The sequence below is a fragment of the Paenibacillus sp. J22R232 genome, assembly GCF_056269165.1.
Window position 1 is genome coordinate 1,265,588 of record NZ_JBWDNK010000001.1, and the last position, 57,671, is coordinate 1,323,258.

At 46.2% G+C, this 57,671-nt stretch carries 52 protein-coding genes and 1 pseudogene (2 of these 53 running past the window's edge); 14 read left to right on the forward strand and 39 right to left on the reverse strand.

Translation table 11 applies throughout. The annotated features are described in order from the left end of the window. From AC0YN3_RS05850 to AC0YN3_RS05860, 3 genes are all read right to left on the reverse strand, one after another. Nucleotides 1–75 carry the 5' portion of a carbohydrate ABC transporter permease gene (locus AC0YN3_RS05850; protein ID WP_475774125.1) on the reverse strand. The gene continues 813 nt to the left of window position 1, outside the view, so the window shows 75 of its 888 coding nt (coding positions 1–75); its start codon is at nt 73–75; the stop codon falls past the left edge of the window. Nucleotides 76–105: 30 nt separating this feature from the next. Continuing rightward, nucleotides 106–1,062, reverse strand: coding sequence for an ABC transporter permease (locus tag AC0YN3_RS05855; RefSeq protein WP_475774126.1), 957 nt, complete (start codon nt 1,060–1,062; stop codon nt 106–108). Nucleotides 1,063–1,149: 87 nt separating this feature from the next. Next, nucleotides 1,150–2,763: an extracellular solute-binding protein gene (locus tag AC0YN3_RS05860; RefSeq protein ID WP_475774127.1), complete on the reverse strand. Its 1,614-nt coding sequence runs from the start codon at nt 2,761–2,763 to the stop codon at nt 1,150–1,152. Between the two features lie 297 nt (nt 2,764–3,060). On the opposite strand from AC0YN3_RS05860, the gene AC0YN3_RS05865 reads away from it, so the two are divergent. Next, the gene (locus AC0YN3_RS05865; RefSeq protein WP_475774128.1) at nt 3,061–4,506 is read left to right on the forward strand and encodes a hypothetical protein; all 1,446 of its coding nucleotides are present in this window, start codon (nt 3,061–3,063) and stop codon (nt 4,504–4,506) included. Nucleotides 4,507–4,615: 109 nt separating this feature from the next. Here the strand turns inward: AC0YN3_RS05865 and AC0YN3_RS05870 are convergent, their stop codons facing one another. The 6 genes from AC0YN3_RS05870 to zwf all read right to left on the reverse strand — a co-directional run bounded on the left by AC0YN3_RS05870 (nt 4,616) and on the right by zwf (nt 12,462). Continuing rightward, nucleotides 4,616–5,200 carry an NAD(P)H-dependent oxidoreductase gene (locus AC0YN3_RS05870; RefSeq protein WP_475774129.1) on the reverse strand — a complete coding sequence of 195 codons (585 nt, stop codon included), beginning with the start codon at nt 5,198–5,200 and terminating at the stop codon, nt 4,616–4,618. 217 nt (nt 5,201–5,417) lie between these two features. Beyond that, nucleotides 5,418–6,836, reverse strand: coding sequence for an NADP-dependent phosphogluconate dehydrogenase (gndA, locus tag AC0YN3_RS05875; protein WP_475774130.1), 1,419 nt, complete (start codon nt 6,834–6,836; stop codon nt 5,418–5,420). A gap of 41 nt (nt 6,837–6,877) precedes the next feature. After that, entirely contained in the window at nt 6,878–8,227 is a 1,350-nt protein-coding gene (locus AC0YN3_RS05880) for a glucose-6-phosphate isomerase (protein ID WP_475774131.1), read from the reverse strand. A gap of 38 nt (nt 8,228–8,265) precedes the next feature. After that, entirely contained in the window at nt 8,266–8,934 is a 669-nt protein-coding gene (gene fsa, locus AC0YN3_RS05885) for a fructose-6-phosphate aldolase (RefSeq protein WP_475774132.1), read from the reverse strand. Nucleotides 8,935–8,966: 32 nt separating this feature from the next. Beyond that, a complete protein-coding gene (gene tkt, locus AC0YN3_RS05890) occupies nt 8,967–10,952 on the reverse strand; it encodes a transketolase (protein WP_475774305.1) in 1,986 nt (661 codons plus the stop codon). Beyond that, complete coding sequence (gene zwf / locus AC0YN3_RS05895) at nt 10,936–12,462, reverse strand: glucose-6-phosphate dehydrogenase (RefSeq protein WP_475774133.1); 1,527 nt, start codon at nt 12,460–12,462, stop codon at nt 10,936–10,938. The genes tkt and zwf overlap by 17 nt, the downstream gene beginning before the upstream one ends. A gap of 244 nt (nt 12,463–12,706) precedes the next feature. On the opposite strand from zwf, the gene AC0YN3_RS05900 reads away from it, so the two are divergent. Further along, nucleotides 12,707–13,588, forward strand: a complete 882-nt coding sequence (locus AC0YN3_RS05900; RefSeq protein WP_475774134.1) for a LysR family transcriptional regulator — start codon at nt 12,707–12,709, stop codon at nt 13,586–13,588. 194 nt (nt 13,589–13,782) lie between these two features. After that, nucleotides 13,783–14,394, forward strand: coding sequence for a class I SAM-dependent methyltransferase (locus tag AC0YN3_RS05905; RefSeq protein ID WP_475774135.1), 612 nt, complete (start codon nt 13,783–13,785; stop codon nt 14,392–14,394). Between the two features lie 184 nt (nt 14,395–14,578). Here AC0YN3_RS05905 and AC0YN3_RS05910 read toward each other — a convergent pair whose 3' ends face one another. Both AC0YN3_RS05910 and AC0YN3_RS05915 read right to left on the reverse strand, forming a co-directional pair. Then, nucleotides 14,579–16,051, reverse strand: coding sequence for a protein adenylyltransferase SelO (locus AC0YN3_RS05910; protein WP_475774136.1), 1,473 nt, complete (start codon nt 16,049–16,051; stop codon nt 14,579–14,581). Between the two features lie 153 nt (nt 16,052–16,204). Then, nucleotides 16,205–16,409: pseudogene (locus tag AC0YN3_RS05915) on the reverse strand (helix-turn-helix domain-containing protein); the annotation flags it as partial. Between the two features lie 143 nt (nt 16,410–16,552). On the opposite strand from AC0YN3_RS05915, the gene AC0YN3_RS05920 reads away from it, so the two are divergent. Next, nucleotides 16,553–17,512: an HD-GYP domain-containing protein gene (locus tag AC0YN3_RS05920; protein WP_475774137.1), complete on the forward strand. Its 960-nt coding sequence runs from the start codon at nt 16,553–16,555 to the stop codon at nt 17,510–17,512. Between the two features lie 340 nt (nt 17,513–17,852). After that, nucleotides 17,853–19,331 (forward strand): Lsa family ABC-F type ribosomal protection protein, encoded by a 1,479-nt coding sequence (locus AC0YN3_RS05925; RefSeq protein WP_475774138.1) that lies wholly within the window; start codon nt 17,853–17,855, stop codon nt 19,329–19,331. A 95-nt stretch (nt 19,332–19,426) separates the two neighbouring features. Here AC0YN3_RS05925 and AC0YN3_RS05930 read toward each other — a convergent pair whose 3' ends face one another. The 4 genes from AC0YN3_RS05930 to AC0YN3_RS05945 form a co-directional block, all read right to left on the reverse strand. Further along, nucleotides 19,427–20,173, reverse strand: a complete 747-nt coding sequence (locus AC0YN3_RS05930; RefSeq protein ID WP_475774139.1) for an SDR family NAD(P)-dependent oxidoreductase — start codon at nt 20,171–20,173, stop codon at nt 19,427–19,429. A gap of 143 nt (nt 20,174–20,316) precedes the next feature. After that, nucleotides 20,317–20,700 (reverse strand): MarR family winged helix-turn-helix transcriptional regulator, encoded by a 384-nt coding sequence (locus tag AC0YN3_RS05935; RefSeq protein ID WP_475774140.1) that lies wholly within the window; start codon nt 20,698–20,700, stop codon nt 20,317–20,319. Nucleotides 20,701–20,940: 240 nt separating this feature from the next. Then, entirely contained in the window at nt 20,941–21,945 is a 1,005-nt protein-coding gene (locus tag AC0YN3_RS05940) for an oxidoreductase (protein WP_475774141.1), read from the reverse strand. Further along, nucleotides 21,942–22,340 carry a MerR family transcriptional regulator gene (locus tag AC0YN3_RS05945; RefSeq protein WP_475774142.1) on the reverse strand — a complete coding sequence of 133 codons (399 nt, stop codon included), beginning with the start codon at nt 22,338–22,340 and terminating at the stop codon, nt 21,942–21,944. Before AC0YN3_RS05945 ends, AC0YN3_RS05940 begins: the two co-directional genes overlap by 4 nt. Nucleotides 22,341–22,678: 338 nt before the next feature. On the opposite strand from AC0YN3_RS05945, the gene AC0YN3_RS05950 reads away from it, so the two are divergent. After that, complete coding sequence (locus tag AC0YN3_RS05950; protein ID WP_475774143.1) at nt 22,679–23,428, forward strand: SDR family oxidoreductase; 750 nt, start codon at nt 22,679–22,681, stop codon at nt 23,426–23,428. Between the two features lie 90 nt (nt 23,429–23,518). On the opposite strand, the gene AC0YN3_RS05955 is transcribed toward AC0YN3_RS05950, so the two are convergent. From AC0YN3_RS05955 to AC0YN3_RS06015, 13 genes are all read right to left on the reverse strand, one after another. Then, the gene (locus tag AC0YN3_RS05955) at nt 23,519–23,806 is read right to left on the reverse strand and encodes a putative quinol monooxygenase (RefSeq protein ID WP_475774144.1); all 288 of its coding nucleotides are present in this window, start codon (nt 23,804–23,806) and stop codon (nt 23,519–23,521) included. A gap of 17 nt (nt 23,807–23,823) precedes the next feature. After that, the gene (locus AC0YN3_RS05960) at nt 23,824–24,816 is read right to left on the reverse strand and encodes a helix-turn-helix transcriptional regulator (protein WP_475774306.1); all 993 of its coding nucleotides are present in this window, start codon (nt 24,814–24,816) and stop codon (nt 23,824–23,826) included. A 53-nt stretch (nt 24,817–24,869) separates the two neighbouring features. After that, nucleotides 24,870–25,367, reverse strand: a complete 498-nt coding sequence (locus tag AC0YN3_RS05965) for a DinB family protein (protein ID WP_475774145.1) — start codon at nt 25,365–25,367, stop codon at nt 24,870–24,872. A 184-nt stretch (nt 25,368–25,551) separates the two neighbouring features. Then, nucleotides 25,552–26,262, reverse strand: coding sequence for a GDSL-type esterase/lipase family protein (locus tag AC0YN3_RS05970; protein WP_475774146.1), 711 nt, complete (start codon nt 26,260–26,262; stop codon nt 25,552–25,554). 5 nt (nt 26,263–26,267) lie between these two features. Then, nucleotides 26,268–27,401, reverse strand: coding sequence for a glycoside hydrolase family 88 protein (locus tag AC0YN3_RS05975; RefSeq protein ID WP_475774147.1), 1,134 nt, complete (start codon nt 27,399–27,401; stop codon nt 26,268–26,270). Nucleotides 27,402–27,442: 41 nt separating this feature from the next. Then, entirely contained in the window at nt 27,443–29,068 is a 1,626-nt protein-coding gene (locus AC0YN3_RS05980; RefSeq protein ID WP_475774148.1) for a response regulator transcription factor, read from the reverse strand. Next, nucleotides 29,065–30,798 (reverse strand): sensor histidine kinase, encoded by a 1,734-nt coding sequence (locus tag AC0YN3_RS05985; RefSeq protein ID WP_475774149.1) that lies wholly within the window; start codon nt 30,796–30,798, stop codon nt 29,065–29,067. Before AC0YN3_RS05985 ends, AC0YN3_RS05980 begins: the two co-directional genes overlap by 4 nt. Nucleotides 30,799–30,847: 49 nt before the next feature. Further along, a complete protein-coding gene (locus AC0YN3_RS05990) occupies nt 30,848–31,726 on the reverse strand; it encodes a carbohydrate ABC transporter permease (RefSeq protein WP_475774150.1) in 879 nt (292 codons plus the stop codon). A 14-nt stretch (nt 31,727–31,740) separates the two neighbouring features. Then, entirely contained in the window at nt 31,741–32,634 is an 894-nt protein-coding gene (locus AC0YN3_RS05995; RefSeq protein ID WP_475774151.1) for an ABC transporter permease, read from the reverse strand. A gap of 100 nt (nt 32,635–32,734) precedes the next feature. Further along, the gene (locus AC0YN3_RS06000) at nt 32,735–34,459 is read right to left on the reverse strand and encodes an extracellular solute-binding protein (protein WP_475774152.1); all 1,725 of its coding nucleotides are present in this window, start codon (nt 34,457–34,459) and stop codon (nt 32,735–32,737) included. A 227-nt stretch (nt 34,460–34,686) separates the two neighbouring features. Further along, a complete protein-coding gene (locus AC0YN3_RS06005) occupies nt 34,687–36,423 on the reverse strand; it encodes an ABC transporter ATP-binding protein (RefSeq protein ID WP_475774307.1) in 1,737 nt (578 codons plus the stop codon). Between the two features lie 43 nt (nt 36,424–36,466). After that, complete coding sequence (locus tag AC0YN3_RS06010; protein ID WP_475774153.1) at nt 36,467–38,230, reverse strand: ABC transporter ATP-binding protein; 1,764 nt, start codon at nt 38,228–38,230, stop codon at nt 36,467–36,469. 97 nt (nt 38,231–38,327) lie between these two features. Next, nucleotides 38,328–38,762, reverse strand: coding sequence for a MarR family winged helix-turn-helix transcriptional regulator (locus tag AC0YN3_RS06015; RefSeq protein ID WP_475774154.1), 435 nt, complete (start codon nt 38,760–38,762; stop codon nt 38,328–38,330). A 263-nt stretch (nt 38,763–39,025) separates the two neighbouring features. On the opposite strand from AC0YN3_RS06015, the gene AC0YN3_RS06020 reads away from it, so the two are divergent. The 3 genes from AC0YN3_RS06020 (at nt 39,026) to AC0YN3_RS06030 (ending at nt 42,874) form a co-directional block, all read left to right on the forward strand. Next, the gene (locus AC0YN3_RS06020; RefSeq protein WP_475774155.1) at nt 39,026–39,643 is read left to right on the forward strand and encodes a TetR/AcrR family transcriptional regulator; all 618 of its coding nucleotides are present in this window, start codon (nt 39,026–39,028) and stop codon (nt 39,641–39,643) included. A gap of 48 nt (nt 39,644–39,691) precedes the next feature. Beyond that, nucleotides 39,692–42,043 (forward strand): MMPL family transporter, encoded by a 2,352-nt coding sequence (locus tag AC0YN3_RS06025; RefSeq protein ID WP_475774156.1) that lies wholly within the window; start codon nt 39,692–39,694, stop codon nt 42,041–42,043. A gap of 243 nt (nt 42,044–42,286) precedes the next feature. Beyond that, entirely contained in the window at nt 42,287–42,874 is a 588-nt protein-coding gene (locus AC0YN3_RS06030; RefSeq protein WP_475774157.1) for a YjgB family protein, read from the forward strand. 170 nt (nt 42,875–43,044) lie between these two features. Here the strand turns inward: AC0YN3_RS06030 and AC0YN3_RS06035 are convergent, their stop codons facing one another. Together AC0YN3_RS06035 and AC0YN3_RS06040 are read right to left on the reverse strand one after the other, a co-directional pair. Continuing rightward, a complete protein-coding gene (locus AC0YN3_RS06035) occupies nt 43,045–44,418 on the reverse strand; it encodes a sensor histidine kinase (RefSeq protein WP_475774158.1) in 1,374 nt (457 codons plus the stop codon). Then, nucleotides 44,396–45,127: a response regulator transcription factor gene (locus tag AC0YN3_RS06040; RefSeq protein WP_475774159.1), complete on the reverse strand. Its 732-nt coding sequence runs from the start codon at nt 45,125–45,127 to the stop codon at nt 44,396–44,398. Before AC0YN3_RS06040 ends, AC0YN3_RS06035 begins: the two co-directional genes overlap by 23 nt. A 158-nt stretch (nt 45,128–45,285) precedes the next feature. Between AC0YN3_RS06040 and AC0YN3_RS06045 the strand changes: the two genes are divergently transcribed. Further along, nucleotides 45,286–45,987, forward strand: a complete 702-nt coding sequence (locus tag AC0YN3_RS06045) for a hypothetical protein (RefSeq protein ID WP_475774160.1) — start codon at nt 45,286–45,288, stop codon at nt 45,985–45,987. Between the two features lie 259 nt (nt 45,988–46,246). Continuing rightward, complete coding sequence (locus AC0YN3_RS06050; protein ID WP_475774161.1) at nt 46,247–47,197, forward strand: stalk domain-containing protein; 951 nt, start codon at nt 46,247–46,249, stop codon at nt 47,195–47,197. Between the two features lie 108 nt (nt 47,198–47,305). Here the strand turns inward: AC0YN3_RS06050 and AC0YN3_RS06055 are convergent, their stop codons facing one another. Then, complete coding sequence (locus AC0YN3_RS06055) at nt 47,306–48,415, reverse strand: NAD(P)/FAD-dependent oxidoreductase (protein ID WP_475774162.1); 1,110 nt, start codon at nt 48,413–48,415, stop codon at nt 47,306–47,308. A 334-nt stretch (nt 48,416–48,749) separates the two neighbouring features. Between AC0YN3_RS06055 and AC0YN3_RS06060 the strand changes: the two genes are divergently transcribed. Continuing rightward, complete coding sequence (locus AC0YN3_RS06060; RefSeq protein WP_475774163.1) at nt 48,750–49,778, forward strand: hypothetical protein; 1,029 nt, start codon at nt 48,750–48,752, stop codon at nt 49,776–49,778. A gap of 185 nt (nt 49,779–49,963) precedes the next feature. Here the strand turns inward: AC0YN3_RS06060 and AC0YN3_RS06065 are convergent, their stop codons facing one another. From AC0YN3_RS06065 to AC0YN3_RS06075, 3 genes are all read right to left on the reverse strand, one after another. Continuing rightward, entirely contained in the window at nt 49,964–50,422 is a 459-nt protein-coding gene (locus AC0YN3_RS06065; RefSeq protein ID WP_475774164.1) for a type II toxin-antitoxin system VapC family toxin, read from the reverse strand. Between the two features lie 13 nt (nt 50,423–50,435). Next, nucleotides 50,436–50,735, reverse strand: coding sequence for a hypothetical protein (locus AC0YN3_RS06070; RefSeq protein WP_475774165.1), 300 nt, complete (start codon nt 50,733–50,735; stop codon nt 50,436–50,438). A 141-nt stretch (nt 50,736–50,876) separates the two neighbouring features. Further along, nucleotides 50,877–51,848 (reverse strand): ketopantoate reductase family protein, encoded by a 972-nt coding sequence (locus AC0YN3_RS06075; RefSeq protein ID WP_475774166.1) that lies wholly within the window; start codon nt 51,846–51,848, stop codon nt 50,877–50,879. A gap of 161 nt (nt 51,849–52,009) precedes the next feature. Between AC0YN3_RS06075 and AC0YN3_RS06080 the strand changes: the two genes are divergently transcribed. Then, a complete protein-coding gene (locus tag AC0YN3_RS06080; protein ID WP_475774167.1) occupies nt 52,010–52,582 on the forward strand; it encodes a TetR/AcrR family transcriptional regulator in 573 nt (190 codons plus the stop codon). A gap of 89 nt (nt 52,583–52,671) precedes the next feature. Here AC0YN3_RS06080 and AC0YN3_RS06085 read toward each other — a convergent pair whose 3' ends face one another. The 3 genes from AC0YN3_RS06085 to AC0YN3_RS06095 all read right to left on the reverse strand — a co-directional run bounded on the left by AC0YN3_RS06085 (nt 52,672) and on the right by AC0YN3_RS06095 (nt 55,380). Beyond that, complete coding sequence (locus AC0YN3_RS06085) at nt 52,672–53,106, reverse strand: DUF6526 family protein (protein WP_475774168.1); 435 nt, start codon at nt 53,104–53,106, stop codon at nt 52,672–52,674. A gap of 163 nt (nt 53,107–53,269) precedes the next feature. Beyond that, on the reverse strand, nt 53,270–54,046 hold the full coding sequence (locus tag AC0YN3_RS06090) for a DUF817 domain-containing protein (RefSeq protein WP_475774169.1): 777 nt from the start codon (nt 54,044–54,046) through the stop codon (nt 53,270–53,272). 260 nt (nt 54,047–54,306) lie between these two features. Then, entirely contained in the window at nt 54,307–55,380 is a 1,074-nt protein-coding gene (locus AC0YN3_RS06095) for an NAD(P)H-dependent flavin oxidoreductase (RefSeq protein WP_475774170.1), read from the reverse strand. A gap of 203 nt (nt 55,381–55,583) precedes the next feature. On the opposite strand from AC0YN3_RS06095, the gene AC0YN3_RS06100 reads away from it, so the two are divergent. Beyond that, complete coding sequence (locus AC0YN3_RS06100; protein WP_475774171.1) at nt 55,584–55,931, forward strand: winged helix-turn-helix transcriptional regulator; 348 nt, start codon at nt 55,584–55,586, stop codon at nt 55,929–55,931. 47 nt (nt 55,932–55,978) lie between these two features. On the opposite strand, the gene AC0YN3_RS06105 is transcribed toward AC0YN3_RS06100, so the two are convergent. After that, complete coding sequence (locus AC0YN3_RS06105; RefSeq protein ID WP_475774172.1) at nt 55,979–57,091, reverse strand: GerAB/ArcD/ProY family transporter; 1,113 nt, start codon at nt 57,089–57,091, stop codon at nt 55,979–55,981. A gap of 20 nt (nt 57,092–57,111) precedes the next feature. Continuing rightward, nucleotides 57,112–57,671 carry the 3' portion of a Ger(x)C family spore germination protein gene (locus tag AC0YN3_RS06110; RefSeq protein ID WP_475774173.1) on the reverse strand. 523 nt of this gene lie beyond the right edge of the window, so only the last 560 of its 1,083 coding nucleotides appear in the window; its start codon lies beyond the right edge, outside the window; the stop codon is at nt 57,112–57,114.

Genomic DNA, 57,671 nt, shown 5'->3' on the forward strand with positions numbered 1-57,671 from the left:
AAACAAGGCAAGAATGGCATAGATAATCGTGTCTGCAACCTTATCCCCTTTTGTTTTCCGGATGACTAATGACATGCCCATTCGCTCCCTTCTCCAAGTTGTAGGCTACCATATGCCGGACCCCCCCATTTTCTTGGCCAAACGATTCGCGCCAATGACTAGAATAAGTCCAATCAATGATTTGAATACGCCCATGGCCGCCGCTACGCCGAATTCCAAGCGTTCGAAACCGTATCTATAGACCCAGGTATCGACGATGTCTCCAACCTCGTATACCCTTGCATTCAAGAAAATAAATACTTGATCAAAGCCAGCGTCCAGAATGCCGCCGATTTTGATAATCAGCATAAGCACGACCACATCGCGTATGCCTGGCAGCGTAATATGCCATAGTTGACGCCAACGGCCAGCACCATCCACGATAGCTGCCTCATATAGATCTTGGTTAATCGATGCAAGTGCCGCCATATAAATGATGGCGCCAAACCCTGTATTTTTCCAAATTTCCGTAAGTACAAGAAGCGGCCGAAAAAATTGTTTGTCCGTCAATAAATCGATCTGACCAAAGCCCATATCCCGCACGAAAGTACTAATTAAACCAGATCCTGGCGCTAAGAAAGAAAATACTAAGCCATATACGATAACCCATGACAAGAAATAAGGACCGTACGTAATCGTTTGCACCAATTTCTTGAACCAGCGAACGCGAACCTCATTGAGCATTAAGGCGAGAATAATATCCGGCACCATGCTGCCAATAATTTTATAAATGCTGATAATCAATGTGTTTCGAATAATTTGATAAAATTCCGGACTATCGAAGATGACTTTAAAGTTCTCGAACCCAATCCATGGGCTTCCCCAAATCCCTTTCATCAGGTTATAGTCCTGGAAAGCAATTAACGTCCCAGCCATAGGTGCGTAATGAAACACGATGTAATACAACAATCCCGGAATCATCATGACATAAAACCATCTATTGCGGTAAAAGCTGCGACGTTTATTCGAACGCAACGCGTCTGCTTGCTGCTTTGTTTTCATAGAAACAACCGTCTCCGCCATCTCCATTGCCTCCTAGCTGTTTCTGAGATGAGAGGCCGAAGGGAAAACCCGAGAACCACTCCAGGGTTTCCCTCCGTTCCTCACTCATTATTTAAAGTCGTTCAACGGTTTGTCTTTGAGAGCTCCATTCAGGATTTTTGTATATTCTACAAAGATTTCTCTGCCTTTAAATTTCGTCATCAGCTCTTCCCGGTATTGCGGCCAGTTTTTGCCGCTTTGATCTTCAAGAACCGCTTTCGCGTGGAACTTGCTCATCTCTTTGCGGAAGTCACCGATGTTAATGCCCTCTGGCGGAACAAGGCTTACAGGCGGAAGCGCATTATGCTTCGGGAAACCTTCAATCGTATTTAGAATTTCGCGGTCATGATCGGATACGCGGGAATCAATAAGTTCAAGGCCAAGCACGTTTGGCTCATCTGGCGTAAAGGAAGCATACACGTTCAGCCAGTTTCCGGCTTTTGCGATATCGGTTTCGAAAGCTTCTACGTTAAGCGTTACTTTGCTGCCGTCTTTCGTATAGTGCTTGCCTTCTTGGCCATAATGCGTCATCAGGAAGCCTTCTTCACTCGTCAGCCAATTTAGAATCTCTAGTGAACGCGTTACTTTGTCTGGATCTTTATCGGCAGTCGTTTTGCTAATTAGAATGGTGCCCTCTGGGACGTTATACTTCCACATAATCGGTTTATCGAGCGGATAGATCGGCTGCCAGTCGGCTTCCGGATTAAGCGCTTTCGTACGATTCTGTACGCTGGTAGGAATGCTGTCCAGTGCCACTGTTTTATCGCCAGGCGAGAAGATCATACCCACTTTTCCTTGTGCGGCTTTATCGTGATGCGCAGGCGCTTTGTTCAAGAACCAGTCAGGATCTACGATTCCGGCTTTATTCCATTCAACAACTTGGTCGATAACGCCTTCAACCTTCAAATCCGTGCGATTGTCCACATACGTATTGTCAAGAATCATGAAGTCTGCAATAAAGCCATTGTTCAGCCATTGCGGGAAGTCAAATGGCAGGTTTTGCCCATTTCCGGCTGCCGTGAAGCCATATGTGTCTTGCTTCTTGTTACCGTCCGGATCGCCAAATGTGAATTGCGTCAGCACGTTCGTCAGCTCATCATACGTTTTTGGAGTCGCCAATCCCAGCTTATCGAGCCAATCCTGACGGATATACCAAGATGCATACGAATTGCGTTGGAATGGCAGAATGGCACGGCTGAACTCACCTTGTCTCATTTGGAACGCATTCAACTCTTCTTCCGTCACCCATTTGAAATAATTAGGCATTGTTTCTGCCGAAAAGTAGCTTCCCAGATCGCCTGCGATTCCGTCCTCGATGTACTTCTGTGATTCGGCACCGCCGCTGATGAACAGATCCGGGGGGCTGCCTCCCGCTATCGTCGCGTTTAACTTATCGTGATACTCTTTGCCGAATGACATATAATCGATTTTCAGATCCACGTTGAACTTTTCTTCAATCTCTTTTTTTACGAAGTCTTTGTCCGCTGATGGAAGTGTTACATTTGCTAGATTCCCGTTCGCAATCGACCAATTAAGCGTTAGCTTTGCCGGCTTAGCTTCCTCCGTCCCTGTAGGCGTTCCGTTAACCGCTCCGGGCGATTCTGTCTCTTTGTTGCCATTCCCGCTCGAGCATGCAGTAAGCGCGAATACAGCAGCGAGTCCAAAATACAATACCTTTTTCATTGAATAACCCCTCCCTATATGTTTCATGCTAGTAATCGTTTCCCTTCTGCCTAGCTAAAGGTTAACCTTTACTTGCATTTATTGTAGTTTGTCTAACGGTTCAAAACTAGCTGACGATTACAAGAAATAGTGGTCTCCTTACAGAAATGAGTGAAAAATTCAAAAAAATAATAAATATCTTCCATGGAGACAGCTCCTATTCCGCTTCCATTCCTTGGCTGATTCCTGTCCTTGCGTTTGAATTTCGGCAAAACCGTGTATATGGCTGTACGATGAATTTCGAATAAAGGGTGAGAGATGATGCAAGAGCTTGATTCCGAGGAAAAGCTGCTTGATGCTGCTTTGTTCCATTTCATTTTCCCGTTCTCATTAAACAAGAATTGCAAAGACAAGCTGGTGTCCCAGCTTCAACTGGATGGTTTCACGCGATTTTCTTTAAAAAACACCGCGTTGGAGTCAGAATATTACGGTGATGATTATTGCGTATCCCATCTTAATCTGGAACGATATTATTTGCCTTTTACCAACAGCATGATATTCCCGCACACAAAGGACAAGCCAGGACTGCACCGCTATTCCAAAAAAATAAATCAAGCATGCACCATGCGTTCCGGAGCCCGCAGCATTGGTTTCATTGTTCAATCGACGGATGTGTTTCTTTGTCCGTTCGACCTTGGATTTATTACGATCCGAGTTGAAATACCGCGCGGCGCGGCCAACTTTTCGGAAGCTATGGAATTCGCCAAAAGGTTCCGAGTCCTGCAAGATATGAATAGCCGGGACCGTGAGGTCAGTTGGCTAACTGATCGATCGGAGTATGACGATGTGGAGGATTTTTTGTTTAAGCATCTCGTGCCTGGCATCGTTCCCTTCATGAATACGAAAGGCATAGAGGAAACCTATTTCGCAAGACATCCATTTTTCGTAGATGAGCGGATGTATGTACAAGGCCTAATCGCCTTTCAGAGCAGCAGAGAAATCTCCGAAGCTGACTTGTTCCGCGCTTCGCATATAGACGGTTTCGACGGGGACAGTCAACCCTATATCAGCTCAACCAATCAATCTTATATCGAACGTTATCTGGATAAGCATGTATATGATCGATGGGCGCCGCACACGTATTACATTACGCATGAAACTTCTTTTGTTTGTGTGACCAATGAAGAACAAGCTATGCGAACGCGGATCGCTAACCATATGTATGGCGAATACTATTATGCATTGATCATTAATCTGTTCCACAAAATCGTGCTGCTGAAGCTGTCTAATCTGTACTCCCATATCCGTTTAGATGAGAACAAAGACAAGATCGAGCAATTAATCCGATCGATTACGACCTTCTCAGCCAAATATTATTTCAATGAGGTCGTTTCGCAAACGCAGGGGAAAGAGATTTTCATTCAGCTCCGCAGTCAATTCGGCAACATCGATCTGTTTACGGACGTAAAGCAAACACTCGCGGATTTGTATAAATACCAAGAAAACTTTACGACGAAGCGAAGCAATTATTTGTTGCTCATTCTAACGATCTATACGGTCATTAGCGGAATTTACGGCATGAACCAGGTTATCGAGGACTTAAAAGGCGATATTGATTGGGGAAAAATGCAGGAGTACTCCGCTTTTGAATACTTTGCATTCGCGCTTACGTTATCCGGCATTACGGTTGCCTTATGGCTTGGTGTCACGACGATCTATCAGTTGATCAAAGAAATGATTAAAAAGCATCAATACAACAAGTAGAGCATAGGGACTTCGGCTCGTAACAGCCATTTAACGAAAAAGGCGAACATGCAGCATGAAATGCAGCATGTTCGCCTCTTTAATTCCTAGCAGCCTATGAATAAAAGCCTTATAGCGCAGCGAATGCCCGTTTCACTTGATCAAGCATGTTCGCGCGAGCTTCACTCGCCTCCGGCGATGTGACGCCTCCGAACAAGAGATGATCCGTAACCGCGATTCCGCTGAATTCGAATATGCCGCCGCCGGACGTCTGCTTCAAGGAATCGTTCATTCCGATGCTCTCATAAAATTCGCCAGGCGTTCCGTACGTATTGACGAGCAAGCCTTTTTTACCGGAAAGCAGCTTGTCAATTCCGCCTTCTGCATTGTATTGGTAGGCGAATCCATAAGCGAAAACACGGTCCACATAACCTTTTAGAATAGCAGGAAGCCCCGTCCACCATATCGGATAAATAAACGTGACGACATCCGCTTTTGACAAATACTCCTGCTCTGTTTTAATATCCGCAGGTACATTCCCTTCGCGCATTGCTGCCGTGTCTTCTGCCGTCAGAACGGGGTTAAATCCCAGTTTATAAAGATCACGAACGCTAACTTCATGTCCATTGGACTGCAGAGCCTCCACCGCTGTGTTCAGAATGGCACGGTTAAAGCTATCTGCATGCGGGTGTGCGAATACGATTAAATGATTCATTATTGATCCTCCTTGATTCTCGTTCATATTTTGTAACTATCATAGTTACAATTTCATTAAAAAATAATTGCTTTCACATGTAACTTTAACAGTTACACGTTCGCGAGTCAATACCGAAATGCACTTCATCGGTATCCAGGTTGAACGAAGCCACTGGAACGAAAAAGATGGCAGCGGCTTGAAAACCGCTACCATCTTGTATAAAGAAGTGCACCTATCAGTTATTATTGTCCATCCATTGGAAATGGAAGCTTCCCTTTTGATCCAAACGCTCAAACGTATGTGCTCCGAAGTAATCCCGTTGCGCTTGCAGCAGGTTAGCTGGCAGACGCTCTGAACGATAGCTGTCATAATACGCGAGTGCCGAAGAAAAAGCGGGAACCGGAATTCCTCTCGTAACCGCCGTTGCAATGACGCTGCGCCAAGCGTCCTGGTAGCTCTCAACGACTCCCTTGAAATAATCGTCCAAGAACAAATTTTTCAGTTCAGGGTTTTTATCGTAAGCATCCTTGATATTTTGCAGGAAACCGGCACGAATGATGCAGCCGCCGCGGAAAATCATTGAAATGCTGCCGTAATTAAGATTCCATCCGTACTCGTCGGAAGCTGCTCTCATCTGGGCAAAGCCTTGTGCATACGAAGCGATTTTGCTCGTATACAAAGCTTTGCGAACCGCTTCGATAAATGTCTTAGGATCGCCGTCATAGCTTGTAGTAGAAGGGCCGTTCAGAAGCTTGCTCGCGGCTACGCGCTCTTCTTTCATCGCGGATAGGAAACGCGCAAACACCGATTCCGTGATGATGGACAATGGTACGCCGAGGTCGAGCGAGCTTTGGCTTGTCCATTTGCCTGTTCCTTTTTGGCCAGCCGAATCGAGAATGACATCTACCATCGGTTTTCCTGTTTCCGGATCTGTTTTCGCGAAGATATCTGCCGTAATTTCAATCAAGTAGCTATCCAGCTCTCCGCGGTTCCATTCGGAGAAAATGTCGTGAAGCTCGCTAGTACTCAGGTGAAGGACATCTTTAAGCAATTGATAGGCTTCGCCAATAAGCTGCATATCACCGTATTCAATGCCGTTATGAACCATTTTGACATAATGGCCTGCACCATCGCCGCCAATGTAAGTGGAGCATGCATCACCGTTCACTTTTGCGGATATCGCCGTTAAGATCGGCTCCACGAGCTCATAAGCATCCTGCTGCCCGCCAGGCATAATCGCCGGACCTTTCAGCGCGCCTTCCTCGCCGCCTGACACTCCTGCTCCAATGAAGCGGAAGCCTTTGGCTTGAAGGTCTTTATTTCTTCTTTGCGTATCAGGGAAATACGCGTTCCCGCCATCGATTAGAATATCCCCTTGATCCAGATACGGAACCAGTTGGTCAATCGTATCATCGGTCGCTTGACCGGCTTTTACCATAATCAATATTTTGCGAGGCGTCTCCAAGGACTGAACAAATTGCTCCAGGCTGAAAGTGCCTACTACGTTTTTGCCTTCCGCTTCCGCCAATAGCTCATTTGTTTTCTCGGGCGAGCGATTGTACAAAGCAACCGAAAACCCTTTGCTTTCCATATTCAAGGCAAGGTTTTTACCCATTACAGCTAATCCGATCACACCAATTTGTTGTTTAGACATCGTAGATTTCCTCCCTGCTGTTTGTATGCTTCTCTATGAAATTATTCAGGTTTGGCTGCTGCTAAACGATTCAAAAGCTCGGCCTTCTGTGATTCAAAGCCCGGTTTGCCGAGCAGCGCAAACATATTGTTTTTATAAGCTTCCACGCCAGGCTGATCGAACGGATTGACTCCTAATAGCAGTCCGCTGATGCCGCATGCCTTCTCGAAGAAGTAGACCATTTCGCCATACGTATATTCTGATAGCTCATCCAATTCCACTATGAGATTAGGAACGCCGCCATCTACGTGGGCAAGCCGCGTACCTAAAGCAGCCTGCTTATTCACTTCATCCATCGTCATGCCTGCAACGAAATTCAATCCGTCCAGATTACCCTCATCCTCTTGAATCGTCAGCTCGATACGCGGCTTCTTCACGGCAAGCACCGTCTCAATAAGATCGCGTCGCCCTTCTTGGACGTATTGGCCCATGGAATGCAAGTCGGTCGTGAAATCGACAGAGGCCGGATATAGGCCTTTCTGGTCTTTCCCTTCGCTTTCGCCGAATAGCTGCTTCCACCACTCGGATACGAAATGCAGGGACGGTTCAAAATTGGCCAGCAGTTCGATCGATTTCCCCTTGCGATACAGCGCATTGCGAACGGCGGCATATTGATAGCTTTCGTTCGTAGCTAGATCCGCGTTGTTGTATTTCTCCGCGGCAGCCGCAGCACCCGCCATCATTTGATCGATATCAAGTCCGGCTGCCGCGATCGGAAGAAGCCCAACTGCCGTTAATACGGAGTATCGGCCGCCTACGTCATCAGGAATAACGAAGGTTTCATATCCTTCTTCGTCAGCAAGCTTCTTAAGCGCGCCTTTTGATTGGTCAGTCGTTGCAAAAATACGTCTTCTTGCACCATGCTTCCCGTATTTTTTCTCCATGTACTCACGCAATATCCGAAATGCGATTGCTGGTTCCGTCGTCGTTCCCGACTTCGAAATGACATTCAGGGAAATGTTCTTCCCCTCCAGCATCTCTAATAAATGCGTGATGTACGTAGAACTTATATTTTGGCCGGCAAAGTAGATTTGCGTTTTTCCTTCCATTTGATTATGAAAGGTGTGGGAAAGTGCTTCAATCGCAGATCTTGCGCCTAGGTATGAACCGCCGATTCCGATTACAATCAATGCATCTGAATGACTTCGAATACGCTGAGCAGCATGTTTAATTTTCGTAAATTCCTCTTGGTCGTACGCAAGGGGAAGGTTGACCCACCCCAAATAATCGGAGCCGGGTCCTTCCTTTTCGTGCAGCTTGCGATGTGCCACATTCACAAAATCTCCGAAATAGTCGATTTCATGCTGTTGGACAAATGATAATGCATTGGAGTAATCAAATGTTATAGCCATATAGAGCGACTCCTTTGATTCTGAATTTTGATCAAGGCTTACAGCTCAGCTGTTTTTTTCCAATCGGCAGCGAATTTTTCCATCCCTTGATCGGTCAACGGATGCTTGGAGATTTGCTCGATTACGCTGAATGGGATCGTTGCGATGTGAGCGCCAGCCATAGCTACGCGAGTAACATGGTCGGGGTGACGAACAGAGGCTGCAATGATTTGAGCATCCAATTGATGCGTGCGGAACAATTCAGCCACTTTGACGATCAATTGCACGCCATCTTCCGAAATATCGTCCAAGCGTCCAAGAAACGGCGATACATAGGTTGCGCCGGCACGGGCAGCCAATAGCGCTTGGTTTACCGTGAATATGAGCGTCACATTCGTTTTTACGCCTTTTTTAGTCAAATAACGGCACGCTTCTAAGCCGGCAAGCGTCATTGGAAGCTTGATCGTAATGTTTTTGTCGTTGTTGTTGATTTTGATTAGCTCATCTGCTTGTGCAATCATTTCTTCGGCTGTAACCGCGTCAGGCGTTACTTCAGCGGATACGGATTCAACCTCAGGCACTTCGCGCAATATTTCGGCGATGCGGTCTTCGAATTTCACGCCTTCTTTGGCAACCAGCGACGGGTTAGTCGTAACGCCGGATAAAACTCCGATTTTATAAGCTTTCTTAATATCTACCAGGTTAGCTGTATCGATAAAAAATTTCATAGTTGATTCCTCCAATTAGTTTGTTTAGTTTTTTAAAATAATTGTTTCGCCAATTGCACAACGTTGCTGACGGAAAATCCGAAATAATCCAATACTTCATTGCCAGGACCTGATGCTCCGAATGTATCGATGGACAAGATTTTGCCTTTTGGTCCCGTGTAACGTTCCCAGCCTAATGAAATTCCCGCTTCAAGCGATACGCGCTTCGAGACGGATTCCGGAAGCACCGATTGTCTATATGCTTCAGATTGACGGTCGAACAGCTCTCTGCTTGGCATTGCAACAACACGAACGGATAGGTTATCCTTCTCGAGCTCTGCTTTCGCATTCACAGCTAGCGAAACTTCGGAACCAGTTGCGATAAGGATAAGGTCCGGCTTATCATTCGTTTCCGTCAATACGTAAGCGCCTTTTGCCACACCGTCGACATTAGCCTTCGTTTCTTCGTAAATCGGAAGATTCTGGCGGCTTAGCACAAGAGCAACGGGGCCATCTTGCTGCTGCAAGGCATAAGCCCATGCATTAGCCGTTTCATTCGCATCAGATGGTCTAATGACCGTAAGGCCTGGAATCGTCCGAAGGGCTGCCAGATGCTCGACAGGCTCATGCGTCGGCCCATCTTCCCCGACAGCAATCGAATCATGCGTAAATACATAGGTAACAGGCAGCTTCTGAATGGCAGCAAGACGGATCGCCGGCCGCAAATAATCGCTAAATACGAAGAACGTGCTGACGAACGGTTTTACCCCGCCATGCAATGCAAGACCGTTGCCCGCTGCTCCCATAGCATGCTCACGGACGCCGAAGTATATATTGCGGCCCGAGTAGGAATCTACGGCGAACGTTTGCTCTCCGTTAATATCCGTCATCGTGGAGTGGGATAAGTCCGCGCTGCCTCCAAAGATCGAAGGTACCGACTTAATATAATGATTAATCGCTTGACCGCTTGCGACGCGGGTAGAGATTGATTTGGACGTATCAAAGGTTAGGAGATCAGCCGCTTCGAACCGAACAGATCCGTCGATGACATTGTCCAGCTGTTCCCCAAGCGAAGGATGACTCGCTTTATATGAAGCAACCAGGCTGTTCCATGCTTGTTCTTTCGACTCGCCGTTTTGCTTTAATTGCTCGAAATGAGCCTTTACGTCAGCAGGAACCGTGAAATCTTCCTCATGCTCCCAGCCATAGGCCGCTTTTGTTGCTTTTGCTTCTTCTATGCCAAGCGGATTGCCATGCGCTTTGTTTGTTCCGGCTACTTTGCTGCCGTAACCAATGATCGTGCGCACTTCGATAAGTGTAGGTTTAGAGCTATTTTGCTTAGCTGCTTCGATCGCTTTCGTAATTTGTTCGACATCATTGCCATCTTCGACGCGAAGATATTCCCACTGTGCCGATTCGGCCCTTTTTTGAATATTTTCACCAAAGGAGAGGCTTAGGTCCCCGTCCAATGAAATATCATTGGAATCGTACAGAACGACTAATTTGCCAAGCTTCATATGACCCGCCATGGACATCGCTTCATAAGAAACGCCTTCCATCAAGCAGCCGTCACCGACTAACGCATACGTGTAATGATCGACAACCGGATAGCCTTCTTGATTGAATTTTGAAGCGAGATGCGCTTCTGCCATTGCCATTCCCACAGCCATCGCCAAGCCTTGGCCGAGCGGGCCAGTCGTAGCTTCTACGCCGTCCGTGTGGCCAAATTCAGGATGCCCTGGCGTTTTGCTGTTTAGTTTGCGGAATTGCTTCAAATCGTTAATCGTCACGTTGTAGCCCGACAAGTGAAGAAGGCTATATAACAAGGCGGAGCCGTGGCCCGCTGAAAGCACGAAACGATCGCGGTTAAACCATTTTGCATGGCCAGGATTGTGGTTCAGCAATTTGGACCATAGCGCGTATGCCATGGGAGCTGCACCCATTGGCAGACCCGGATGACCGGAATTTGCAGCGTTGATGGAATCAATGGACAGCGTGCGGATCGTATCGATAGAAAGTTGATCAATGGTTTGTGTGATAGGCATATTGTTCTCCTTTTGCATCTGTATTTTGTTGTTCTGTTTTGGAATCAAACCACCAATGATAGCCGTCTCTTGCGAGCAGCGCATCCGACTCGGCAGGGCCGTAAGACCCGGCTGGGTAATGATGCAGCGGTACCGTATTTTCTTGGAACGCGTTCAATATCGGCTGAACCCATTTCCAAGACAACTCGACTTCGTCCCAGTGCGCGAAAAAGGTTGGATCACCATGCAAAGCATCATGAATGAGATTCTCATAGGCTTCAGGCACGTCGCTCCGTATCGAGTGGAAATCAATTTGAATGGGTTTGAATTCGCCTTTATGTTGTGGATCGCGAGTATTCAACTGCAAGGTAATGCCCTCATTCGGACTAATTTCAAATACAAGCAAATTGGGAACTCTCGTATCGTCGTTCACTTTCGCTTGCTGCTTCAAAGGCTCTTTGAACTCGATCACGATCCGGGTTGATTTCTCTTTCAGTCTTTTTCCCGTACGGATGTAGAAAGGAACATCTCTCCAAAAAACATCATCAATCTGCAACCTAGCCGCGATAAACGTATCATTCATTGACGACTGTGGGATGCTAGGCTCGGAGGTGTAGCCGACAACAGGCTTCCCTTGGATAGAACCCGCATCATATTGCCCGCGAACAACATGGGATTGCACATGCTCTTTCTCCAGCGGCTCCAGTGATTCCATGACCATTTTCTTTTTGAAACGAACGTCCTTTGACGTACTATGCTTAGGCAGATGGATCGCCAGCATCATGAGCAATTGCAGCATGTGATTCTGGAACATATCCCTTACTGCGCCAACTTTATCGTAATAACCGGCGCGTTCTTCTACGCCAACCGTTTCGTTTGCCGTGATCTGCACATTGGCGATGTACCGGTTCGACCATAACGCTTGGAGCACTGGATTCGATTGCTGCAGCACCTCCAGCTTCTGCACCATCGGCTTGCCCAGGTAGTGATCGATACGGAATACTTCATTTTCTTCAAACGTTTTGCTTAGGTGTTCATTCAAATCACGCGCGGATTGCAGATCATGGCCGAATGGCTTCTCGATCATCAGACGTTTCCAACCGTTAGTCGTGCCAAGCCCGCTTTCCTTAATATTTGTTGCGATGGTTTCGAAAAATTCAGGGCCAACGGATAGGTAAAACATCCGGTTAGGCGCTAAATCCAGATCCTTCTCGCGCTGTTCAATCATGCCGAGCAGCTTCTTATAGTCCTCTTTGTGACCGACATCCAATACGCTATAGCGGAATCCGCTTAAGAAGCTGTTTAATTGTTCCTGGTCGCCTACTTCCCGCCTAGAAAAAGTGCGAAGCGATTGCTCAACGCTTGCACGGAACGCTTCGTCGGATACTTCCCTTCTGCCGAGTCCGAATACGGAAAATGATTGCGGCAGCTTTTGATCGATAAACAGATTATACAAGGCAGGGTAAATTTTTCTTTTGGCCAAATCCCCTGTCGCTCCAAACAAAACAAACGTGGTTGCCTCCATTTTCCTATCTCCCTCCAGTATGTCCCCTATATAACACCATGAGCTTTTTCAAAATATAGGAAAGTATATCAATTTTCCAACTTTCTCTATATTTCTACGCGAAACATTTGCTTAGCCGCCAGGTGACAGCTTCAGCCGTTTTCGCTTGATTTGTCAGAATGCTCTGGTTTCTTTTTCTTAGTTCCACTATAATACGAAATACAGCCATACAAGTAATTAATATATTTCACAGGAGCTATAGACCATGTCTATGAACAATTATGAGTTGTATAAGGTTTTTTATTGGTCTGCGAAGACCGGAAGCTTGACTCAGGCGGCAAAAGCGCTCTATATTACGCAGCCGAGCGTTAGTCATGCCATCAAGCAGCTTGAAGACAGCTTCGGCGTCACTTTGTTTTATCGCAATTCCAAAGGAGTCTCCCTTACCCAGGAGGGAGCGATCCTCTACTCTTACATTGAACAGTCGCAAATTTTGATTACGCTCGCTGAAGAAAAGCTTGGGGCGCTCAAAAACCTGGACAGCGGCGAGCTACGTATCGGCGGCAGCGACTCCTTGTTTAAGCACTATTTGCTTGCTTATTTAGAAACCTTCCACCGCAACTATCCCGGCATCAAGCTGCAGTTGATTCATGGCACTACACCGGAGATCATCGCTTTTTTGAAAGAAGGACGAATTGATTTAGGTGTTGTCCGCATGCCGATCGTCGACCCTCAGCTCGAAGTTCGCCAAGGCATTCAATTGCAGGACTGCTTCGTCGCAGGCGACCATTTCGCAGAGCTAAAGAACGAAGTTGTGTCGCTTGATAGATTGCTGCAGCATCCAGTCATCCTCTTCTCGCGGAACAGCCGTGCCCGGATGGCCATCACGGAATTATTCCAGGGCTACGGCTATGAGCTTAAGCCTGAAATCGAGGTCGGCAGCGTTGATCTTCTCATCGCCTTTGCAAGGAAAGGACTCGGTATCTCCTATGTAACTAGAGAGTTCGTTTCCAAGGAACTTGAAGAGGGCTCGCTCTTTGAGATTCAATTGGACGTGAAGCTGCCTCCCTCTCAGGTCGGACTCATGATTATGCGGAATATGCCCCTCTCCAGCGCGGCAAAAAAGTTCTTTGAGCTTACAAAATGAAACGGCTTCGCCGTCCTTTGGCGGCGCGGAGCGTTTCATTCCGGGAAATATAGAGAATGTAGCCTAAGGATATACTTTCCTATATTTGAAAATAGGCTGAAGCCTCATCGTATTTTCTGGTTCTCGCTGCGGTCCGTTTTCATATAATGGTTGTTGGCGAGGGAAGAAATTAGAGGTGGAGGCAGGCGATCAACATGACCGAAAATCAAAAGACGCCATTCGACTACAAATCATATTGGGAAAATAACTATGCCCAAGGCGGGACATCTGGCAGTGGCTCTTACGGAGTGTTAGCGGACTTTAAAGCGGAGATCATTAATGCCTATATGCAGGAGCATGCTATTCAGAGCGTCATTGAATTCGGCTGCGGCGATGGGAATCAGCTGTCGCTTATGCATTACAAGCACTATTTGGGGTTGGATGTCGCCAGCTCTTCCATTGAGCTGTGTGCGCAGCGATTTGACCGTGATCCTAACAAAAGCTTTTTGACCTATAACCCGAAGCATTTCATCAACCATGCTTTTCTGAGCTGCGAGCTTGTAGTGTGTCTAGACGTCCTGTATCATATTACGGACCCTGATGACTTCCGCAAAACATTGGATGACATTTTTTCCTGCAATGCTGCCCATGTCATTCTGTATACGCGGATTACAGGCGCTGACGAGCCTCAAATCGTGCCTACGATTCGCGACCAGGACATTCTAAAGCATCTGGAGGCATACGCGGCCTATCGGATCGAACGGTTCGTGGAGCAGAAGCACAAGGATTTGTCATCGGCCAGTTTTATCATTTTGCGTAAAAATTGAATACACGTGAACGAAAGCTGCATCGCATTAAAAACCACCCTCCTATGAACCGCACCTCCATTGTTAAACACAACTAACAATTAGAGGGTAAGTTCGCTACGGGGTGGTTTCTTTTTTACTTTACGATGCGTCCGGTTCAGATACCGGTAATAGGCAGTAATCGATAACGCCCTTCAGAAGGACATTACGTCCCGCAATACGTCTGGTATGGGTAGGATGATTGAGCAGGCAGATCCGCGAATGTCTCCTGCTCAGCGGTGTAAGCAAAAGGGCTGGATAGCGCTTCTAAAAGTCTCAACATGACACCTAGGTCGTTATTCATTGCGGCTTGCAATGCTTCTTCAACGCGGTGGTTGCGGGGGATGATAGCAGGATTGCTGCTGCGCATCAACTGCCGAGCTTCCTCCTGAGTCTCCTGCTGCCTGCCAAGCCTTGCTTGCCATTGGACTTGCCACTCGGCAAATTCGGCTGAGCCTAACAACCCCGTATCCTCTTTTTCACCCAATGTTAATGAACGAAAGGTATTGGTGTAATCCGCGCCTTGCTCCTTCATCAAGTGAAGAAGCGCATGAATAAGGTTTTCATCCTCTGATTCTTCGTTAAACATGCCAAGCTTAGCTCTCATGCCCGCCAGCCAATTCCGCTTATACAATGCAATAAAATCAGAGATGGCATCCTCTGCGAGCAGCACGGCTTCTTCCTCATCCTCATGCAGCAGCGGCAATAACGATTCCGCGAATCTGGCGAGATTCCAGGCGGCGATATGCGGTTGATTGCCATAGGCATAACGTCCATTCGCATCAATAGAGCTGAAAACGGTAGCAGGATCATACATGTCCATAAAAGCACATGGCCCATAATCAATCGTTTCGCCGCTTAGTGCCATGTTGTCCGTATTCATGACGCCATGAATAAAACCGACAAGCTGCCATTTGGCAATGAGCTCGGCTTGCCCCTTCACAACTTCCCGCAGCAAAGCAAGAAAACGGTTCTCACGTTCTGCAGCCTGCGGGTAATGCCTATCCATCGTGTAATCGGCAAGCTGCTGCAGCTCCTCCCTCGTACCCCAATTCGCTATATATTGAAAGGTGCCGACACGGATATGACTGGCTGCGACTCGTGTTAGGATTGCCCCAGTCTGCTGCGTTTCGCGGAAAATGATCTCCCCTGTGGCAACGACTGCCAAACTTCGCGTTGTCGGAATGCCCAGCGCTTCCATCGCCTCGCTCATGATATACTCGCGGAGCATTGGGCCAAGAGCCGCCCTGCCGTCGCCGCCTCTGGAATACGGCGTCCTGCCCGATCCCTTGAGCTGAATATCAACACGCTCGCCTTGCGGCGTTATCTGCTCGCCAAGCAATAATGCGCGACCATCTCCCAGTCTGTTGAAATGACCGAATTGATGTCCTGCATAAGCTTGGGCAAGCGGGGCAGCACCTTCCGGGATCAGGTTCCCGGCGAGCACAGCCGTGCCATCCACGCTTCTCAGCGCTTCAGTATTCAGCCCCAGTTCAGCGGCTAGCCGCTCATTAAGAATCAAAATAGTAGGAGCGCTTACAGGCGGCGGGTTCAGACGGGTAAACAGTGCTTCCGGAAGAAGAGCATAGCTGTTATCGAAATTCCATCCGGCATCTATGTTTGTTCGATGATTGGTCATGTTATCTCCTATCTCTTATAAAAGAATGAATATCACTGACGTTTATTATACCCTTACCGCTTAGGATTTGCTTGTTTAATGAGCGCTATTCCTTTAATGAGCTGCACGCGCTTGATACATTGCTTTCGTTTTTTGCGCGGATTGCTTTCTCCCGAGCAAATCTGCCTCCAGCTCGCAAACGAACTTTTCCTTGAAAATCTTGCGCATCTCCTCTGCCTAATGAAACCGGTCGAAGGCGGCCTCGAGCAGCTTCTGCTTGCTGCCGAAATGACGGAACAGCGTTTTTTCGCTTAAACCGGCGGCAGTCGTAATTTCCTGCGTCGTTACGCCATTATCCTCTCACGGTGATCAAATGAATAGCAGCTAATCACAATTTATCACTGCTGCTCGCTTTTCGTTTATTTCATTGCTTTCTAAATCTCATTGTTTGATTTATAATATGAAAAACAGATACATATTTTAGAAAAACACATCATTATTATTACAGGAGTAATTAAATATATGAAAAATTATATCGCAAATCATGCAGAAAGCATCATTAACAACAGATACTTAGGCAAAAGCTTATTTTTAACTTTTTTTCTTGCTGTAATCGTTATAGATGTATATATCGATAATTTCACATTGTTTCAATTTGGCTATTTGCTGCTTTGCTTGCTCATTGGCCTAGCTTTTTGGAAAGAAACATGGGCACGAAGCTTTTGCGTAGTCCTAATTGTAGTCGCTAAGGTTTTCTTGGAGCAATCCGAAGTATTTAAAGTCCATGATAACGTCCTCTTGCGTATTCTCACATTAAGCATCACCTATTTCCTTACCTCGACGTCCATTTCATTCATGATTCTGTTTTACATGAAGCAGAAACAGAACACGCTGCAGCTTACCTTCACATTGGCGAAAGCACTGGACTCAAGAGATCACTATACCGCAGATCACTCCGACAATGTCGCCTATTACTCCAAGCGGATTGCTGAAGAAATGAACTTGTCGAAGCAGGCTTGCGAACGCATATTTATTGGAGGCATTCTTCATGATATCGGAAAAATCGGAGTGCCTGAACATATTTTAATGAAACCTTCGCGGTTGACGGCAGAGGAGTTTACGATCATTAAGGCACACCCCTTAACCGGCTATGACATGCTCAGGCATATCTCGCACTTAAAACGCTCGGGCATACTCGATATGATTTTGCATCATCATGAAAGATTTGACGGCTTCGGTTATCCAAGCGGCTTTGCAGAGAACCGAATTCCACTCGCTGCCAGAATCATGGCCGTTGCCGACACCTTTGATGCGATGACCTCCAAAAGAGTATATCGTGGCGAACTGGATATTGGGTACGCCATAGAAGAAATTCAGAAAAATGCGGGAACGCAATTTGACCCCCATGTTGTACATGCGTTCATAAACATTTGGAATCGCGAAGGCACGAAGCTTTTGCCCAAATACGCCCAGTCATCTTGACTAAGGAATCCGTCCATGTTATTTTTTAATGAATCGATACTACTGTAAGGAGGGATAAAGCGATGATTGAGCTAGAGGTTGTAGATGTTCATGTGAACCTGTCTTCTAACATGCACGTTGACATGGTTCACCAAATTACAAGGCAGCTTCCGGAGCTTTATCCTTCCATGCATAAATGTACTTGGCGATAGTTTCAATATTTGCCTCGTCTTTTTGTCATATCGTTGGGTAAGGTCTAACGCAAAAACACCGGTTGCCTGGTGTTTTTTTGCGTTTTTTCTTTTCTTCCGGACAATATAATGAAAATAGCATGATATTTAACATTATGGAGGACAAAAAGATGTCATTAATACAAGTTACAAACCTTACGTTTGCCTATGACGGCAGCTACGATAACATATTTGAAAACGTGAATTTCCAGATCGATACCGATTGGAAATTAGGCTTTACGGGAAGAAATGGACGTGGAAAGACGACCTTTCTAGGCTTGCTCCTCGGCAAATATGAATACAGCGGCCATATTTCTGCAAGTGTCCAATTTGAATATTTCCCTTTCCATGTTGAAAACAAAGAGAAAATTACGCTTGATGTCATCCACGACATTTATCCGGATTATATTCATTGGGAATTGATGCGTGAGCTTTCCTTGCTGCAAGTCACAGAGGACGTGTTAGATCGGCCTTTTGAATCCTTGTCTAACGGAGAGCAGACAAAAGTGCTGCTGGCGGCATTATTTCTGAAGGAGAACCGTTTTTTGTTGATTGACGAACCTACCAACCATCTGGATATGGCCGGGAGGAAGCTTGTCAGCCAGTATCTGAATCATAAAAGCGGTTATATTCTCGTTTCCCATGACCGATCCTTTCTCGATAACTGCGTCGATCACATCCTTTCCATCAATAAAACGAACATTGAGATCCAAAAAGGAAATTTCTCGGCATGGTGGGAAAATAAAAGGCGGCAAGACAACTTCGAGCTGGCGGAAAATGAAAAGCTGAAAAAAGACATTAAGCGCTTATCCGATTCTGCCAAGCGGACTGGCAATTGGTCGCATGAAGTGGAAAAGACAAAAAACGGAACTAGAAACTCCGGTTCCAAGGTAGACAAAGGATATATTGGCCATAAAGCCGCCAAAATGATGAAACGCTCCAAAGCCATTGAGCAAAGGCAGCAATACGCAGTGGAAGAGAAGTCTAAGCTTCTTAAAAATATCGAAAGTGCAGACAGCTTGAAAATATCGCAGATGGCTTTTCATAAAAAGCAGCTTGCTGAGCTTGATCATGTTTCCATTTATTACGATGAGAAGATGGTTTGTTCAGAACTCAGTTTTACGATTGAGCAAGGTGAGCGCATCGCCCTTTCGGGACGAAACGGTTCTGGAAAATCAAGCGTCATCAAGTTGATTTGTGGCGAGAAGATGCGTTACACAGGCAGCTTCAGCAAAGACAGCCAGCTTAAAATTTCCTATGTTTCCCAAGACACGTCGTTTCTCCATGGAAATTTGACTGATTTTGCAAGAGAACATGACATCGATGAAAGTCTCTTCAAATCCATTTTAAGAAAACTGGACTTTTCCCGATTGCAAATGGAGAAAGAAATTTCAACCTATAGCGGAGGACAAAAGAAGAAAGTGCTCATTGCAAAAAGCTTAAGCGAAAACGTTCATCTGCATGTTTGGGATGAGCCGTTAAACTTCATCGATGTAATCTCTCGCATGCAAATTGAAGAATTGCTGCTCGAATACACGCCGACCATTCTCTTTGTCGAGCATGATAAGCAGTTCTGTGACCAAATCGCTACAAAAGTCATTGCGCTCTAAAATGATTTGGTTACGCATCAGCAAATGGATTGACGACGAACCTTACAAAAACCGAAGCGGGCATGCGATGCCCGCTTCGGTTTTTCGCTTTTCTATTAAGAAATGACTAGCCCGCCATCAACCTGTATGACCTGACCCGTAATCCAATCCGATTCCGAATCCGCCACATGAATGATCCATTTTGCCACATCATCCGGCACGCCTCTTCTGCCCAGCGGGATTGCTTGACGCTCCTGCTCCTTAACGGCATGGATCTGTTCATCAGAAAGGCCCATCCGGTCGCGAAGAAAAGCCGTTTCTACCGGACCGCTTGCGATTGCGTTAACGCGGATGCCCTTCGGTGCGAGCTCCAGCGCCCAACAGCGTGTCAAATGCTCTACGGCAGCCTTGCTTGCCGCATAGAGCGAGATTCCAGCAGCTGCTTTACTGCCATATGTGCTGGAAATGTTAATAATGGTCCCTTTCGTTTTTTCAAGATATGGAATAGCTGCAGCGGCAAGCAAAGTAGGTGCCGCAACGTTAACAGCAAAAATATCATGGATCGATTTCGCATTCACTTCGGCAAGAGGCTGCATGACGCCACTTCCAGCATTGTTCACAATGATATCAATGCGACCCCAATGCGCAATCGCAGCGTCAACCGTTCTTGCTGCCGACTCAGGATCGCTAGCATCTGCGACAAAAGCCTTTATATTCGGATTGCTAGCTGCAATTTCCTCCAAAGGACCTTTTTGACGTCCCGTTATGAGCACTTTTATCCCCTTAGCGGCCATCAGCCTTGCTGCAGCAAGTCCGATTCCAGCACCGCCGCCTGTAATAATCGCTACTTTATCTATAGTCATGTTTTTTCTCCTTTTCAAATCATGGTATGGTTTTGTAATTTCTGCGAAAATACAGAAGTGCTTGATTATAGTTATTCAGTTAATAGTTAAATGGTTAATCATCATACGAACCTGTCCCTCGCAAAGGACAGACATTCAAACTCTTAATACAACTTGTTCAACAAAACCTTAAGCTGTTCCTGTTCATTCTGCGATAATTTATTACCCACATGTTGAACAATCGTCTGCTCGTAGACAGGCCAAACATTGGATATAAGCTCGTCGCCTTCAGGCGTTAACCTGACCAGTATTCTTCTCCGATTCGTTGGGTCGAAATTTCTGCGAATACGCCCTGCTTGCTCCAAAGTGTTCAATAAATTGCTTATATTCGCTCTCGTAACCGCAAGGTCATCACTAAGCTCGGACGGTACCATCGCTTTTCCGCTAGACTTAAGAGCAACAAGCACACACCATCGTCCAAGCGTCAAATCGAACTTTCCTAGCTGTTCCTCCAGCTGCTGAACCAAATGGTGATTGGTTTTATACAACGTTAGAAAAACATGGACCGGCAATATCGGTTGTTCAAACGGGCTCCATTTCTCGATGCAACATGACCTCCTCCATACGGTTAATCTGTTAACTGTTTGCCACTTAACTATATTCACAGCCGATTGCTTTGTCAAGCATAACCTGTTAAGGTACAAGCCCTGTTTCAAAAAAATTAGACAAGGCTTGCGGAGATAAACTCAAATTACGCACTAGGTAAAAACCGCTTTTCGTAATGGAAATCATGCAAAGCTTATCCCTGTCAGCTCCTCGCTCAGCGCCCAAAGTCGTTCGGCAGCCCGTTTATCTGCTGCCCATGGCGATACGCCAGCCACGCCATACTCCCCTATTTGATCCTCGGACAAAAGCGGGGCAATATCAACGTTTTGGCAATATACGCCTCCCATTCCGGCAAGCTGGCTGCTGACTGCGCACCAGATTATCGTGGCTGCTCCCTCCGGCACCGTTTTTCGCTCTTCCGTCGTTTCTGAGAACGCTCGTTGCCCCCGTTCATCCAATGCTCCCATGCTTTTCATTTCCTCGTCGGACAGATGACGGGAGAGATCGGTAACAATCGTGCCGGGATGGACAGAGAAGGCTCTAACCGCATGCGCTCTGCCTATGCTGTCCAGCTCAAGCGCAAACAGGGCATTCGCGGTTTTGGATTGGCCGTAAGCCTCCCATTTGCTGTATGGACGATGCAGATAATTCGGGTCCTCGAACCGGAAGTCGCTTAAGCGATGTCCGCCTGACGAAACGGAAATGACCCGTGCTCCGTTTGCCCGCTTCAAAGCTGGCCATAAACGCGCAGCAAGCTGAAAATGTCCTAAATGATTAGTCGCGAATTGGAGCTCATTCCCTCTGCTGTCGCGCTGCTCCGATATGGCCATTATGCCGGCGCAATTCACGAGAATATGCAAGGGACGTTTTGTTTGTTCGAAACGAAGAGCGAACTGGTCGATCGAATCGGGATCAGAAAGATCAAGCTCTTCCAGCTCCGCGGTAGGAATGGCTGCTAAGGCTCTTTCGGATTTTCCCCGTGACCGAGCAGGTACAATAACGTGTGCGCCTGCTGCTGCAAGCACGCGTGACACTTCTAAGCCAATGCCCGAATAACCTCCAGTGACGATTGCGATTTTCCCTTTCAAATCGATATCCTTCACAAGCTCTTCAGCGGTTGTCCGAGGTCCAAATCCCGTATGAAGCGGTACTTGAGGCGTACGTTCCCTATTGGCGCTTATATTCATTCATAGCTCTCCTTCGTTTTACCGTCTTTGATTTCCTGGAAATGGGCAAGCTTAAACTGGATTAACTGATGCGTAGACTCTAATTCCCTCATTTGGCGTTCTATGACTTGGCGATGCTCATCCAGCAAAACGAAACATTGCTCCTCCTCTTGTAACTCATAATAGTTAACGTACTGCTGTATTTTTTTGAGCGGCATATGGGTCCGCTTCAGATAAGTTAGAAAACGAATGCGGCCAATGTCCTCGCTCGTATACATTCGCTGCATGCCTGCACCTCTCTCCGGCGAGGTGAGCAGTCCTATTTTCTCGTAATAGCGCAGCGTATCAGCAGAAAGCTTAGTCATTTCCGATACTTCCGAAATCGTAAAGCTTTGATTATCGATCTCTTTGTGCATGGATTCCTCCCTCCTACTCCACAAGCTCCCCCAACGGATACAACATTAAAGGCTGGAGTATGCTCTAAGTCAAGTCATCTAATTTCATTTTTCACAATCATCCACTAAAGTTAATCTTCCCGAATTCAACATTCAATCTATCCTACATTCTTTTTTCTGGTTTTTACCCCTTTATCTCTATCGTCATTCCGTTGCCATAACGGATGCTTGTCGGTATTCGTCATACTCCCATTCGTATTTTGTCACAAAAAATAATACAGCGTCGTTTTATGTTCGAATGACCAAATGAATCGAAGGCAACCATATCGATATGGCTGCATCATACTAGGAGGATTAACATGAAAATAGTCGTTATTGGCGGTACTGGACTTATTGGATCAAAACTTGTGAGCAAGCTTCGTCAGTTAGGCCATGAGGCAATCGCTGCATCGCCATCCGCCGGTGTCAACGCCGTTACTGGAGAAGGTCTGGCTGCTGCGCTAAAAGGCGCTGAAGTAGTTGTAGACGTAGCTAACTCTCCTTCGTTTGAAGACAACGCCGTTCTGGCATTTTTTGAAAAATCGACTCAAAACCTTCTTGCGGCCGAAGCAGAGGCTGGCGTGAAGCATCACGTCGCACTATCCGTCGTGGGCACGGAGCGACTGCTTGAAAGTGGATACTTCCGTGCGAAAATGGCCCAAGAAGAGCTGATTAAGTCTTCAGCGGTTCCTTATACAATTGTTCGTGCGACACAGTTCTTCGAGTTTATTAATAGCATCGCTTATGTATCTACGGAAGGGCAAAGCGTTAGATTGCCATCTGCTTCCGTACAGCCCATCGTTTCAGGTGACGTTGCGGAAGCCTTAGTCGAATTCACGCTCGCTGCACCTAAGAATGGCACCGTCGAAGTGGCTGGACCAGATCGGATGGGGCTTGACGAGCTTGTTCGCCGATTCCTGCATGTTCAGCAAGACAAACGGGAAGTTATCACTGACGACAATGCCCGTTACTTTGGCGCACAATTGAACGATCAATCTCTCGTCCCCGGCGAAAACCCTCATATCACGCCGACGCGGTTTGAGGACTGGCTTAGCAGCTCCAAAGCCTAAGTTCTTCTCTTCAACGTTTTAGGCTTGATAAAAAAAGAACCTTCAGCTCCACTTGATGCGGGGCCGAAGGTTCTTATTTGTGTCATTCCATTAAAATCCTTTTCCGCCGAGCGGACGAACTTTTACTGCGCTGGCACCAGCGATTAAATGCCTGCAGCTGCCAATAAGCTCTCGTACTTTTTCGTTTTTCAATGAAGCGGCATGCGCCTCCTCGTTCTCCCACAGCTCTGTAATCCATAATTCATCCGGATTATCTTCAGCTGCATGCAGGATATAATAGATGCAGCCTTCCATGTCGTTCAATGTCTCGCTGGAACTCAGCATTTTATCGGCAAGCTCTTCCCTTTTGCCGGGCTCGGCTGTCAGTTTTCCGAACATTGCATATTTACTCATCATCAATCTCCCTTTCCACTTTTCTTTTCCGTTAACATAGCTTCGTAATGCGCAAGCATTCGTACGCTGGCATTTTTCATTTGCAGCACGAGCAGTTCGGACTCAATCTGCAAGGATGTACTGTATGGCATCAGAAAATAAGGTACATAAGTTTGCAGGGTTGAGCGCTCCAATCGGAATACCGCTTCTTCTGGCTTGCGCTCCACGAGCGCATGTCCAAATAGCCAATGTCGGCAAAGCTCGTTGAGCACCTGCTCCTTCGCCTTAATCCCTACGGTCTCGAACTCAGAGGAACCGGCTGAATCCGGAAGCAGGCTGCTGAGCAAGTGGTCTTTTGCCGAGAATGCCAGCGGACGCACAAAGATTCCATCCGTCTCCGTAAGACTTCGAATGCGATCTACCCTAAAGTTTCTAGTTTCTTGACGGTATCCGCAATAGCCAACGGTATACCAGCTGCCTTTCCAGTAGACGATTCCGTAGGGATCAAAAAGCCTGGAAGGTGTCTGCTCCCCCTTGCCTCGCTCATATACCATTTCAAGCGTTCGACCTTGTCCTGCAGCCTCCTCCAACGTTTGCAAATACGCTTGGTAAACGCCGTCTATAGGAGGGTATATGACCGATAAACCGCTGCTGTGGCGTTCGAGATGATCCAGCTGCTTCTCATTGGCATAATGCTTCAGCTTGTCCATCGCTCTTGCTAATGCATCAGAATACGGGTACCCCGCCTCCTTTGCGAATATCGAGGCATGAATCAGTCCTTTCTGCTCTTCGGCATCGAAGACGAGCGGAGAATCGGCAAAATGACTTAAAATGCTGTAACCGCCATTTGGACCCGAATCCGCTATAATCGGGACTCCGCTGGCGCATAACGAATCAATGCAACGATATACCGTTCGTACATGTATCTCCAATTCCTCTGCCAATTGCTTGGCAGTCACACGCTTGCCAGAGCGAAGCATCCACAGGATTGATAACATATTGTCCGCTTTCGTCATCATCCTTACCTTCTTTCCCTTAAATGCCCGAAACAAGCGTCTTAGCTAGGCCATTATTTCAAAGGCTCCATCCCTTTATCCGTCCAAGTCTCGTAAGTCGGACCGTACAGCTCAGGCGGAACCAATCCCGCCTGCCTCATGAGCACCGTCATTTGTCCTCGATGATGAGCCTGGTGCAGAATGGAATACTTTATGGATTCGCCATTCCGCCACTCCTCTCCTGCAATCACTTGTTTCTCGTGAAGATGGCTTTCCGTCCATTGCGTCTGTATCGCTAGAACCATCGCATTACTGATACGCTGGTATTCCCACGCAATTCCATCCGCCGAACCCGTTGCATCCGCCCCTTCGTCCACTCCCTTGAAATCAAGACCCAACGCTCGCATATATTGAACCGAGGTAACGAGATGCCACGCCAGCTCTCCGAGCGTACGGCGATTATCGATAATTCGCTGCAGCAATGAGTCATCGGTTAATGCCTGCAAGACCCGACTCGTTAATTCAGCTTCTTTTTCCCAATCTTTCACAATTGACTCTATCGTCATTTCCATATCCATTCCTCCCAGATCTTTTTCATCCGCATGTTGAGTATACGCCTCTATCCCTGACAGAAACGGTCAGTCATTTCCATTATTTTTTCTAAAATAAAGACATTGCGGTTCAGTCGGGACTAGGATTAAACAAAATAAAAAGATCAGTCTGACAATCAGCTGATCTTCTTAATGTAGGCATATATTAGATAATCATCTGAATACCCTTCTCATCAAGTGTTTCAATCAAGGCCCGTGCCATAATATCGTAGCCCAGCAAATGAGGATGAAGTCCATCATCGGCAAGCTCTCCGCGCAGCTGCAAGCCATCTTCAGTCGTCATAAGGGAATGATAATCGACGTATATGGCCTTTTCCCTATCCGCGAGCTCTTGCAATTGCTGATTCACATTGACGATGCTTGCGTTGCGAATATCATTATTTCCGGATTGCGGCATGTAGGTTGGAAGGATGGAGCAAATAATGGGAATGATTCCATTTTCCTTTGCGCTCTTTACCATGCCCGTAATATCGTCGACAAGCCCCGCTAAAATCTGGTCCGCGGGTTTCCGATCCTGTGCTGTCCATCCGTCCAATGCCCAGAAATTGTTCACGCCGATTTTGATCACGACATGTTTGGGTTTCAATTGTATAACATCGGCCTCGAACCTTCTTAATAGATGGCTGCTGATGTCACCGCCTATTCCGCGATTCACAATAAATAGCCCGCTTCGGCCAAAATAAGCATTCAGCTCCCACATATGCGTAATCGAATCGCCGATAAATACAAAATCCACGGGTACCTTGTGAGCAATCAGTATTTCGTTCCCGATATCGAATTCTCCCCGGCGGCTATCCGCGGCAGCTGAAGTCGCGAAGTAGCCGGGTTTTACGATTTCTAATCGATTTGTTGTCATTTTCACTATCCCTCTTCTTTTTTGGCATATGCCGAATTTTTAAGCTTGAGCAAAGCTTCCGCAAAATAATAATCGCCGTAAATGAGCGGTGCATCTACATAAATGCCTTTATCGAAATAACCCGTTGCATGAAGCAGCAGCCCCTCCTCATCCGAATCCCATGCGCCGTAATTCTCATGCAAGGAGCGAAGAATCTCAGCGGCTCGCTGCTTATACATCTCCCCCTCGACACCCGGCAATCCATCAGCTAATTCGATTAGACCAGAAGCGGCAATTGCGGCTGCCGAAGAATCTCTGGGGACATCGTCGCCGAACTCCGGCAGCCTGAAATCCCAGTACGGCACTTTGTCTTCAGGCAAATGGCCAAGAAAAAATGCCGCGACACGCTTGGCAGCGATCGCATATTTGTCCTTGCCCGTGTAAAAATAACAGCGTGCAAATCCATACAATGCCCAGGCCGCTCCTCTTGCCCAGGCCGAATCGGCAGCATATCCTTGTCCGGCCAATGCCTCGATCCGCTCGCCTGTTTCCGGGTTGAAGCTTACAATATGGTGAACGGAGCCATCAAAAAGAAGAAACTCCCGAAGCACGGTATCTGCATGAATGTCAGCCATATGTCGGTATCGCGGATCATTGATTTCCCGAGAGGCCCAGTAGAGAAGCGGCAGATTCATGAGGCAATCAATAATAGCCCATCCGCTGTGATCCTCTCCTCCCCAGTTAGGCCATGCGCGGATGAACCCGCCTGCAGCATTGAATCTCCCGGCGAGCAAGCTGGCTGCCATTAATGCATGCCGCTTCGCTTCTTCATCTTCCAAGAGCAGAAATTGATTTATGCTGCTTAAACCGAACATGAAACCGACATCGTGATGCAGCTGGTCGAATTCCCAGAGCGTTTGACTGATTTGTCGTTCGCATTCAATGGCAATATGCTTGAAGCGATCATCTTTGGTTTCCCGATAAACGAGCCATAACAGCCCCGGCCAAAATCCTGCGACCCAATCATGCGGGGAGCTTCGGTCATAATGACCATTTGCGGACCCGTTAGGAAACGCAGCTCCAATGGAATGACTTGTCCGACTTATCTTTGAGATCACATGCTGCCAAGCCTCTTCTACCCAATCTAATCCGGTATTCATTTGGAACCTCCTATTTACGTATCGCTCCGATATGCCGAGCACTATCTTTTTCGGTAAATTTCAGGGGTCACTCCGTAATACTTCTTAAACGTTCTGATAAAATGCTGAGCGCTTTGATAGCCTACTCGTTCCGTAATTTCATATATTCGATAGGAGGATTGCTCCAGTAAAATTTTTGCTTTCTCCATGCGCACGCGCAGGATGTACTCGCTCAAATTCTCACCCGTAATTTCCTTGTAAATTTGCGATAAGTAGATGGCGTTCAGATAGACGGAATCTCCGATTGATTGCAGCGTCACGTCTGTTCCAAGATGCTGCTCGATAAAAGAATGGATCTTGTTCACCAGTTGACGGTGATTGTCATCGACATGCAGCGGACCTTCATCGAATAATGCGTCCAGTATGACAAGACTCCAAGCTTTCAGCAGCTTTGCCGAGTGAAGCACATTGTGTTCGGCACGATTGGAGGCTGTTCCGATAATATCCTCCAACACCTTTCCCTTCTTGTGAGCGAGGTACGTAAAGCAGCTTAACATGTGCAAGTACGCCTCTCGCAGATGCGCTTGCGAATCCGATTGCGAATGCTCCAGCTCAGCGAATATGTCCGATAGCTTAAGGTTCAGCTTATCCCGGTTACCGATATCCATAAGCCTTAACAGCAACGGCTGCTCATAAAGAGTGCGAAGAGGCTTTATGTCCCGATCAGTAGATGGTTGATGGGCCGAAACAATCATTCCACGCTGCTGATTCGACTTCATGAGCATGGAGACAATCGAGGAATAGGCGGTTTGAATCTCCTCCGGAAATCGCGCCGGGTTCGAAACATAAACCGTAATCTGCCCTTTCAAATAATAATCCACGTTTTCTGTAAGCTTATTGGCTAGAGTGAGCCACATATTCTCCTGCGCCGAATCCCACTGCACGTCAGATTGGCCCTCCTTCAGCTTGGGTAGGAGGAGCATAATCAAATGGCCTTGCGGCGCTATGCATGCCCAAATATGAAAGGGTTCGGAAAGCAGCTCCTCCGCCATATTGAGAACGGCGAATTGGAACAGCTTCATGTCAGCCGCGCCATAAGATTCATAGAAATAAGGATCCAGTTTTATGGCTGCCATTTTCACGAGCTGACCGCATGCGATGGGAATCCGGTACATGTCCAGTTTTTCCGTTAGTTGATTAATGGATATATCCGTATTCTGCAACAGCTCGAGCAGCAGGTTTTCTTTTAATAAAGGTAGGTTCTGGTGCACGATGGAGGTCGCATATTCAAAGATTTGATGCTGCTGACGCTCATTTTGGCGTTTGTCCACGATTTTGCCAATCGCATCCAACAGCACCTCATCCCGTACCGGCTTAATAAAGTAATAGATGGCATGCAGCTCGATCGCTTGTTTCGCGTATTCGAATTCTGCATAGCCGGTTAGCAGGATGCAATCGATTTTTTTATTCTGTTCGTTGACGTATTGAATAAGCTCAAGCCCCGATATGCCCGGCATACGGATATCCGTAATCAAGATATCAATGGGATGCGTTCTAATGATTTCTGTAGCGGTTTGACCGCTGTAAGCCGTATGAATCTTAGTGATTCCGTACTGCTCCCACGGCATCGTTGTCGCTAACGAATCCACTTGATGCTTCTGGTCATCCACGATTAGCAAAGAAATCATGCCGCTCCCTCCTTCTCGACTATTTCCCAATACAGCTCAATTCGCAAGCCGCCTAGGGCAGAATGATCAATCTGAATGCCGGAATGTTCTCCAAAATAATATTTTAATCGGTGATTCACATTCCATAATCCTGTCCTCTCGGAGATATTAACCTCTTGGCTTGTCGTTTTCCTTAGCATTTGGAGAGCATCCGAGGTCAAGCCTGAACCATTGTCCTCAATCACCAGCCTGCACACCTGATCTGCCATCCCCGTGATTGCAATAACTCCGTCTTCAAGCTTATCCTCCAAGCCATGGACGATCGCATTCTCGATAATGGGTTGAATGAGCAGCTTCGGAATTTGGAAATCCAGCATGCTTTCCGGAATCGCGATCGTGTATTCCAGCTTATCCAATTGTGAATTCATAATGTCCAGATAGCTGATCGCCAAATCGATCTCCATCCGCAGAGTAGTCACAAGCGATTCATTGCGTGTCGTATATTTATAGTAGTCGCCTAAATTATGCGCCATGGCAATGACCGACTGGTTTTTGTTCATTTTCGTCATATTCACAATGTAAGCAAGGCAATTATATAGAAAATGTGGATTGATTTGGGATTGCAGCTGCTTCATAACCGCTTCTCTGGATCGCACCTCTTCCGTATATACGCGTTTTAGCAATTGATCGATTTCGACAGCCATCCCGTTAAACGAATCGAAAAGCTGCTGGAATTCGTTTTTTCGGCGGCTTTTAATCTGATAAGCAAAGTTTTTGTTTTTGATATGCTCCACGCCTCGAATTAAAATACGGATAGGCACATGGATATGCGAATATAACAACAAAGCCGAAACGATGCCGAACAACAATAAAAGCAGCAGGATCACATAGAACAAATTCCGGCTAACGACAACCGGTTGCAGGATTTGGTCCAGCGGCTCGATATCGACCAAGCTCCAATCCATTTTGCTTGAAGCCAATGTGTAGAGCAGATACTTCTTTCCGTCAATCTTGACAATGTCGTAAGACTTGGTTTTGCTCGTATATTGATCCAATGGGTAGCGCTTCATCACTTGCTGGATCAGCTCGGTGTTCGCTTTGCTGCTGTATACTACCTGATCCGGACTATGATAGAAAAAAGCATCGCTATGACCGGCTAAAGTGAATCCATCTAGCAGATTCGTTATGTTTTGGGTGAAGAAGTCCACGCGAATAATCAGATCCGCATTCATGAGATTATGCGGATCGACTTGATACGGCGAGAAAAAGTAGCGAGAGAACGCTTCCATTTGTACGCCATTAACGTCCACTTTATTCAGCTTCCAATTCGCGGTAAATTGGTTCTGGACTTCCGCTTGGCCGAATATGGCAGATGACATGGTAGAAAGCGATAGATCGCTTTTGGGAAAATAGACGGAAATCACGTTCATTACTTGATTGGTAATGCTGAATAAACTGAGCTTGCTCTGGATGGATTGGATCACGTTTTGCCGATCGTAACCGGATGGCGGCAAATTCCCGAAGGATACGTCGCGAATCTCGGGATCTTTTGTGGCGAGCGTCGCGTACATCATATTTTGATCCAACAATCGTTCGATCTCATTGAGGAAATAAGATAATTTCTCTTCATTTCTCGTATTGATTTGGTCTTCAATTACGTGAACACTCTGTTGATTCGTATACGCGAACAGACCGATAATCGGTGTTACGATTAAAACGATTAGAAGAATCACCTTCGTGATGACATTCAAGGATTGCGCCTCCCCACTCCGTTTCCTACTATTGTAGCATGAGCGCGCCCTATTCTTTCACCGAACCTAACGTCATTCCCTTCACAAAATATTTTTGCAGGAAAGGATAGACGAGCAGGATTGGAAGCGTTCCGATGAAGATGAGTGCCGACTTCAAGGAGCGTTCCGATAAATTCTCCAGATCCGATGGATTAAGACCTATCTGCGTATAATCAAACCCTGCGATCAAAGCCTGCAAGAAGGTAGCCAACGGAATTTTATTTGCCTGATTCATATAGATCATTCCGTCAAACCAAGAATTCCAATGAAAGACCATCGTGAACAAAGAAAGCGTCGCAATAGAGGGCAAGGAGATCGGGAAAAATATCGTGAATAACACACGGAAATGGCCTGCTCCATCTATCGCGGCAGCTTCCTCGAGCTCCTTCGGAATGCCGCGGAAGAAATTCATCATCAGAACCACATTGAATACGTTGACGGCAACAGGCAGTATCAATGCCCAAAGTGAATTCATTAAACCTGCCTTTTGCACGACAAGATAAGTTGGGATGAGTCCGCCGTGAAACAGCATCGTGAATACGAAAAACCATGCGTACACGGTTCTGCCACGGAAATATCGGTTGTCCTTGGACATCGAATAGGCGGCCAGCATCGTAAGCGTCATCGAGATCAGCGTTCCAAAAACCGTCCTAAGAATGCTTACTTTGAATGCAACCAGAAAATTGTTGCTGTTTAATGCTTTCTCGTAAGCATCCCACGTGAATCCGATCGGCCATAATTTGACCAAAAAAGAAGTCGTTGCATAATTCGAGCTTAACGATACAGCCAGTACATGGATCATCGGAAGGATGCACAGAATGGCAACAATCGAAAGGAACAGATGGTTTGCGTACTGAAACAGCCGGTTAGAAAACTTAAGTTTGAGCATCGTTTTATATCCTCTCAGAAAATCCTGTAATTGGCATATTTAGACGCTAATTTATACGTTGTGGCGATCAACACGAATCCAATGACCGATTTGAAGAAACCAACCGCCGTAGCCAAGCTGAACGAGCCCTGAAGCAGGCCAACGCGGTACACGTAAGTGTCGATAATATCGCCCTTCTGGTAAACGAGCGGATTGTACATATTGTAGACTTGATCAAAGCCTGCATTCAGGATATTGCCTAAGGATAATGTAGCGATTACGATTGCTATAGGGATAACAGCCGGGATCGTAATGTGAATCGCCTTGTTGAAATTGTTGGCGCCGTCGATATCGGCAGCTTCATAGAGACTCTGGTTAATGCCAGTCATGGCCGCCAAATAAATGATCGTCCCGAATCCGAATTCCTTCCAAACGTCGCTCGTGACTAAGGTGAACCGAAACCAATCACCGCTGCCTAGGAAGAAAATACGGTTAAGTCCTAGACCTTCAAGCAGCTGATTGATCAAACCGTTAGTTGCTAGCAAATCCGTTAATATGCCTCCGAGAATAACCCAATTCAAAAAATGCGGCAAATAGATAAGCGATTGAATCGTTCTTTTGAACAGCATGACCCGCACCTCGTTAAGAAACAAAGAGAATGCAAAGGGAACGATGGCACCGACGATAATTTTGAATATGGCAATGATAAAGGTATTCCAAATGACCTGTAAGGCAGTTGGGTCATTAAACATAAATTTAAAGTGCTTCAGCCCGACGAACGGTGACTTCAAGATTCCTAGCCACGGCTTGAAATCCTCAAAACCGATCAGGAACCCAGCCATCGGAATGTAATTGAATACGATCAATAATAAGACTGACGGCAGCAGAAAGAGATGGAGCGGCCATGTTTTTCGAAAATACATTTTCATCCCGTAATTCTCCCATCGATGCTTGATTATGAATAAGCAAATGCGGAGTGGGATCATTAGCCTTGCACTCCGCATTTACTTCTTAATCATGAACGGTTTATTACTTTAAACTCGCAACGGCTTCATTCACTTCTTTTGTAATTTGCATGCCGCCCTGATCATTCCATTGCTTAACGAAGGTATCGAAATAATCCAATGGTTGTTTGCCATAAATGATTTGCAGGAACGTCTGCTCTTCCAACGTAGAGAGCTGATCCCACTTCTCTTTCATGGTTGCGGTATTCGCACCGTAAAATCCGCTCGGCACGTCTTGCGCAAGCTGCTCATAAGCAACGGCGAAACCATCAATCGTCAATTTTCCGTTGCTTGCTGCTAGTTTCTGCTCAAAGACATTATTCAATTGTCCCGAGGCTACGCGCTGATAAATATTCGGCCCTTCCATGACATTCGTAGGAGATGTTCCCGAAGCAGGAGAAAGCATTAAGTACGCATTTAGGCTCACGATGCCATCTGGAACGTCTTTCCATTCGGGCTTGCCGTCTTTCAACACATAGTCATACCCTTCGCCGTAGCCCTTATCGAACGGGCATTTCGGATCCTCGATCGCACAGCCATATAACGTATCCCAATATTTGAAGATCGCTTCCATTTGGTTGAAATCTTTGCTGAATACATAAGTCCCATAGGATGGAAGCGAAGCCTGCCGCCCCACTTCGCCGTTCACCCCTGCCGGAAGCGGATAAGGCTTAATAGACAGCGATTGATTTTTGCTTTCTGCTTCCGCAACCGCTGTACCAATCGGCCATCCTCCTGACCATCCTGGCGCAAATGCGATGCCGGCTTTGCCCGACGTGAAATCCGCCATCGCTTTGGCAGCGTCCTGCGTTCCGAAGTCAGGGCTTAAATATCCTTTAGTGAACCAATCCTTGAGCTTCCCAAGGCCATCTTTGACGCCTGGAAGGGTTGATCCGTATTGCAAGTTGCCGCTTGCGTCCTTAATCCATAAGTAAGGTTGGTCCTGGCCGAATATAAAGGAGGTATCAGCCATGTAATTGCTTGTAGGGTGATAGTAGCCCGTATTCCCACCCAGTGCCAATCCGTACGTATCGTTTTTATTATTACCGTCTGGATCCTGGTTCGTGAACGCTTCCATAACCGCATCAAATTCCGCAATGTTGGTAGGAGCCTTCAAACTGAGCTTATCCAGCCAATCCTGCCGGACCCACATCACTGTAGCGCCTACGATGCCGTTGGAAATTCCCGGCAATCCATATACTTTCCCGTCTCTTTTGACAGAATTCCATATTTCCGGGTTTTTGATGTAGGAATCTTTGACTCTTGCTGTCGCATATTTCTCGAAGGCTTCGTCAATCGATTGAATTTTCCCGGAAGCAACCAAATCTTCGAATAACGTACCCGATGTGTAAAGAACATCCGGCAATGCTTCTCCGCTTGTCATGGCCAGCCGTACTTTCGTTTCCAATGAATCGGTTACTACCCATTTATATTTGGTGACAATGCCCAGGTTATCCTTAAACCAGCGGGAGATCGGGTTATCTTCGGGCGTATCCCCATTCCTGAGTTTGTCTGAAGGCTTCAGTTGAAGAGCTGCCGTAATCGTGACAGGCGGATCAAATTTCGTACGGTCATTCGGTTGCGGTTCCGGTTGCGGGCTTTCTTCATTGGTGCTTGTCGGACTTGTGCTTGCCGATGGTTCGATTTCTTGTGAATTTCCATTATTCGTGCCATTCGAACATGCGACCACCATACTCATGCATAATATGATGCTTATCATTGCTGCAAATAACTTTCGTTGCCCTATCATTGTACTCCCCCTCGTTTATGTTCCCTACATGCTCTATTATTCCATCTCCGCCAATTGAATGAAATGATCCGTTCTCAAGATCATGAACTTTCGTTAGTTATGTTTCAAGGCTTACGTGCCAACTGTCATTCATCCCGAATATACAATGAAATAAAAAAAGCTGGACCGATTATTAATCGATCCAGCTTCTTGCCCTATTCCATCCTATTACCGGGTTGTGCCAATACCTACATAACTGCTTCAGCCGTCTCGAACTGGCTGTTGTACAAATCAGCATAGAAACCGTTCGCCGCTAGCAGCTCATGGTGATTGCCGCTCTCAATAATATCTCCGTCCTTCATAACAAGGATAATATCGGCATTCTTAATCGTAGACAGCCTATGCGCAATGACGAACGAGGTTCTTCCCGCCATCAGCCGGTCCATCGCTTCTTGAATGAGAAGCTCCGTTCTCGTATCGACGGAGCTTGTCGCTTCGTCGAGGATAAGCAGCGGGGCGTTCGCAATGAGCGCTCTCGCAATCGTAATAAGCTGCTTCTGCCCTGCGGAAAGGTTCACTTGCTCGTTCAATACCGTATCGTAGCCGTGCGTCAAGGTACGGATAAAATGATCAATACCGACTGCCTTGCAGACGTCCTTCACGTCAGCATCCGTAACGCCTTGCTTGTTAAAGACAATATTTTCTTTGATTGTCCCCTCGAATAGCCAAGTGTCCTGAAGCACCATACAAAACTGCTCATGAACATTTTCACGCGGAAGCTCATGGATCGGTACACCGTCGATCGTTATTTCCCCGCCGTTCAGCTCGTAGAACCGCATCAGCAAATTAACGATGGTAGTCTTCCCAGCACCCGTCGGCCCAACGATGGCGATCTTCTGGCCCGGTAAAGCGCGGGCTGAGAAATCATTAATGATTAGCTTGTTCGGATCATAGCCGAAGGTAACGTTCCGGAACTCTACCTGCCCCTTGACATCCTTCAGCACCTTCGATTTATGCTTCTCGTCCTCGAGCTCTTTCTCTTCCAAAAACTCGAAAACGCGTGCGGCAGCAGCTGCAGTCGATTGCAGACTTGTCGCGGCCTGCGCGATTTGCCCAAGGGGCTGAGTGAACAGCCGCACGTATAACATGAAAGCAACGATAACGCCAAACGAAATTTGGCCCTCCATCGCCAATGCTCCGCCGACAATACATACCGCCACATACCCGAAGTTGCCGACGAACATCATGAGCGGCATCGTCAAGCCAGATAAAAATTGCGACTTCCATGAGCTTTCATACAATTTATCGTTGATTTCGTTAAACGTTTCCTTCGCCTTACGCTCGCCATTATAAACCTTAACGACATCGTAGCCTGAGAAGATTTCCTCGACATGACCGTTCATTGCACCTAGGTTCGCCTGCTGGTGAACGAAATGCGTTTGCGATTTTTTGATCATCACGGTCATAAAGCCAAATCCTAGAAACGTCGAAATAATCGCCGTCAGCGTCATCCATACGTTCGTGTAGAACATCATGAACAACGACCCCACAAGCATGGTGACGGAAGTTACCAGCATCCCTACGCTTTGGTTCATCGTCTGTCCGATCGTATCGATGTCATTCGTGACACGGCTCAATACATCGCCGTTGCTGTTGGAATCGAAATATTTTAACGGAAGCTTGTTGATCTTCTTTGAGATTCTCGTACGCAAGCTTTTCGTAACCTTCTGCGTTACCGTAGCCATAATATAACCTTGGAAAAAAGAGAAGATGACGCTCAATCCATATAGGACGGAAAGCAGTATGCCAATGCCAAAAACCGCGTTCATGTCGATTTCGCCCATTAGCCCTGCGGTAATGTGATCCGTCATTTCTTGCAGCTTGCTTGGCCCGACAATCGTAAAAATCGTACCGACGACGGACAGCAGCAAAGCCACGATAATAAGAGGAACATAAGGACGGCAATACGCGACGAGCTTGCCCATCGTGCCTTTGAAATCGATGTTTTCCTTGGTTGCAACCTGTCGTTTAGCCAATTTCAAGCTCCTCCTTCGATAACTGTGAGTTCGCGATCTGACGATATACCTCGCAGGTCTGAAGCAGCTCTTGATGCTTGCCTCTTCCTACGATCTTGCCCTCGTCTAGAACGAGGATGAGATCGGCTTCCTTAATCGTTCCGATTCGCTGCCCCACGATCAGGTTCGTGGCGCCGGACGTTTCTTGATTCAGCATGGAGCGCAGCTGACGGTCAGTCTTGTAATCAAGCGCTGAGAACGAATCATCGAAAATGTAAATGTCAGGCTTCCGGAATACAGCTCTAGCGATAGACAACCGCTGCTTCTGCCCACCTGACAAGTTTGAGCCGCCTTGCGAGATGCTGCCTTCGTACCCGCCTTCCAGCTTTTCCACGAACTCTTGGCCTTTGGCGATTGCTACCGCCTTTTTCACATCGTCAGCCGAGCCTTCCACTCGCCCATTATCTCCGTATGCGACATTAGACCTTACCGTTCCGCTGAATAATACGGTTTTCTGAGGCACGTAACCGAGCTTATTGTGAAGTTCCCGCAGCGTGTACTCTTTTACGTTCAGCCCTTGGACAAGTACTTCTCCCTCAGACACGTCATAAAATCTCGGAATCAAGTTCAGCAGCGTGCTTTTGCCGCTGCCCGTCGATCCGATAAAGGCAACCGTCTCGCCTCTGCGCGCAACGAAGCTAATGTCCTTAAGTACGTATTCATCCGAATCTGCGTATTTGAAGCTAACATTCCGGAATTCGATCTCTCCTGTTTTGGCGGCATGCGTCGATTTCGATCCGCCATCCTTGATGCTTGGTTCCGTATTTAATACTTCCATTACACGCTTGGCAGACACCGACGCCCGCGGCAGCATAAAGAAAACCATCGATAACATCATGAAGGCCATGACAATCTGCATGGCATAGGAAGAGAAGATGACCATGTCGCTGAACAAGCCAAGCCTTGCCGCCGTATCCGCACCGCTGATCAAATAGGCACCGATCCAATAAATCGCTAAGCTTAACCCGCTCATGATCAGGCTCATGACCGGCATCATTAAAGCCATTAACCGGCTTGTGAACAGATTCGCGTCGGTTAACTCCCGATTTGCGTGATCGAATTTCACTTCTTGGCTTGGTCCCGCATTATAGGCACGAATGACGCGCAGTCCATTCAGACCTTCCCTAGTTACGCGGTTCAATTGATCCGTTAGCCCTTGAATCAATCTGAACTTCGGCATCGCGAATAAAATAACGATAGCAATCATGAGAAGAAGCAGCGCGACCGAAACGCCGGATGATAGCGTCCATTGCCAGTTCTTGCTGGAGATTTTCACGATCGCCCAGACTGCTAGAATGGGTGCTTTAATCATGACTTGCAGCCCCATAGCCACAATCGTTTGTACTTGCGTAATGTCATTCGTGGAGCGAGTGATAAGACTCGCCGTCGAGAATTGGTTCATTTCAGCCATCGAGAACGATTCAACCTTGTCGAAGAGCATGCTTCTAAGCCTCTTGGCAAGCGATGCGGCGCTCTGTGCGACCAAATAGACGACAATGAAGGATGCAATTAAGCTTCCGATCGCACAAATCATCATGTAGGCGCCTGGTTTCCATACCTCGCTCAAGGTGCTGCCTTCCGTCTGCACCAGCTTCGTTATTTCTGCCAAGTAGTCTGGAAGCTTAAGGTCGAGCCATACTTGAAACACGATAAATGCAGTGCTAATAACGATAAACCAAACATTTTTAGGATTGAAATACTTCAAAATCTTAAGCATGTATCGAACGCTCCTTCACCATGTTGTTAGCTATAGAACTGTAAGCCTACTAACTATATTACAATAATTTAAGCCGCCCCAACAACCTAGGCGACTGCTACTCCAGATTGCTTTTAATTTTATCCAGCACAGAAAAAAAGGTATCCAGTTCCTCTCGCGATAACCCACTCTTCAATTCGCGCTCAATTTCAGCATACTTGCCGATTATCGCTTCGTAATACTCGTGCGCGATCGGCGTAAGGATGATCTGCTTCAATCGTGCATCGTAGGCAACAGGCTGCCTTGTGATGAGGTTTTTCTTCTCCATCAATTGCAAAATCTTGCTCGCCGTCGAACGGCGAATCGTAAACTTGTTTTCGAAATCGCGTTGAAAAATTTCTTTGTCCTGGTTATCAACAAAGTACTTCAGCACCCAACCATGCATGCCGGTTAATTGATCGCCGTATTTTTGCGTCATAAACCCGTCAACCTGTCTCTGCAGCATGTTTCTCAGCGTTCGAAGTTCCAGCGCAATCGATCTGTCTGCCTTCATTTCGCCCTCCTTTGTCGCTATTCCCATTCAGTTCAATTTTCATTTTAGCATATAACTTGTTAGTCGACTAACATATTTACGACTCCTTGATTAGCGTTTTCCCGACTTTTTTATTGAATAATGAAGACTTGAGCCTCGACGCCACAAATCCGTCACAACTTGCTCATTGTGCATCGTTGCCCATTGGGCAATAATATAAATATGGATTCCATGTTAGAGAAGCAGCTAGTCAAACGGAAAAGAGGTGAACGCTTAAGCGTCACATGATGAACAAACAAAGTCTACGCGATATCAAACGGGAAGCAACCGGGAATGCGCTTGCCGATGCGGCATTCGCTCTTGCTCAAGAAAAAGGGTTGGACGGCTTCGTCGTCGAGGATGTCGTGCAGCGGGCCGGTTATTCCAGAAGAACGTTCGCGAATCACTATTCCTGCAAGGAAGAAGCGATCGCATCGGCGGCTCTTATCTTCAAAGGAGCTGATGAAATCAAAGAGTGGATTGAAAGCTTAAACGAAAATATATCTCCGCTTGAGATCCTGTATCATTTGATGAAAATGCAGCTAACAGCAGAGCATTTCGTGAAATTGCAGCAGCTAGTATCGCTCTCGAAGCAGTACCCGTCGCTTGAGCCTTATATTCTCAGCGGGCTTCACCGTTTGCAAATTACCGCCCAGGAGACGATAAGCGACTTATCCCATGGCCGTTATCCTGAAGGCTACACCCATTTGCTCGTCGGCGCTGTTTACGGAGCTGTATTGCCTTTGCTCGATGGCAGCCTCAACGTACTGCTTCCTGGACAAACAGCACCTGATATGCATGAAGCTGTTACGCTCGATCATTATTTGGACGATATGTTCGGTTACTTACGAAACGGTTTTTAAGTACAAAGCAGCCTATTATTTCAGCATACAAAGGAGAAACGCAAACGTATGTCAACTTTTCTGTACAGATTAGGTAAATCAGCTTATACCAAGCCTTGGTATTTCATCGTCAGTTGGATCGCGCTCCTCGGAATTGTACTCGCACTATTAGGGTTCAATGGCATTCATGTTACATCCGAGATGAAAATCGAGGGCACAGAATCGCAAAAGGTATTGGATCAACTGACCGCGGAGCTTCCTGAAGCTTCAGGCGGTCAAGCAAGCATTGTGTTTACGGCGCCAGAGGGCGAGAGTTTGGATACGCCAGATCGCGTCGCATCTATTAGCAAGGCCGTTAACGAGGTATACGAATTGGAGTATGTGATTAATCCGATCGAGCTGGCCGCACAAGCCGGAGCATCGATGACAGACGCCGCTGCGCAAGGCGGCCAGTCCGCGCAAGGTGAAGCAGCGGCCGGGAATGCGCAAGGAGCATCGGGAGATTTGCCGCCTTACGGTCCAATGATGGTGGACGGCGCTCCGTTGCCAGGCGTCATGATCGCATCGGATGGCAGCGTTGCCTTATTCCAATTCCAATTTACGGTTCAGCAAATGTCGCTGCCGGAATGGGTACCTGACTCGGTTATCGATGCTGTCATGCAAGTTGAACAGGCTGGAATTGCTGCTCTGCCGAGTGATTCCTTATCGACTAAGCCGGCAATCGGCTCGACGGAAGCTATCGGTATTGCTGTCGCCGCCGTTGTCCTCTTCATGACACTCGGTTCGGTTGTTGCGGCAGGTTTACCGCTTCTTACCGCACTCATAGGGGTAGGAATAAGCGTTGGAGGCGCTTTTGCCTTCTCGAATGTGTTCCACATGACCGATCTTACGCCGGTTCTGGCACTAATGGTCGGGCTGGCCGTTGGAATCGACTACTCCCTATTCATCGTCAACCGTCAGCGCCGCATGATTCTCGAGCAGGGACTTAGCGCCCGGGAAGCCGCGAGCCGCGCAGTCGGCACCGCAGGTAGCGCCGTATTTTTTGCCGGCTTGACCGTCATCATTGCATTGTGCGGCATGCTTGTTATCGGCATTGGCTTCTTGTCCGCCATGTCGCTTGTTGCCGCATTGGCCGTTTTTGCCAATGTGTTGGTCGCTTTGACTCTATTGCCTGCTTTGCTCGGTCTGGTTGGCGAGCGCATCTGCTCGGCGAAAGCACGCGCAAAGAGCAGCAGCGAAAGCAACAAAAATGCGACTGGATTCGCGCATCGCTGGGTTACAGGGGTCGTAAAGGGCCGCTGGGCTATCGTGGTTGCCGTCATCGTCATTCTAGGCGCGGCTGCGATTCCGGCTGCCAAGATGGAAATGGGCATCCCTTCAGGCGCAACAGCCAACTTGGATACGACAGCTAGACAGAGCTATGATGCGATTTCGGACGGATTCGGCGAAGGTTTCAATGGGCCGCTGCTCTTGGTTGCCGAGCCGCAAGGCTCTTCGGAAGCGATAACGATGGAGACGCTCGGCGGTCTGGTCCAAGAACTTCAGCAGCATGACAACGTTTCTGTCGTTACGCCTATGGGCGTTAACGAATCCGGTGATATGGCCATAATTAGCCTAATCCCAAAAACGGGACCTACGGATAAAGAGACAAAGGATTTGGTTCAGGAGCTTCGCTCCAATGACTCCAGCATGGCAAAGTCGCATGACGTTAAGATTGGGGTTACCGGATTTACCGCTATCAATATCGATATGTCGTCGAAGCTCGCTGAGGTTTTCCCGCTCTACGTCGGCATTATCGTGATTCTATCGATCATTATATTGCTGCTTGTATTCCGATCAATCATTGTACCAATTAAAGCTACCGTTGGTTTCCTTCTCAGCATACTCGCTACTTTCGGGCTTACGACAGCCGTTTTCCAATGGGGTTGGGTACATGACCTATTCGGTTTCGACACTGGCGGCCCGCTGCTCAGCTTCATGCCGATTATGGTTACCGGCATTCTATATGGGCTAGCGATGGATTATCAGGTATTTCTTGTCAGCTCCATGCGCGAGTCTTACGTGCATGGGCATCATGGCAAAGAGAGCGTCATACACGGCTACGATCAAGCAAGCCGGGTCGTCGTAGCGGCTGCGATCATCATGGTATCCGTTTTCGCCGGTTTTATATTTGCACATGATATTATGATTAAGCAGATTGGCTTCGCTCTTGCCATCGGCATTCTCATCGACGCGTTTTTTGTCCGTATGGCTCTCGTACCGGCAGTGATGGCCGTCTTTGGAGATAAAGCATGGTGGCTGCCGAAATGGTTAGACCGCCTTCTGCCTAACCTTGACGTTGAGGGAGATAAGCTGCTTGCACAGCTCAAGGAACAGGAACTTGCAAGCAACGTCAAAACTAATTTGCGTAAAGCTCGCTAAAATTATTTCATGCACTGATGAATTGTCCTAGTAAAATACGGAAGTAAACAGAACCTTCACCTCCACTTCTAGAGTGGTGTTGAAGGTTTTTTCACGGAAAGATACAACCAAATATTCCCTGCTGCCAACGTTTGCTGCACAATCTCTCCTGACCTCTGCAACATATTCTATGATGCCTGCGTTTGTATGTTTGAATGAGCAATTGATTCACAATCCGCACACAAAGGAGATTTGAAATCCATCATGAATAAGACACAACGCATCAAAAAAATAACCATTGCCGCTATGATTGCAGGCGTTTCCGCCCTCTCTGTCGCAAGCTTTACAGGTTCACTCGTTCCGGACAAAGCAGCAGCCGCAGCAGCCGTTACCAAAGTCGAAAACGCTCAAGCGCTCAAGACGCTGAATAGCTTTTACAAAGTAGCACTAAAAGGCCAATTCCCTGGCAATCTGAAAGGACTAACACTCGGTACAAGCACCCGCCAAGACGTACAGGACCTAATCGGAAAAGCGGAAGCGCCTGCCAAGGATGCGGATGCGTTTGACGTGTATCATGCCGAAATGGGCCATCCTGGATATGCCATAGCCTATAAATTGAACAAAATTCGCGAGCTTCGCTATTTCGGTACCAATGTGGAGCGGCAAAACAATATTGGCGGCATTACGCAAAGCATGCTGTACAAAGCATGGGGAATGCCAAGCTCCGCGAAGACGATCCACAATGGCAAGTTGACCCAAAAGAAGATCGTATACAATCGCGGCGATTACCAGCTTTCCTTCATTTTCAATAGCAGCACGGAGCTAGACCACATTAATCTAACGCACAAATAAATCCAGCGTATAATGGAAAACATAAAGAAAGGCTGCCGATTGAAAACAATCGGCAGCCTTTCTTTATGTTCTAATTTTCCCAAATGAACCCTAGACATTCATCTCAATCAAGTGAGCGTATTTAGCGAAATCGCTCTGCATTCCCTTAGGAACGCTGCCAGATGATGCCTCTAAGCTGCTGCCTGTACGTTTACCGGAAATAGCAGGCGGATATGTGCACCGCCTTCAGGACGATTCTGAGCCGAAATCATTCCTCCGCATCGCTCAACGATCGCGCGGGAAATGGCAAGGCCAAGCCCCGTTTCCCCATCCTTGCCCTTCACGAAACGGTGAAACAGATGCGGCAGCAAATCTTCAGGTATACCCGCGCCGTCATCTATTATTGATATTTCAATCCCATCTTGGCCAACTCCAGCTTGAATGAGTATGGTGCTGCGCGCATGCCTAGCCGCATTGGATACCACGTTCAGGAGCGCTTGCAGCAGCTTGTCTTGATCACCACGAATCGCCAGCTCGCCACTTTCCCTTGGGAGAATGGAGGTCGTTATCGTCACTTGATTTTTTACCAGCACGGGATTGATACGTTCTATCGTTTCTTCAATCCATTCGGTCAGGCTGACGCGGACCGGTTTAAAATGCTCTTCCTCTCCATCCAGCTTGGCGAGGAGAGTCATCTCCGTCACGATATTTTTCAACCGGCTGCTCTCGCTCATAATAATGTCCAGTCCTTTGCCGACTTGTTCCCCTTCAAAAATCCCGTCACGGATGCCTTCCGCGTAGCCCGATATCGACATCAATGGTGTTTTTAGCTCATGCGAAGCATTTTGAATAAACTGCCGCTGAATGACATTATATTTGTTCAGCTCGCCAGCAAGCTCATAAACCGACTTTGCAACGTCTCCTATTTCACCATCGGCCTTAACGAGCTTCACCTCCGAAAAGCGGCGGCCCTTAACCTTTTTCAGCTCGATTTGGAGCTTCATCAGCGGTTTGATGAGTTTCCTGGTAATCATCAGGCTAAGCAGAAATGCAAATATGACACCGCCGCACAGCACGATAAGCAGCCTTCCGAGCAGCGATTGCTCAATTAGCTTTATTTTGCTGATCGGTGTGAGCAGCGTCAAGGTTCCGCCTTGCGGAATCGTGCTTGCAGCCGTAATGAATTGAGCTCCTGTCGTAGAAATGGAAGTAGCCTGCGTACTCGGTTGAAGCATAGGCACGGACTGTATTTCTACCTGCACGGGCTCAAGCGAACTATATAAAACGTTCTGGCTGGCATCCGTTAGAATCGCGTCGACCTCGACGAGCGACTGCTTCGCTACAGAAGCTATGGCTCCTCCCACCACACTGCCTGCTGGCAAGGCTTTAATTTCACCCACCTCCTGCAGGTTCAATGAAATGGACTGCCCCATTTGAATCATATCCTTCTTCTGGACCTCTATAAAATGATCAAGCAGCACATAATGAAACATTACGGCTGTTAGCGACAGAACGAGAATGAGCAGAAATGCAAACGCCAAATTAATCTGATAAAGAAGCTTCATGCCGCATCTCCCCTCCATTCATCCGCAGACGGTAACCATGACCCCAAACCGCTTCCACAGGAAGCTCCTCGATCTTCTTGCGAAGCCGCTTCACCAAATGATCGACCGCCCGATCGCTTCCGAAATAGTCGTCTCCCCAAATTAGGGTCAACAGCTCTTCTCTGGCGAAGGCGCGATTAGGCCGTTCGGCAAGCGTCTGAAGCAGAGCGAACTCTTTGGATGTCACATCCACTTCTTCCCCGCACCAAAATACGCGTCTTTCGTCTAGAGCAAGTTGAAATTGGCCTGCTTCAAGCATTACAACCGAGGAAACCTGCTTTTCTTCCTCCTTCGTTCTTCGCGTATACCACCGTTGAAGCTGTCGCTTGACCCGGGCTACCATTTCTCTTGGACTGAATGGTTTAACCATATAATCATCGCTGCCAAGCTCCAGCCCTAATATTTTGTCTACTTCGTTATCTCTAGCAGAGATCATCATAATCGGAACCTCCGCGTCACGGCGGATATGTCTGCAAAACTCATAGCCATCCATGCCGGGAAGCATAATATCTAGAATCCACATGTCAGGCGGTTCCTCGTTCAGCTGCTTCAGCCCCTCTTCGGCACTTGCCAGGGCTACCGTGCGGAATTGTTCTTTCTTCAAATAAGCTTCAACCAGCTCGCGTATATGTTGATCATCATCGATGATCGCGATTAAATATGGGTTCATTGCGTATCCTCCTATTCTGGATCTCTATTATTATAGCAAGCTAGTGAACCGAAAGGGGCTGTGCCATTGTTTTTCCACAAATCTTCACATGGATTGCCATCATTGAACGATACACTTGGTCCTGTAAGACAAACCCAAACCTTGAAGGAGTGTTAACCATGAATTACAAAATGATCTTCAAAAATGTCGCCTTGTCCACTTTACTGCTGTCTGCTGTAGCTGGCCCTACTGTTTTCGCAGACTCCGCTCAAAATAATACAAGGCCGGATCGCGTTGCCGCGTTCTCCTCTACTCACGTGACGGAACCAAATAAATTAGAGGGCTTTAACAGTATAGCTGCCTTCCAACTCTTAGATCCCATCAAACTGGCAGAGACCTATGCAAAAGAATCGGTGAAGGAGTGGCAGGCTGTTATCGCTCAATATGATAGCCTTGTATCAAAGCGATTCGAAGCAGTTAGCATTGGAGAAGTTACTGAGGCAGGAGTGGCATTGCCTAGTCTGACTCTGTCGTCGAAGGACCTCAGCCTATCCGCTTTCGCTCCAACAACGCTTCAAGCGGTTCCCTTAAGCGAAAAAGAACTCGCATCCGTTAAGGCATTTTCCGTAGTAGGCGTATCCGCTGAGCTGACGAGCGTACCTTTGCAGTCGAGCGGCACGATTGCCGTTTCTGGAACTACAGCGGCTAATTCTGCTATTGAGATCAAACTCTCGCCATTTTTTGAAGGAATGACAGCTCTTGAGAAAGCGGTCAAATCCAATGATGAAGTCGCCATTAGAGAAGCGCTTGCGAAGCAGCTAGAGCTGTACAAGCAGGAAATTACTTCATTTTTGCAAGACGTGGATAACATTAATCAATAACGTTTATTGCTTTAAATATAGGCAGACAGCGTAGGCTGTTGTGCTTATGGTTTCTTAAAGCATGTCACAAGTGACAATGAAAAAACGACATCCGGTACCGGTTTTTCGGGACTTGGTGTCGTTTTTTTATTGTCGCTTATAATTTTCAGCGTCGTTCCTATCCAATCAGGTAATAGAATACAACAGCCATAGTCCTGTAATTGGAAACAAATCCAATATCCCTCACGTCTAATTAAAAGAAGGGAGCTGTACATCAAGAATGAGAAATGTTAAAGGAAAATTGGCAGTCGGATCAATCGTTTTATTCCTGCTGTTGCTTGCAGTAGGCATACTAGAGCTGCGTTATGGAATGATAAAAAAAACGGTTTATGCGTACACTGTAAAAAATTATTTGAAGCAAACCTATAACGAGCCCATGGCAATTAGTCGTGTCACTTATCTATGGGATAATATCGATCCCCTCCAAGCTCGCGTTCATCCTAAGAACGCAGAAAATCTTGAATTTAGCGTATACCCGAGCAATGAAAGTTCCAGCGGCTTCAGAGACGACTATGTACATACGTTATGGCTCCATCAGGCAAAAAAAGATATGCTACAGCATTTAGTAAATGTTAATGAGGAGTTTAAGAGTCCGTTATATATAGACTTCACCTGCTGCACAGCAGCCGGCTATGATGCCGGAAAAAACGGCGGTATCGTCCCGTATTACAGTTTGGAGGCCTTAACCTTCGATGTTACCATTCAACACCAGAGGGGTTTGAAGCCCGATGATCTTGAGCAAATGTATCGGATAATTGATGCTTTGAAAAAAATGCGGCAGCCGCAATTCGGTACGGTATTATTCCTCATGCAGCCTGAAAACGAATCCTATCGCATTGAGTTTCGGATACCAGGAGCGAATTTGCAAAAGATAAATTCGGCAGCTGCCCTTTATTCCTATAACGAAAGCCGTTTTCCAGCAAGGGAGCTTGCTGCAATGATCAACGCAGACATCAAATGGGATGAATCCACTTCTAGCGTTACGATAACGAAGGGAGATATCGTGCTGCAAATCAATCATTGGGGAGAAGAAATCCTAATTAACGGAACGCCACAGCAAAATACTTTACCCTCGTTCCTCGGGGACCATGGCGATCTCCTTGTTCCCGTAGCTGTATTCGAGAAAGCATTTCAAACAACAGTTCCCTTGATTGATCTCTTTAATAAATAAAAGCATAAATATTTTCTTGAAAATATCAAAAAAATCCGCTTAAAAAAGCGGATTTCAAAGTAAATATATTTCGTTTCTTTGCAGCTTAATGGCTATGAAACCAACAGGTTAACTCAAGGCTTTACTCATGTCATAATCAGTTAAGTCAATATCTAACTCCATGCCCATTGCTAACTTGGCAAGCTGGACTCCGACGTACGGGCCCATCGTTAAGCCAGAGGCTCCGAGACCGTTTACCGCCAGCAACCCCTCCCAATCGGGCATGGCCCCTATGACAGGAAGAAAATCAGCCGTGAAAGGACGAAAGCCTACTCTGACTTCTTGGAAAGTACTATCCGCCAAATCCGGTGCGAATGCCAGGCTTTTGCTCAAAATTTCGTGCATGCCTCCTGGCGTGACTCTCGTATCATAACCATCAATAGGATTCTCATGCGTCGCACCCATTACGATTTTTTGCTGCGGGAAGGCGAGCAGATATTGATCGGAAGGCGGCATAACGACTGGCCATTTGCCTGTAGTATGGCTAGCATCCGGAATCTGCACGTGCATAATTTGTGCTTTTTGGTAGCTGACATTGAGATGAATGCCTAACGGCTGCAGCAGCATACTCGCCCAAGCTCCTGCGCAGACGATAACGCTATCAGCCTCGTAGCGTTCTTCTCCTAACATTACGCCTGTCACACGTTTGGATTGATACTTTAGCTTAGCGTCCCCATATAATAGCTCTGCTCCGTTTCTTTGTGCAGAACGGAGCAACGCATCACGCAGTGCCCGGCCATCGACGCGGGCAGCTCCGCTAATATGTATGGAGGAATAACCATCCTTAAGCAGCGGGAATCGCTCTCGAGTCCGTATCTCATCAAGCCGTGTAATCTCTCCGATTTCCGGTGCGTCTTCCATACGTCCGTATGCACGCTCTTCCATTTTGTCTAGCTTCTCAGAATCCGTATGTATGCTGAGTGCTCCGACCTGTGCATATCCGGTATCCGTTTCCCCTTCGTTTTCAAGCTCTTTAATCAGCGCTGGATAGTGGCGCGCTCCAGCTTTTGCAAGACGATACCAAGCCTTATTGCGTCGCTGCGACAGCCAAGGGCAAATAATGCCGGCAGCTGCGTCCGTCGCCTGTCCTTCATCTTTCCGATCGATAATGAGGACATCTGCTCCTTGCTTAGCCAATTGATATGCGGTTGATGCCCCTGCAATACCCGCTCCAATCACAATGATCCTTATGCTGAACCCCCCATTCTGCAACCGTTTCTCATCACGAAAGGATAGGTAATTGAGCGATAAAATTTTGTTTGATTAATCGAAACTCACCCTCCGTTGTTACCCTTGCTATTAAAAAGTATTTCGACATTTTTATTGAATATTCCTGCAAAACCATTCTTCCATTTTCTCTAGTCATTAAGGTTATGAATAGTAGTGAAATATACATCCGTCATAAAGATCATTAAATGATACTCGTCTAATTATTCTAATAGCGGACAAGTGCGGAAGACGAATCTATTCTATCATCATATATTGTTTATGAGATAACGCAGGAGGTGGGGCCGTGGCTATTAGAAAGCCTGTTACAAGGATAGGAAACAGCAAGAAGAGAGTAAAATGCAAGCCAAAGAAAAAGCGTCAATGCTCCAATAGATTACCTTCATCCGAAATAAACAATCTCATAGAGGTACTGGAAGCAATCGAACAAATCCTTCCAAGGACGCTCAGCGAGAGCAGCATGGCTAGCAATCATACCATTCGCGTGCAAATGATTAGAATCGAAGATTGGTTAAAGCGCAATCGCATATGTAACACTTCACTGCTAATCAATCTGCTCAAGGAAATTATTCGAATTTTAGACGAAATCGCAACATCGATTCTCGATAAAGCATTGCAAGTGCAAGTCGTTATCAACCAGCTGTTTATAACCGTGCAAAACATTACAATGACAACCATTCAAATGAATACCATTATTAATGTAATCAACAATATCAATACCATTATTAACATGAACGGACCAGCGGGTCCACAAGGGCCAGCCGGACCACCGGGTCCGCAAGGACCTCAAGGAATTCAGGGAATTCAGGGAATTCAGGGCATACAAGGGATTCCAGGTACGTTCTCACCTGTATATGCAAGTGTATTTGACACAGGAGACCAAATCATAACGCCAGCAGACCTGGTACGCTTCAATCAGTTCGATCAACCCGGTTCAATAGCAGTTGGCGGCATAACGGCGACAGCGACTTCCATCACGGTCCCGATTGCCGGGGATTATTCGCTTAGCTGGCAAGTTTCTTTCCTTCCAATTGTTGGGCAAACCCATTGCGCTTTCGGATTATACGTGAATAATGTACTCGTTCCTTCTACGACTTCTGGACTTGCTGCCTTTCAAGATCAACAGATTACAAGCATTGGAGCTTCTGTGATCGTAAGATTGGCAGCCGGTGACGTTTTGCAAGTACGTCCGTTGTTCCCGATGGGAACGATTCAGCCAGCGATTAACCTAAGTACGACAATCATCTATCCAAATGTCGTACCTCAACAGATTACAAGTGCATCCGTATCGATCATTTGGCTGGGCAGCGTCTAACCATTAAGCCAATGATATTTAAACTTCATATCTCAAGGGCTGCAAAGATAAATATGTTCTAACCTGATTCAAGCCCATTACCTCAAAAATAAGCTGACGCCGATAACGTATCGGTGTCAGCTTATCGCATGAGACATATTTCGGTGTTTACGAAATGGAGTGTTTAGACAAATAACGAAAGCGAATTAATTCGTTGGGATAATTCGAATCTCCTTATCCAAATTGGCTAGCATCATATAATTGCGATTGAAGGTAAAAATGCGTTTTATCTGGTAATAAGACATGGTCACAGCAGTGAATGCTTCGCTGAGCGAGAAATGAAGCTCAGGCCTGTCGATTAATAGTCTCCGTGATTCCCCATCAAATTCGTGGCTGCTGGAGATGACCGCTAGCTTGCCTTTACTCACCGCTTTATCAATTGCTTTCAGAAAATATTCCGCCTGTTGATAGCTGTATTCATTGCGAAGCCATTCATGAAGCTCAAATATAATAGAGTTAGTTGTTATGTAATTTCGTTCCAAATCATGTAAATCCAGAAACAGGGAACGGGCTTTCGCATAGCGTGGGTCTTCAGGATTCATTAAAGCAGCTAAAGCCGTACTATCCAAAAAAATCGTATCCTGTATGTTCAAATGGTTATCCATGTGTTTACGCTCCTTAATCCACTAGTTTGCAAATGGCATCCAAATAAAGAAGCGGGTTATCTTCTTTTTGATCCACCGAAATAGTCGCTGACTCGCTGGGGGTGCTTGCTAAATATTGGAGAACAACTCCGTTAACGATCGCTTGCACTGTCGTTTGCTGCATATCAGCTAGTGCTTTCAGCTCAACATAATGTTGTGATTGGAGTTCTATCATGTTTTTTTCTGGTTCTTCGTTTCTTGAAGAGATGAATTCTGTCGCGGTAGATTTCGCTTTTTCAATTTGATTCTGAATGAAGCGTTTATAATGATTCACCTTCGGGATTCACTCCTTTTATTTTGTTCTTACAAATTTTCGTCGAATGATGTCGATTTCAGGGGGTGGTAGCAAAAAGAGATTTTAACGGACACGTTCACGCATAGAAAAAACCACCAAAAAGGTGGCTTAAGAATCAACTCATACACTCTTTCTAGCAGTGCTGCCCATGAGTAGGTTACGATTTGAAAACTTGGCAGTCGCTCGTTTCTCAAACTCGTTCCAATTCGGTGTCGATATGTTTGCTTGTTGCTTCAATTTATCGAATGTATTATACAAGGCAGCTATTTCGCTAAACGATCCGTCTATCCATTTAATAAATGGTAAATGATGATACATTTTTAGCCCATAATATAATCCGTTCCGGTGCTTGCGGATGATGGTTACAAGTGAAGGTGGAATAGCCGCATAGCCTAGCTTTTCCAACACCTGAAACCCTTCATCCATCACGATGATGGCTTGCTTCAAAAGCGCTTTGTCTCTAGACGCTTTTTTGTAATCACCGTCGTAAAGATAACTAATCGTATTCAGCGCCACTATAGGGACAATATGACTTTTAAGCCACGCATCCATATCATCGCGATAGGTTAATTTGTAGTTAACATGCTTGAAGGCATCTTCTATTACATGTTTGAATGGGATCTCACCGGTAAGACAGCCTAGTACCATTTGCCCGCCTCCTCGAATACAGACGATGCGCCCGCTCTCTTCACGGAGGCCTCCGCTAAGCTGAAATCCGAAGCTGACATTTTTTTTCACGATACTGTTCTCGAGCAACATATTTTGCATGCCATGAACATCAGCATTATTGCCAACCAGTACGATATTACGGCTTATGTTCTCAGCTAGTATTGGCAGCACGGATTGAAAATCATTGTATTTCATGACAACGAAAATAAGATCATAACAGTCATCTGGATGAAGTGCGCGAATAACGTTTACTTCATCAACGGTCGTTTTGCGCTGAAAATAATGGCGAATAACGAGTCCCCCGTTTTCCAATTGCTCCGCTCGTTTACCTCTAGCCAGCACGGTGACATCATGCTCTCCTTGCACCAGGGCATGAGCAAGATAACTACCTAAGACGCCTGCGCCAAATACCAAAATTCTCATCGTTATACCCCTCCTTTACATACGTACAACCGTTGTTTTTTCAACATTTGTTCGATATTATTAGGTTATCCGTTTGCCCAGAGTGAATCAACCGTTAGATTGATCGGTTTTGTCGGTTTTTCAACAAAGTATGATCTTTTGTTTAATAAAAGGAGCATCCCATGGATCGCAGAATAAAAAAAAACCAAACAGCCATTATGAATGCATTAATTCATCTGATGGCGAGCAAGGATTTCGAAAAAATCACAATTAACGAAATCGCAGAATGCGCAGATGTTAACAGAGGTACCGTTTACTCGCATTATTTAGACAAATACGATCTCTTAGACAAATGCATAGCAGCTAATTTAGAACAATTGATCGAAAGTTGTTTGCCAGAGGATCAATCAGCAGCATACCCTTCTAAGCATTCATTGCGGCGTACTTTTGAATTCATGGAGAAGAATGCGTTCTTTTATAGAACCCTCTTCACGAACAAAGGGGTTCCCACCTTCAGAAATCACTTGCAAGAAATGATGAAACAAGGCTTACGCGTACAAATCGTAGAATATCATTTAAGTTTAAACGAACTGCAAAAGGATATTTTAGTACAATTTTTGAGCTCGGCGACTGTCGGAGTAATCGAATGGTGGCTCACTCATGAAATGCCCTGTTCGGCAGAAGAGATAACGGAACATTTATGGGTACATCTCGAAACGAATCAAGTAATACCTCGATTATCCTTTGACTTATAATTGTCTGCATATAAAAAAGACTGCCTTGTACAGGCAGTCAGATCGTGATCTTTAATGTTGGCTTTATACCTATCAATCGGTGGCCTCTTCTAGATTCTCATCGAATCCGAATGCCAGTGTTTGATTTGGGATCGGATTTGAGAAGGATTTAAATGCTCGGCAACAGCTCGTTTACTCAAGCAGAGAAACTCTTTGTCACCCGCATTTCGCAAAGCGATGATCTGCGCGATTGAAAGTGCAGGATCAAGTTCTTGCCCGGTTAAACGATAATGTCTAAACTGCTCTTCCAACCGTATGATCCGATCCTGGGTTTTAGTTGCATACCCGCGAACGATCATGGCAATAAAAATCAAGCTTATTGCGATCAACATGAAAAGGCCAGCGCTCGGAATGTTGCCGTCGTTTCGCAATGCTTGAATGCCGTTTATGAGTGACCAAATAAATACAGCCATAACTAGTGGAAGCGTTACAAAATGATAGGGCGGATGAAATCGCAGTGATTTTCCATTTTGTTGATTTGCCATATAAACCTCCCGTTTTATCGTCATCATCTCGAATCTTTAATCCTAGTACCGTTATTTGCCCCTCCGTTTGGTATGTTGATTATTAAACCTATGAAATAAAGGTGAAACTATGAACGGATTTGAGGAAAATAGTTCCCATAATCCATTCTGTATGCGTAATGGTCTATAAAACATCTGCTTGCCGGCTAGCTTTGACATGCTTCAACTGAGCAACAATAATGACGCTAATGATAACCAGAAGGAACCATGAGCTGATCTTGCTGAAACTAACCAGCTGCCAGGATTGGTACTGGTCAGGATACTTCCATGCATTAAAAAATGTTGCAATATTTTCGGCTAACCAGATGAAAAAACCTACGATAACGAAAGCGAGCGTCAAAGGCATGCGATACGTATCGGCCCTGACCCGATAGATGATCCAGGTTTTCCAAAAGACAATGAGCACCAGAGCTGTAAGCCACCAACGAAAATCCGGAATGAAATGGTGAGTGAAGAAGTTCAGATAAATAGCTCCGCCAAGCAAACCTGCGGATAAAAGCCCTGGCCACCCTGTAATGTCCATCTTCAGTCTTCGCCATATCTGGCACATGAAGCTTGCAACGCTTGCATACATAAATCCGCTGTACAGCGGTACGCCAAGCAATTTCGTGAAGCCGGGCTCCGGATACGACCAAGAGCCCATTTTCACCTTATATATTTCCAGCAACAATCCGATAAGGTGAAAAACGCAGATTACTTTAATTTCATCCCGCGTTTCTAATCCGCTTCTGTACATGAGATACTGCACCGCAAGCAATATTAGTAGTATGGCATCATAACGGTAAACGATTGGAATTTCTATAGCGCTTGAAAGAGCCAATGTTCCAAATATCGCAACTGGAAATATGCAGCTCATCGCTTGATGATAGCCAAAATGAAGCAGTTGTATGATTGGTTTCATTGCTGTCCTGCTCCCCCTTGTATCCCATCTTCAAATCAATCATATAGGTTCAATTGAATATTAAAAATAGAATTTTTTATGGCTTTAGTTTCTTATTTTCAACATTGCGAACCGGCAAGCAAATTTAAAAAAGAACAATGCCCTAAACGGTAAACCGAAACAAAGACATTTTGAATATATGTCCTTCATCTCGGTAATCGTTCAAGTGCATTGCCCTTTTGTTTTTTGCAGGTCGATGTCTTGCCTTAAATATAAATGCTTCAGCCAAAACGATTAAAGCTTCGGATTAGTTCCAATGCCTGATCTATCGTCTCCTTTATAATTGCTGCGGCAGGTCGCTCTTTAGTTAGCCGAAGACCTTGCCCTGCCCAAAGTGACATATACTCCGGATTATTCAATTGGGCCGCAGCCTGGCGTATGTCCCTAGTCAATGCGTTCTGAATCGGATAGGCGGGAATTTGACCTGGGTAAGAACGGAATTCATTCATAAGTTTTGTGAGAATGCCCCGTGCGGCTTTACCCGAATAGATATTCGTTATTTCGGTGGAGTCTTCGTTTGACATCCTGATTTTCCGTTTATACTCGGCATGCGCACCGCTCTCGAAACTCGCCAAAAATGCGGTTCCCATTTGCACGGCAGAAGCCCCCAATGCAAGGCTAGCAACTAGCCCGCGACCGTCCATTATGCCGCCTGAAGCGATAACAGGGATTGAAACCTGATCCAATATTTGAGGAACGAGCGCCATTGTACCGATCATGGATTCGGTGGTACTCTTCAAGAAATTCCCGCGATGCCCTCCAGCTTCGCTTCCCTGAGCCACGATTGCGTCTACCCCCGCAGCTTCCAAAAGCTTGCCTTCCTCGACCGTCGTTGCCGTGCCGACGACAGTCGTCCCATTCTGTTTCATTGCTTCTATGACGTCAAATGAAGGTATGCCAAAAGTAAAACTAAATAGCTTTACGTTTTCTTCCAAAACAGCCTGTACCTGGTCATCGAAAGACTCTGCAAACTTCGGGATGATATGGTTCGGAGCGATGCCCATCTCTGCACGAAGCTTATTCAGATAATCGTTCATTCTGGCGATCGATTCTTCCGATGTATGCGATTGCTCGGGTACGAACAAATTAATACCGAAGGGTCGATCTGTTTTCTGCCTTATTTCCCTAATCGCATGTCGGATTTGTTCTGGCGTTAAATAACCGGCGCCTAGGTTCCCAAGCCCCCCGGCATTGGAAACGGAAGCTACTAATTCCGGAGTTGTCGACCCACCTGCCATTGGGGCTTGGAATATCGGGTATTTAATGTTCAGTAAACGTGTTAATTCTGTTTCCATCTTCTTAGAACCTCCTATTTTTTTTGGATACATGCAACGGCACACATTCAAGGCTATGTTTAAGTTTAGCAGTCTGGAATCTCTATTCATGTATGCTAACAAATGTTATGGTTAAATTAAAGTAACTTTTCCGCTAGTACAGCCTAAGATGTTGTATTGTGATGGAAAAGTGATAAATGCAAGAAGGAGCTGGTATTTCGAATATGAAAACGTATTATTGTGATTTAGAGGTTACATTGGACGTTATTGGCGGGAAATGGAAAGGGCTTGTTTTATACCATGTCATAAAAGGGCCGAAAAGAACGAGCGAGCTTAAGCGGCTCATACCTAATATTACTCAAAAGATGCTCATTCAAACGCTTAGAGAACTAGAAGCTAGTGGTCTTATCGCTAGAAAAATGTTTAATCAGGTCCCTCCGAAAGTCGAGTATTCCACAACAGAACTTGGGCAATCGCTTGAAACCGTATTGAAAGCGCTTTGCACATGGGGTGTAGGTTATGCAGAGGAAGCATTCGCCCAGGACGAGTATGAAATTCTGAAATTGGAATAACCATTCGATACGTATCCGTCAAAAGAACATTCATTTTCCTCGGGTTCCTAATTCTCGTTGTGCATGCTCTTTTTATTTGCAAACTTTCTCCTTAGGCTCATCCATGCGCATAGCAGCGGAATATATCCATACAATAGGATCCAACCGGACAAGGTCAATACGGAATCCAGCTTTTCTATCATCATCGGATTTTTCATGGGAAGCATAATGACAAATACAAGGCCTCCGGTAACCCATAATGAAGGCCTCGATTTTATTCCGATCGTTTTCTTTAAAATTCGGATTGCACCCCATAAGGCGACACAGCATGCGGAAATCATTACAAAAAACCAAATAAAAATATAAATATAATCAAATCGTTCAATGAAAGGAAAACGAATGATTTTGGATAGGATAAGCGTTGGCCAGATCGTATGCTGCAGTTCTTGAATATTAAAATAAGCAAAGCTAACAAACGCGATAATCAATGGGATAAGCGTGGAATGGGCAACCGCAATATGAGCCCATTTCTTAGACTTTTCTTGGTTTTTAATAAAAGGATACAACAAAAGCAAAAACTCAACACCTAACATCGTGGTTAAAGAATGATAGGCAGACTCTGCGAACTGATGAGCACTGTGATTAAACAGAGGGAGAAAGTTTGTCCAATGCGCTTGCTTTAGCGGGAAATAAAGCGACGGGATCAACAGGCTAGGAATGATGACGCAGAAGAAACAGATGCCCGTAATGACTCTTAGGCCTCCGGAAACGACGTAAGCGGCAACCAGCAGAAACAAGAGCGATAAGCTCCAAAGCGGTGAATACGGAAACACCCATACATGTATGACTTCTATGTATGGCCTTAATTCATTTACGATAAATAAAAGGATATATCCATAAAACACAAACGTCATTGTGGTACCGATCCATTTGCCGAATAACTGGTTATGCAATGATATGATATCGCCCTCCGTTGAATGGGATAGCAAATAAAACATCATCGCAATAATCAAATGCAAGCTTATTCCCACTGCCGCAAAAGAAAATAAGGCGTCCATCTCGGCCCCGTTTATAATGCGGCTTTGGAAAATCAACAAGGTGCTTCCCATTTGCGTGCCGTGTATTAAGGTCCATAGCAGATATGGCGATACAGTTAAGCTTTCCTTTACTTGTCTTCCCACCGGATATCCCCCTGACGAAATTACTCCCCGACTCCGGATTTGCTTAGGCTCGTACGGAAATGAACATCGAATTTGATATTTTTGTAGTCGTTCGCATAGAATTTGTCCTCCGACCAGCTGCGATGGCGAGTCCTCATCAAATCGCCGATTCCGAGCGGGTCAACTTCCTCTTTCACGAATTTGTGCAGCAAGGCAAGAAGATGGCTTTGAAGCTGCGTCTCCAGTTGCCGCACTAATGAATGCGTGTTTTTTTCTTTATCCAATGAAAACCAATCCGGATATTCATTTACCATTCCGCTTAAGACAAACGAATAAGTCAATGTTGTCCCTTCCTGATTTTGGATGACCTTCCTATTCAGCTCGCCGGAATTAATTGTGAATATAGCTGGCGACACGTTTGAGCCTTTTTTGATGACAAACGGAATATCCCCCCGCAAAGCTTTGCCTTGCAGCAATTTAAAATAAACCATTTCATCCTGATTCAAGACAAGCTTTAAATGATCAGCCTTGAAAATCCCGTATCCGTTAATTTCGACCTGCCTTTTAGGGTTTATTTTGAGATAAGGTACGGAAAAATCCC

What these genes read in the sequence shown, in the direction of transcription:
- AC0YN3_RS05855 (WP_475774126.1), bottom strand. Translation starts at nt 1,062, where the DNA reads ATGGCGGAGACGGTTGTTTCTATGAAAACAAAGCAGCAAGCAGACGCG.
- AC0YN3_RS05860 (WP_475774127.1), bottom strand. Translation starts at nt 2,763, where the DNA reads ATGAAAAAGGTATTGTATTTTGGACTCGCTGCTGTATTCGCGCTTACT.
- AC0YN3_RS05865 (WP_475774128.1), top strand. Translation starts at nt 3,061, where the DNA reads ATGATGCAAGAGCTTGATTCCGAGGAAAAGCTGCTTGATGCTGCTTTG.
- AC0YN3_RS05870 (WP_475774129.1), bottom strand. Translation starts at nt 5,200, where the DNA reads ATGAATCATTTAATCGTATTCGCACACCCGCATGCAGATAGCTTTAAC.
- gndA (WP_475774130.1), bottom strand. Translation starts at nt 6,836, where the DNA reads ATGTCTAAACAACAAATTGGTGTGATCGGATTAGCTGTAATGGGTAAA.
- AC0YN3_RS05880 (WP_475774131.1), bottom strand. Translation starts at nt 8,227, where the DNA reads ATGGCTATAACATTTGATTACTCCAATGCATTATCATTTGTCCAACAG.
- fsa (WP_475774132.1), bottom strand. Translation starts at nt 8,934, where the DNA reads ATGAAATTTTTTATCGATACAGCTAACCTGGTAGATATTAAGAAAGCT.
- zwf (WP_475774133.1), bottom strand. Translation starts at nt 12,462, where the DNA reads ATGGAGGCAACCACGTTTGTTTTGTTTGGAGCGACAGGGGATTTGGCC.
- AC0YN3_RS05900 (WP_475774134.1), top strand. Translation starts at nt 12,707, where the DNA reads ATGTCTATGAACAATTATGAGTTGTATAAGGTTTTTTATTGGTCTGCG.
- AC0YN3_RS05905 (WP_475774135.1), top strand. Translation starts at nt 13,783, where the DNA reads ATGACCGAAAATCAAAAGACGCCATTCGACTACAAATCATATTGGGAA.
- AC0YN3_RS05910 (WP_475774136.1), bottom strand. Translation starts at nt 16,051, where the DNA reads ATGACCAATCATCGAACAAACATAGATGCCGGATGGAATTTCGATAAC.
- AC0YN3_RS05920 (WP_475774137.1), top strand. Translation starts at nt 16,553, where the DNA reads ATGAAAAATTATATCGCAAATCATGCAGAAAGCATCATTAACAACAGA.
- AC0YN3_RS05925 (WP_475774138.1), top strand. Translation starts at nt 17,853, where the DNA reads ATGTCATTAATACAAGTTACAAACCTTACGTTTGCCTATGACGGCAGC.
- AC0YN3_RS05930 (WP_475774139.1), bottom strand. Translation starts at nt 20,173, where the DNA reads ATGACTATAGATAAAGTAGCGATTATTACAGGCGGCGGTGCTGGAATC.
- AC0YN3_RS05940 (WP_475774141.1), bottom strand. Translation starts at nt 21,945, where the DNA reads ATGAATATAAGCGCCAATAGGGAACGTACGCCTCAAGTACCGCTTCAT.
- AC0YN3_RS05945 (WP_475774142.1), bottom strand. Translation starts at nt 22,340, where the DNA reads ATGCACAAAGAGATCGATAATCAAAGCTTTACGATTTCGGAAGTATCG.
- AC0YN3_RS05950 (WP_475774143.1), top strand. Translation starts at nt 22,679, where the DNA reads ATGAAAATAGTCGTTATTGGCGGTACTGGACTTATTGGATCAAAACTT.
- AC0YN3_RS05955 (WP_475774144.1), bottom strand. Translation starts at nt 23,806, where the DNA reads ATGTTCGGAAAACTGACAGCCGAGCCCGGCAAAAGGGAAGAGCTTGCC.
- AC0YN3_RS05960 (WP_475774306.1), bottom strand. Translation starts at nt 24,816, where the DNA reads ATGACGAAAGCGGACAATATGTTATCAATCCTGTGGATGCTTCGCTCT.
- AC0YN3_RS05965 (WP_475774145.1), bottom strand. Translation starts at nt 25,367, where the DNA reads ATGGAAATGACGATAGAGTCAATTGTGAAAGATTGGGAAAAAGAAGCT.
- AC0YN3_RS05970 (WP_475774146.1), bottom strand. Translation starts at nt 26,262, where the DNA reads ATGACAACAAATCGATTAGAAATCGTAAAACCCGGCTACTTCGCGACT.
- AC0YN3_RS05975 (WP_475774147.1), bottom strand. Translation starts at nt 27,401, where the DNA reads ATGAATACCGGATTAGATTGGGTAGAAGAGGCTTGGCAGCATGTGATC.
- AC0YN3_RS05980 (WP_475774148.1), bottom strand. Translation starts at nt 29,068, where the DNA reads ATGATTTCTTTGCTAATCGTGGATGACCAGAAGCATCAAGTGGATTCG.
- AC0YN3_RS05990 (WP_475774150.1), bottom strand. Translation starts at nt 31,726, where the DNA reads ATGCTCAAACTTAAGTTTTCTAACCGGCTGTTTCAGTACGCAAACCAT.
- AC0YN3_RS05995 (WP_475774151.1), bottom strand. Translation starts at nt 32,634, where the DNA reads ATGAAAATGTATTTTCGAAAAACATGGCCGCTCCATCTCTTTCTGCTG.
- AC0YN3_RS06000 (WP_475774152.1), bottom strand. Translation starts at nt 34,459, where the DNA reads ATGATAGGGCAACGAAAGTTATTTGCAGCAATGATAAGCATCATATTA.
- AC0YN3_RS06005 (WP_475774307.1), bottom strand. Translation starts at nt 36,423, where the DNA reads ATGGGCAAGCTCGTCGCGTATTGCCGTCCTTATGTTCCTCTTATTATC.
- AC0YN3_RS06010 (WP_475774153.1), bottom strand. Translation starts at nt 38,230, where the DNA reads ATGCTTAAGATTTTGAAGTATTTCAATCCTAAAAATGTTTGGTTTATC.
- AC0YN3_RS06015 (WP_475774154.1), bottom strand. Translation starts at nt 38,762, where the DNA reads ATGAAGGCAGACAGATCGATTGCGCTGGAACTTCGAACGCTGAGAAAC.
- AC0YN3_RS06020 (WP_475774155.1), top strand. Translation starts at nt 39,026, where the DNA reads ATGATGAACAAACAAAGTCTACGCGATATCAAACGGGAAGCAACCGGG.
- AC0YN3_RS06025 (WP_475774156.1), top strand. Translation starts at nt 39,692, where the DNA reads ATGTCAACTTTTCTGTACAGATTAGGTAAATCAGCTTATACCAAGCCT.
- AC0YN3_RS06030 (WP_475774157.1), top strand. Translation starts at nt 42,287, where the DNA reads ATGAATAAGACACAACGCATCAAAAAAATAACCATTGCCGCTATGATT.
- AC0YN3_RS06035 (WP_475774158.1), bottom strand. Translation starts at nt 44,418, where the DNA reads ATGAAGCTTCTTTATCAGATTAATTTGGCGTTTGCATTTCTGCTCATT.
- AC0YN3_RS06040 (WP_475774159.1), bottom strand. Translation starts at nt 45,127, where the DNA reads ATGAACCCATATTTAATCGCGATCATCGATGATGATCAACATATACGC.
- AC0YN3_RS06045 (WP_475774160.1), top strand. Translation starts at nt 45,286, where the DNA reads ATGAATTACAAAATGATCTTCAAAAATGTCGCCTTGTCCACTTTACTG.
- AC0YN3_RS06050 (WP_475774161.1), top strand. Translation starts at nt 46,247, where the DNA reads ATGAGAAATGTTAAAGGAAAATTGGCAGTCGGATCAATCGTTTTATTC.
- AC0YN3_RS06065 (WP_475774164.1), bottom strand. Translation starts at nt 50,422, where the DNA reads ATGGATAACCATTTGAACATACAGGATACGATTTTTTTGGATAGTACG.
- AC0YN3_RS06075 (WP_475774166.1), bottom strand. Translation starts at nt 51,848, where the DNA reads ATGAGAATTTTGGTATTTGGCGCAGGCGTCTTAGGTAGTTATCTTGCT.
- AC0YN3_RS06080 (WP_475774167.1), top strand. Translation starts at nt 52,010, where the DNA reads ATGGATCGCAGAATAAAAAAAAACCAAACAGCCATTATGAATGCATTA.
- AC0YN3_RS06085 (WP_475774168.1), bottom strand. Translation starts at nt 53,106, where the DNA reads ATGGCAAATCAACAAAATGGAAAATCACTGCGATTTCATCCGCCCTAT.
- AC0YN3_RS06090 (WP_475774169.1), bottom strand. Translation starts at nt 54,046, where the DNA reads ATGAAACCAATCATACAACTGCTTCATTTTGGCTATCATCAAGCGATG.
- AC0YN3_RS06095 (WP_475774170.1), bottom strand. Translation starts at nt 55,380, where the DNA reads ATGGAAACAGAATTAACACGTTTACTGAACATTAAATACCCGATATTC.
- AC0YN3_RS06100 (WP_475774171.1), top strand. Translation starts at nt 55,584, where the DNA reads ATGAAAACGTATTATTGTGATTTAGAGGTTACATTGGACGTTATTGGC.